61 protein-coding genes and 6 tRNA genes (1 of these 67 running past the window's edge) are annotated in these 57,671 nt (G+C 45.6%); 50 read left to right on the top strand and 17 right to left on the bottom strand.

Annotated features, from left to right (window positions below):
- The 5 genes from metG to G343_RS0102390 form a co-directional block, all read left to right on the top strand.
- Positions 1-500 carry the end of a methionine--tRNA ligase gene (metG, locus tag G343_RS0102410; protein WP_020006514.1) on the top strand. It extends 1,468 nt beyond the left edge of the window, so only the last 500 of its 1,968 coding nucleotides appear in the window; its start codon lies beyond the left edge, outside the window; the stop codon is at positions 498-500.
- A 17-nt stretch (positions 501-517) separates the two neighbouring features.
- Complete coding sequence (locus G343_RS0102405) at positions 518-1,282, top strand: TatD family hydrolase (RefSeq protein WP_020006513.1); 765 nt, start codon at positions 518-520, stop codon at positions 1,280-1,282.
- A gap of 82 nt (positions 1,283-1,364) precedes the next feature.
- Positions 1,365-1,919: a ribonuclease M5 gene (gene rnmV, locus G343_RS0102400; protein WP_020006512.1), complete on the top strand. Its 555-nt coding sequence runs from the start codon at positions 1,365-1,367 to the stop codon at positions 1,917-1,919.
- A 2-nt stretch (positions 1,920-1,921) separates the two neighbouring features.
- A complete protein-coding gene (gene rsmA, locus G343_RS0102395; protein WP_020006511.1) occupies positions 1,922-2,821 on the top strand; it encodes a 16S rRNA (adenine(1518)-N(6)/adenine(1519)-N(6))-dimethyltransferase RsmA in 900 nt (299 codons plus the stop codon).
- A gap of 74 nt (positions 2,822-2,895) precedes the next feature.
- Positions 2,896-3,159 (top strand): Veg family protein, encoded by a 264-nt coding sequence (locus tag G343_RS0102390; protein WP_020006510.1) that lies wholly within the window; start codon positions 2,896-2,898, stop codon positions 3,157-3,159.
- 68 nt (positions 3,160-3,227) lie between these two features.
- On the opposite strand, the gene G343_RS0102385 is transcribed toward G343_RS0102390, so the two are convergent.
- On the bottom strand, positions 3,228-3,794 hold the full coding sequence (locus tag G343_RS0102385; RefSeq protein ID WP_020006509.1) for an NADPH-dependent FMN reductase: 567 nt from the start codon (positions 3,792-3,794) through the stop codon (positions 3,228-3,230).
- Between the two features lie 169 nt (positions 3,795-3,963).
- On the opposite strand from G343_RS0102385, the gene G343_RS0102380 reads away from it, so the two are divergent.
- The 32 genes from G343_RS0102380 (at position 3,964) to G343_RS0102225 (ending at position 29,641) form a co-directional block, all read left to right on the top strand.
- Positions 3,964-4,878, top strand: coding sequence for a LytTR family transcriptional regulator DNA-binding domain-containing protein (locus G343_RS0102380; protein WP_020006508.1), 915 nt, complete (start codon positions 3,964-3,966; stop codon positions 4,876-4,878).
- Between the two features lie 160 nt (positions 4,879-5,038).
- On the top strand, positions 5,039-5,887 hold the full coding sequence (locus G343_RS0102375; RefSeq protein WP_020006507.1) for an ABC transporter ATP-binding protein: 849 nt from the start codon (positions 5,039-5,041) through the stop codon (positions 5,885-5,887).
- Between the two features lies 1 nt (position 5,888).
- Positions 5,889-6,584 carry an ABC transporter permease gene (locus G343_RS0102370; protein WP_020006506.1) on the top strand — a complete coding sequence of 232 codons (696 nt, stop codon included), beginning with the start codon at positions 5,889-5,891 and terminating at the stop codon, positions 6,582-6,584.
- A gap of 98 nt (positions 6,585-6,682) precedes the next feature.
- Complete coding sequence (locus G343_RS0102365; RefSeq protein ID WP_020006505.1) at positions 6,683-7,150, top strand: flavin reductase family protein; 468 nt, start codon at positions 6,683-6,685, stop codon at positions 7,148-7,150.
- 94 nt (positions 7,151-7,244) lie between these two features.
- Complete coding sequence (gene ispE / locus G343_RS0102360; RefSeq protein WP_020006504.1) at positions 7,245-8,090, top strand: 4-(cytidine 5'-diphospho)-2-C-methyl-D-erythritol kinase; 846 nt, start codon at positions 7,245-7,247, stop codon at positions 8,088-8,090.
- Between the two features lie 62 nt (positions 8,091-8,152).
- On the top strand, positions 8,153-9,001 hold the full coding sequence (gene purR / locus G343_RS0102355) for a pur operon repressor (RefSeq protein WP_020006503.1): 849 nt from the start codon (positions 8,153-8,155) through the stop codon (positions 8,999-9,001).
- A 25-nt stretch (positions 9,002-9,026) separates the two neighbouring features.
- The gene (locus tag G343_RS0102350) at positions 9,027-9,404 is read left to right on the top strand and encodes a RidA family protein (RefSeq protein WP_026366243.1); all 378 of its coding nucleotides are present in this window, start codon (positions 9,027-9,029) and stop codon (positions 9,402-9,404) included.
- A gap of 76 nt (positions 9,405-9,480) precedes the next feature.
- Positions 9,481-9,867 (top strand): septation regulator SpoVG, encoded by a 387-nt coding sequence (spoVG, locus tag G343_RS0102345; RefSeq protein WP_020006501.1) that lies wholly within the window; start codon positions 9,481-9,483, stop codon positions 9,865-9,867.
- Between the two features lie 124 nt (positions 9,868-9,991).
- Positions 9,992-11,353, top strand: a complete 1,362-nt coding sequence (glmU, locus tag G343_RS0102340) for a bifunctional UDP-N-acetylglucosamine diphosphorylase/glucosamine-1-phosphate N-acetyltransferase GlmU (RefSeq protein ID WP_020006500.1) — start codon at positions 9,992-9,994, stop codon at positions 11,351-11,353.
- Between the two features lie 12 nt (positions 11,354-11,365).
- Positions 11,366-12,340: a ribose-phosphate diphosphokinase gene (locus tag G343_RS0102335; protein WP_020006499.1), complete on the top strand. Its 975-nt coding sequence runs from the start codon at positions 11,366-11,368 to the stop codon at positions 12,338-12,340.
- A 110-nt stretch (positions 12,341-12,450) separates the two neighbouring features.
- A complete protein-coding gene (locus G343_RS0102330; protein WP_020006498.1) occupies positions 12,451-13,065 on the top strand; it encodes a 50S ribosomal protein L25/general stress protein Ctc in 615 nt (204 codons plus the stop codon).
- Positions 13,066-13,129: 64 nt separating this feature from the next.
- Entirely contained in the window at positions 13,130-13,705 is a 576-nt protein-coding gene (gene pth / locus G343_RS0102325; protein WP_020006497.1) for an aminoacyl-tRNA hydrolase, read from the top strand.
- Positions 13,695-17,165, top strand: coding sequence for a transcription-repair coupling factor (mfd, locus tag G343_RS0102320; RefSeq protein ID WP_020006496.1), 3,471 nt, complete (start codon positions 13,695-13,697; stop codon positions 17,163-17,165). Before pth ends, mfd begins: the two co-directional genes overlap by 11 nt.
- Positions 17,162-18,328, top strand: coding sequence for a MazG nucleotide pyrophosphohydrolase domain-containing protein (locus tag G343_RS0102315; RefSeq protein WP_020006495.1), 1,167 nt, complete (start codon positions 17,162-17,164; stop codon positions 18,326-18,328). The genes mfd and G343_RS0102315 overlap by 4 nt, the downstream gene beginning before the upstream one ends.
- Positions 18,329-18,586 carry an RNA-binding S4 domain-containing protein gene (locus G343_RS0102310; RefSeq protein ID WP_020006494.1) on the top strand — a complete coding sequence of 86 codons (258 nt, stop codon included), beginning with the start codon at positions 18,329-18,331 and terminating at the stop codon, positions 18,584-18,586.
- A 76-nt stretch (positions 18,587-18,662) separates the two neighbouring features.
- A complete protein-coding gene (locus G343_RS0102305) occupies positions 18,663-19,061 on the top strand; it encodes an FtsB family cell division protein (RefSeq protein ID WP_245541925.1) in 399 nt (132 codons plus the stop codon).
- Between the two features lie 91 nt (positions 19,062-19,152).
- Positions 19,153-19,533: a S1 domain-containing RNA-binding protein gene (locus G343_RS0102300; RefSeq protein WP_020006492.1), complete on the top strand. Its 381-nt coding sequence runs from the start codon at positions 19,153-19,155 to the stop codon at positions 19,531-19,533.
- A gap of 115 nt (positions 19,534-19,648) precedes the next feature.
- Positions 19,649-20,899 (top strand): tRNA lysidine(34) synthetase TilS, encoded by a 1,251-nt coding sequence (gene tilS, locus G343_RS0102295; RefSeq protein ID WP_020006491.1) that lies wholly within the window; start codon positions 19,649-19,651, stop codon positions 20,897-20,899.
- A complete protein-coding gene (gene hpt / locus G343_RS0102290) occupies positions 20,892-21,425 on the top strand; it encodes a hypoxanthine phosphoribosyltransferase (protein WP_026366242.1) in 534 nt (177 codons plus the stop codon). The genes tilS and hpt overlap by 8 nt, the downstream gene beginning before the upstream one ends.
- A gap of 74 nt (positions 21,426-21,499) precedes the next feature.
- On the top strand, positions 21,500-23,566 hold the full coding sequence (ftsH, locus tag G343_RS0102285) for an ATP-dependent zinc metalloprotease FtsH (protein ID WP_020006489.1): 2,067 nt from the start codon (positions 21,500-21,502) through the stop codon (positions 23,564-23,566).
- A 60-nt stretch (positions 23,567-23,626) separates the two neighbouring features.
- Positions 23,627-24,496, top strand: coding sequence for an Hsp33 family molecular chaperone HslO (gene hslO / locus G343_RS0102280; protein ID WP_020006488.1), 870 nt, complete (start codon positions 23,627-23,629; stop codon positions 24,494-24,496).
- Between the two features lie 69 nt (positions 24,497-24,565).
- Entirely contained in the window at positions 24,566-25,495 is a 930-nt protein-coding gene (gene cysK, locus G343_RS0102275; protein ID WP_020006487.1) for a cysteine synthase A, read from the top strand.
- Positions 25,496-25,638: 143 nt separating this feature from the next.
- Positions 25,639-26,427 (top strand): dihydropteroate synthase, encoded by a 789-nt coding sequence (gene folP / locus G343_RS0102270; RefSeq protein ID WP_020006486.1) that lies wholly within the window; start codon positions 25,639-25,641, stop codon positions 26,425-26,427.
- Positions 26,420-26,785 carry a dihydroneopterin aldolase gene (gene folB / locus G343_RS0102265; RefSeq protein WP_020006485.1) on the top strand — a complete coding sequence of 122 codons (366 nt, stop codon included), beginning with the start codon at positions 26,420-26,422 and terminating at the stop codon, positions 26,783-26,785. Before folP ends, folB begins: the two co-directional genes overlap by 8 nt.
- Positions 26,785-27,261 (top strand): 2-amino-4-hydroxy-6-hydroxymethyldihydropteridine diphosphokinase, encoded by a 477-nt coding sequence (folK, locus tag G343_RS0102260; protein WP_020006484.1) that lies wholly within the window; start codon positions 26,785-26,787, stop codon positions 27,259-27,261. Before folB ends, folK begins: the two co-directional genes overlap by 1 nt.
- Positions 27,262-27,328: 67 nt before the next feature.
- Positions 27,329-28,816: a lysine--tRNA ligase gene (gene lysS / locus G343_RS0102255; RefSeq protein ID WP_020006483.1), complete on the top strand. Its 1,488-nt coding sequence runs from the start codon at positions 27,329-27,331 to the stop codon at positions 28,814-28,816.
- A gap of 227 nt (positions 28,817-29,043) precedes the next feature.
- A tRNA-Gly gene (locus G343_RS0102250) sits at positions 29,044-29,118 on the top strand.
- Positions 29,119-29,169: 51 nt separating this feature from the next.
- Positions 29,170-29,243: transfer RNA gene (locus tag G343_RS0102245), tRNA-Arg, on the top strand.
- A 13-nt stretch (positions 29,244-29,256) separates the two neighbouring features.
- Positions 29,257-29,330: transfer RNA gene (locus G343_RS0102240), tRNA-Pro, on the top strand.
- Positions 29,331-29,356: 26 nt separating this feature from the next.
- Positions 29,357-29,440, top strand: a tRNA-Leu gene (locus tag G343_RS0102235).
- 20 nt (positions 29,441-29,460) lie between these two features.
- Positions 29,461-29,533 (top strand) — tRNA-Ala (locus G343_RS0102230).
- A 34-nt stretch (positions 29,534-29,567) separates the two neighbouring features.
- Positions 29,568-29,641 (top strand) — tRNA-Ile (locus G343_RS0102225).
- Positions 29,642-29,719: 78 nt separating this feature from the next.
- On the opposite strand, the gene pdxR is transcribed toward G343_RS0102225, so the two are convergent.
- Positions 29,720-31,063 (bottom strand): MocR-like pyridoxine biosynthesis transcription factor PdxR, encoded by a 1,344-nt coding sequence (pdxR, locus tag G343_RS14155; RefSeq protein WP_020006482.1) that lies wholly within the window; start codon positions 31,061-31,063, stop codon positions 29,720-29,722.
- A 102-nt stretch (positions 31,064-31,165) separates the two neighbouring features.
- On the opposite strand from pdxR, the gene pdxS reads away from it, so the two are divergent.
- Positions 31,166-32,047 carry a pyridoxal 5'-phosphate synthase lyase subunit PdxS gene (pdxS, locus tag G343_RS0102215; protein WP_020006481.1) on the top strand — a complete coding sequence of 294 codons (882 nt, stop codon included), beginning with the start codon at positions 31,166-31,168 and terminating at the stop codon, positions 32,045-32,047.
- A gap of 57 nt (positions 32,048-32,104) precedes the next feature.
- On the opposite strand, the gene G343_RS0102210 is transcribed toward pdxS, so the two are convergent.
- From G343_RS0102210 to G343_RS0102200, 3 genes are read right to left on the bottom strand one after another with little or no spacing between them, the layout of a single operon-like run.
- A complete protein-coding gene (locus G343_RS0102210) occupies positions 32,105-33,091 on the bottom strand; it encodes an ABC transporter substrate-binding protein (RefSeq protein ID WP_020006480.1) in 987 nt (328 codons plus the stop codon).
- Positions 33,092-33,109: 18 nt separating this feature from the next.
- Positions 33,110-33,889 (bottom strand): ABC transporter permease, encoded by a 780-nt coding sequence (locus G343_RS0102205; RefSeq protein ID WP_026366240.1) that lies wholly within the window; start codon positions 33,887-33,889, stop codon positions 33,110-33,112.
- A complete protein-coding gene (locus G343_RS0102200; RefSeq protein ID WP_020006478.1) occupies positions 33,822-34,664 on the bottom strand; it encodes an ABC transporter ATP-binding protein in 843 nt (280 codons plus the stop codon). The genes G343_RS0102205 and G343_RS0102200 overlap by 68 nt, the downstream gene beginning before the upstream one ends.
- A gap of 363 nt (positions 34,665-35,027) precedes the next feature.
- Here G343_RS0102200 and G343_RS0102195 point away from each other — a divergent pair, with 363 nt between their 5' ends.
- The gene (locus G343_RS0102195; protein ID WP_020006477.1) at positions 35,028-36,338 is read left to right on the top strand and encodes a CitMHS family transporter; all 1,311 of its coding nucleotides are present in this window, start codon (positions 35,028-35,030) and stop codon (positions 36,336-36,338) included.
- A 188-nt stretch (positions 36,339-36,526) separates the two neighbouring features.
- Here the strand turns inward: G343_RS0102195 and hisIE are convergent, their stop codons facing one another.
- The 9 genes from hisIE to G343_RS0102150 are packed head-to-tail and all read right to left on the bottom strand — an operon-like array spanning position 36,527 to position 43,379.
- On the bottom strand, positions 36,527-37,150 hold the full coding sequence (gene hisIE, locus G343_RS0102190; RefSeq protein ID WP_020006476.1) for a bifunctional phosphoribosyl-AMP cyclohydrolase/phosphoribosyl-ATP diphosphatase HisIE: 624 nt from the start codon (positions 37,148-37,150) through the stop codon (positions 36,527-36,529).
- The gene (gene hisF, locus G343_RS0102185; protein WP_020006475.1) at positions 37,147-37,911 is read right to left on the bottom strand and encodes an imidazole glycerol phosphate synthase subunit HisF; all 765 of its coding nucleotides are present in this window, start codon (positions 37,909-37,911) and stop codon (positions 37,147-37,149) included. Before hisF ends, hisIE begins: the two co-directional genes overlap by 4 nt.
- Positions 37,908-38,609: a 1-(5-phosphoribosyl)-5-[(5-phosphoribosylamino)methylideneamino]imidazole-4-carboxamide isomerase gene (hisA, locus tag G343_RS0102180; protein ID WP_020006474.1), complete on the bottom strand. Its 702-nt coding sequence runs from the start codon at positions 38,607-38,609 to the stop codon at positions 37,908-37,910. The genes hisF and hisA overlap by 4 nt, the downstream gene beginning before the upstream one ends.
- A complete protein-coding gene (hisH, locus tag G343_RS0102175) occupies positions 38,578-39,186 on the bottom strand; it encodes an imidazole glycerol phosphate synthase subunit HisH (RefSeq protein WP_020006473.1) in 609 nt (202 codons plus the stop codon). The genes hisA and hisH overlap by 32 nt, the downstream gene beginning before the upstream one ends.
- Positions 39,183-39,761: an imidazoleglycerol-phosphate dehydratase HisB gene (hisB, locus tag G343_RS0102170; protein ID WP_020006472.1), complete on the bottom strand. Its 579-nt coding sequence runs from the start codon at positions 39,759-39,761 to the stop codon at positions 39,183-39,185. The genes hisH and hisB overlap by 4 nt, the downstream gene beginning before the upstream one ends.
- Complete coding sequence (locus G343_RS0102165) at positions 39,706-40,740, bottom strand: pyridoxal phosphate-dependent aminotransferase (RefSeq protein ID WP_020006471.1); 1,035 nt, start codon at positions 40,738-40,740, stop codon at positions 39,706-39,708. The genes hisB and G343_RS0102165 overlap by 56 nt, the downstream gene beginning before the upstream one ends.
- A gap of 4 nt (positions 40,741-40,744) precedes the next feature.
- Positions 40,745-41,977, bottom strand: coding sequence for a histidinol dehydrogenase (gene hisD / locus G343_RS0102160; RefSeq protein ID WP_020006470.1), 1,233 nt, complete (start codon positions 41,975-41,977; stop codon positions 40,745-40,747).
- Positions 41,977-42,579: an ATP phosphoribosyltransferase gene (gene hisG, locus G343_RS0102155; RefSeq protein WP_020006469.1), complete on the bottom strand. Its 603-nt coding sequence runs from the start codon at positions 42,577-42,579 to the stop codon at positions 41,977-41,979. Before hisG ends, hisD begins: the two co-directional genes overlap by 1 nt.
- Positions 42,576-43,379, bottom strand: coding sequence for an ATP phosphoribosyltransferase regulatory subunit (locus tag G343_RS0102150; protein WP_020006468.1), 804 nt, complete (start codon positions 43,377-43,379; stop codon positions 42,576-42,578). Before G343_RS0102150 ends, hisG begins: the two co-directional genes overlap by 4 nt.
- Before the next feature lie 159 nt (positions 43,380-43,538).
- Between G343_RS0102150 and G343_RS0102145 the strand changes: the two genes are divergently transcribed.
- On the top strand, positions 43,539-43,826 hold the full coding sequence (locus tag G343_RS0102145; RefSeq protein WP_020006467.1) for a YerC/YecD family TrpR-related protein: 288 nt from the start codon (positions 43,539-43,541) through the stop codon (positions 43,824-43,826).
- Positions 43,827-43,857: 31 nt separating this feature from the next.
- On the opposite strand, the gene G343_RS0102140 is transcribed toward G343_RS0102145, so the two are convergent.
- Entirely contained in the window at positions 43,858-44,667 is an 810-nt protein-coding gene (locus G343_RS0102140; RefSeq protein ID WP_020006466.1) for a metallophosphoesterase, read from the bottom strand.
- Between the two features lie 175 nt (positions 44,668-44,842).
- Between G343_RS0102140 and G343_RS0102135 the strand changes: the two genes are divergently transcribed.
- On the top strand, positions 44,843-45,388 hold the full coding sequence (locus G343_RS0102135; RefSeq protein ID WP_020006465.1) for a GNAT family N-acetyltransferase: 546 nt from the start codon (positions 44,843-44,845) through the stop codon (positions 45,386-45,388).
- Positions 45,389-45,435: 47 nt separating this feature from the next.
- On the opposite strand, the gene G343_RS0102130 is transcribed toward G343_RS0102135, so the two are convergent.
- The gene (locus G343_RS0102130; protein ID WP_020006464.1) at positions 45,436-46,647 is read right to left on the bottom strand and encodes a NupC/NupG family nucleoside CNT transporter; all 1,212 of its coding nucleotides are present in this window, start codon (positions 46,645-46,647) and stop codon (positions 45,436-45,438) included.
- 203 nt (positions 46,648-46,850) lie between these two features.
- On the opposite strand from G343_RS0102130, the gene G343_RS0102125 reads away from it, so the two are divergent.
- Genes G343_RS0102125 through G343_RS0102110 form a run of 4 tightly spaced genes read left to right on the top strand, consistent with a single transcriptional unit; the run spans position 46,851 to position 51,301 of the window.
- Positions 46,851-47,318, top strand: coding sequence for a CtsR family transcriptional regulator (locus tag G343_RS0102125; RefSeq protein ID WP_020006463.1), 468 nt, complete (start codon positions 46,851-46,853; stop codon positions 47,316-47,318).
- A 4-nt stretch (positions 47,319-47,322) separates the two neighbouring features.
- Positions 47,323-47,841, top strand: coding sequence for a UvrB/UvrC motif-containing protein (locus G343_RS0102120; protein WP_020006462.1), 519 nt, complete (start codon positions 47,323-47,325; stop codon positions 47,839-47,841).
- Positions 47,828-48,856, top strand: coding sequence for a protein arginine kinase (locus tag G343_RS0102115; protein WP_020006461.1), 1,029 nt, complete (start codon positions 47,828-47,830; stop codon positions 48,854-48,856). Before G343_RS0102120 ends, G343_RS0102115 begins: the two co-directional genes overlap by 14 nt.
- 3 nt (positions 48,857-48,859) lie before the next feature.
- Positions 48,860-51,301 (top strand): ATP-dependent Clp protease ATP-binding subunit, encoded by a 2,442-nt coding sequence (locus tag G343_RS0102110; RefSeq protein ID WP_020006460.1) that lies wholly within the window; start codon positions 48,860-48,862, stop codon positions 51,299-51,301.
- A gap of 49 nt (positions 51,302-51,350) precedes the next feature.
- Here G343_RS0102110 and G343_RS0102105 read toward each other — a convergent pair whose 3' ends face one another.
- Positions 51,351-51,935: a protein-L-isoaspartate(D-aspartate) O-methyltransferase gene (locus tag G343_RS0102105; protein WP_020006459.1), complete on the bottom strand. Its 585-nt coding sequence runs from the start codon at positions 51,933-51,935 to the stop codon at positions 51,351-51,353.
- A gap of 184 nt (positions 51,936-52,119) precedes the next feature.
- On the opposite strand from G343_RS0102105, the gene radA reads away from it, so the two are divergent.
- Genes radA through gltX form a run of 5 tightly spaced genes read left to right on the top strand, consistent with a single transcriptional unit; the run spans position 52,120 to position 57,176 of the window.
- The gene (gene radA, locus G343_RS0102100; RefSeq protein ID WP_020006458.1) at positions 52,120-53,496 is read left to right on the top strand and encodes a DNA repair protein RadA; all 1,377 of its coding nucleotides are present in this window, start codon (positions 52,120-52,122) and stop codon (positions 53,494-53,496) included.
- 15 nt (positions 53,497-53,511) lie between these two features.
- Positions 53,512-54,558, top strand: a complete 1,047-nt coding sequence (locus G343_RS0102095; protein WP_020006457.1) for a PIN/TRAM domain-containing protein — start codon at positions 53,512-53,514, stop codon at positions 54,556-54,558.
- Positions 54,559-54,560: 2 nt separating this feature from the next.
- Positions 54,561-55,247 (top strand): 2-C-methyl-D-erythritol 4-phosphate cytidylyltransferase, encoded by a 687-nt coding sequence (gene ispD, locus G343_RS0102090; RefSeq protein WP_020006456.1) that lies wholly within the window; start codon positions 54,561-54,563, stop codon positions 55,245-55,247.
- On the top strand, positions 55,240-55,725 hold the full coding sequence (gene ispF, locus G343_RS0102085; RefSeq protein WP_020006455.1) for a 2-C-methyl-D-erythritol 2,4-cyclodiphosphate synthase: 486 nt from the start codon (positions 55,240-55,242) through the stop codon (positions 55,723-55,725). The genes ispD and ispF overlap by 8 nt, the downstream gene beginning before the upstream one ends.
- Positions 55,725-57,176, top strand: a complete 1,452-nt coding sequence (gltX, locus tag G343_RS0102080) for a glutamate--tRNA ligase (RefSeq protein ID WP_020006454.1) — start codon at positions 55,725-55,727, stop codon at positions 57,174-57,176. The genes ispF and gltX overlap by 1 nt, the downstream gene beginning before the upstream one ends.
- Positions 57,177-57,671: the final 495 nt, after the last annotated feature.

Genomic DNA, 57,671 nt, shown 5'->3' with positions numbered 1-57,671 from the left:
ATTCCTATCTTCAGACATTTGATTCCATATCAGATTACGGCAGTATCAGAATCGAGGAACGCATGATCAAAACACCGCATCCGATTTATCCGAGGCTCGATGTGGATGCGGAAGTCGCTCACATCAAAGATCTGATGACGCCTCCAAAAAATGATGACGATGAAGAATCTGAAGAGGGTCTGATCAATATAGAAGATTTCGATAAAGTCGACATCCAGGCTGCGACAATCATTAATGCTGAAGGTGTGAAAAAAACGGATAAACTGCTCAAGATCAAAGTGGATCTCGGCGAAGAGCAGCGTCAGATCGTCTCCGGCATCCGTATGCAGTATGAGCCGGAAGATATCATTGGCAAAAAAGTGCTCGTGATAACGAACCTTGAGCCGGTCAAACTGCGGGGAGAAGTCTCTGAAGGTATGATCTTAACAGCTGAAAAAGGAAACAGCCTGACCCTCATCTCTGTGCCGGATGGCATTGAAAACGGCAGTACTGTAAAATAACAACTGGAGTGATAGCAATGTTGATAGATACGCATGTACATCTCAATGCTGACCAGTATGAAGAAGACCTGGAAGCAGTTGTGACACGGGCAGAAGAAGCCGGCATCGGCAAAATGGTGGTTGTGGGATTCGATCGCAAAACGATTGAACGCACGATGGAGCTGATTGAAACATACGATAATGTATATGGTGTCATCGGCTGGCACCCGGTGGATGCGATAGATTGTACGGAGAAAGAGCTGGAATGGATAGAATCCTTAGCCGAACACAAAAAAATCGTTGGAATCGGTGAGACGGGGCTGGACTATCATTGGGATAAGTCCCCGCATGATGTCCAGAAAGCACTGTTTAAAAAGCAGATTGCGCTCGCAAAACGGGTGGGCCTGCCGGTGATCATCCACAACAGAAATGCCACAGCCAACTGCATCGAGATATTAAAATCTGAAAATGCACATGAGGCCGGCGGTATCATGCACGCTTTCAGCGGTGATGAAAATGATGCGGATGAGGTTCTCAGCATGAATTTCCATATTTCACTCGGCGGTCCTGTCACATTCAAAAACGCCCAGGACCCGAAAGATATCGCGGTGCATGTACCGCTCGATAAACTGCTTGTCGAAACGGATGCCCCCTATCTGGCGCCGCATCCGTACAGAGGAAAACGAAATGAACCTGCACTTGTGAAGCTTGTTGCCGAAAAAATTGCTGAGTTACGCGGTATAACATTTGAGACACTGTCAGAACAGACAACTAAAAATGCTCAGAATCTTTTCGGGATATAGTATGGATCACCGCTTTTTCGGGCGGTGATTTTATTTTGACATCACCGGCTGTGGTATGATGATCTGAAGGAGAAAAAATTTTATGGAAAAATCGGTTATAAAAGAAGTGATCATTGTAGAAGGCCGAGATGATACAAGACGGCTGAATGAGGCGGTCATATGCGAGACGATTGAAACGAACGGCTCGGCGATCGATGAGAGCGTTTTGAAAGAAATAGAAGTGGCTCTGGCCACAAGAGGGGCCATTATCTTTACAGACCCGGATTTCCCGGGACATAAAATCCGCAATACCATACTGGAACACTTCCCGGATATAAAGGAAGCATTCCTGCTGCGTGAACTGGCAAAAGGTAAAGATGGAGGTATCGGCATAGAACATGCTGATCCAGATGATATAAAGGAAAGTTTAAAGAATGTGCATACAAGTGTGCAGGTCACAGAAGAAACAGTGACAGTAAAAGATATGACAGTGTGGAAACTGTCCGGCAGTAAAGACGCTGCTGCGAGAAGACAGATTTTATGTGACAGGCTCAATATTGGTTATGCCAACGCGGGACAGCTGCGGAAAAAATTGAATCGTTACAGCATTGATAAACAGCGGATCATAAATATACTGGAAGAAATAACGGGTGAATAATTATGAAAGATATCGCTACAGCCGGCAGAACGAAACAGGTACTCAAAACACACGGTTTTGACGTTAAGAAAAGCCTCGGCCAAAACTTCATTGTGGATTTGAATGTCATTAACAGTGTGCTTGATAAAGCGGATATCGGTACACAAACAGGTGTCATTGAAGTCGGCCCCGGTATAGGTTCTCTTACTGAACAGCTGGCAAAACGGGCGGGGAAAGTCATGGCGTTTGAAATTGACCAGCGTCTGATCCCTGTGTTACAAGACACTTTATCACCTTATGACAATATTACAATCATCAATGGAGATATTCTAAAGGCAGATATCGACAGGGCCATCAAGGGATATTTTGAAGGAATGGAAGAGGTTATCGTTGTTGCTAATCTGCCTTATTACATCACCACACCGATAATTATGAACTTCCTGGAGCAGAATCTGCCGATCGGACGATACTATGTCATGATGCAAAAGGAAGTCGGAGAACGTATCAGTGCGCTTCCCGATACCAAATCCTACGGTTCGCTGTCGATAGCCATTGATTACTATACAAATGCCCGTACCGTACAGATTGTGCCGAAGACAGTCTTCATGCCGAACCCGAATGTCGATTCAATCGTAGTAGAAATGGTGAAGCGGGAAAAGAAGAAGGTGGAAATCGACGATGAAGCATTATTCTTCAGATTGACCCGCACTGCTTTTGCCCAGAGAAGAAAAACAATCCTGAACAATTATATCAGTGCCTTTGAAAACGGAAAGCAACTGAAAAATGAAATTAAGGAACTACTGGAATCAGCTGGTATCGATCCGAAACGCAGAGGAGAAAGCCTAACGATAGAGGAATACTCTGGTATCTACCACGAGCTGAAAAACTTTTCCGCTCTCAAGCTGAGAAACAGACAGGCATAAAAGTAACAAAATTTCAATGAAATTTTGACAGTTTTATGTAAACTTGATATAATGTATTCAGTGAGGTGGGCCAAATGCCAAAAACTTTAATCGACATCAAAAATATTCTTGATTGTCAATTGGGAAATCCAGTTTTACTTCGTGCTAACGGAGGACGCAAGAAATTGATTGAAAGACGAGGCATCTTGAGAGAGACATATCCTTCGATTTTTGTGGTGGAACTAGATCAGGAGGAACATAATTTTGAGAGAGTGTCGTATACATACACCGATGTATTGACGGCTAATGTAGAAGTGACTTTCTATGATGATCAGAGAGAAGCATTTGTAATCCAATAATCGAACGAAAAAACCATCCTCAATTTTGAGGATGGTTTTTATTGTGCCTTACTTTAAGGTCAGTGCTGCTATCTGATTGTTTTCAGTGCTCCAGACCAAGCAGAAACTGTGCTTACTACACCTTCGATTGTATTGTTGTGAACTTCAGCAGGTTTGAAGGTCTGCATATCTTCAAAGTCCGTAAACAGGCTGAAGGCACCAAAAGGTCCGACAGTTGCGACGTTCAGGTTGGACAGAACCTGGCGCAGTGAGATCGTTGAAGCCACAGCCAGTGTGGAACCGTAGCCTACGATGCCGGCAGCTTTGTTGCCCCATTCAGGACCGATGTAGTCGATGGCATTTTTGAGTGATGACGGGATGCTCTTATTATACTCAGGGATAACAAATATGAAACCGTCAAGTGAATCAATTTTTTGAGACCATTGCTGAACGACCTCAAGTGTATATTCCTTATTAGCCATTGCAGGCGGGAGGTCCTGGTTAAACATTGGGAAATCATAATCTTTAGTATCAACAATTTCAAAGTTGACATCTTCAAGATTCATATTTTCTGCAAAATCCTTAACCCACTCTGCGACCTGTAAGTTTACGCGGGCTTCGCGTGTAGAGCCTGTAATGATACCTATGTTAGTCATTGATAAATCCTCCGATTGTTTACTATTTATTTGAAGGTTATTAAAAGTAACCTAATAAATATAATACATTATTTTTTTCAGATTTCAACCATTATGTTCCATTTTTATTAATGAGTACTCATTTTATGTATTATAATATACACATGTTAGTAAATTGGGGTGAAATTCCATGACGGAACTGAAAGTAGCCGGCATTATCGAAAAGGATAACGACCAGCAGATAGACTTTAATCGCGGTGCGTTGTCAGTCATCCAAATGACCGCAGAATATCTGCATAGGACAACCGTACTCGCAGAAGGAGAAGCCGGAATATATATTTTAAAGAATCCTGCTGAAGTATACGAAAGACTGACCGTCAGGGAACATATCAAATTCTACAGGAAATGGTACGGCAGCCATTTGAAAATTGATGATCTGTTAAAGCAGTATCAGCTTGCTGGAGATGCAAAACTCCGCATCTCAAAATGCGGACCGGAAACAATACAGAGGGTAGGATTTGTCAGAGCGGTGCTGGCGGATGCCAGTCACGTACTCGCTGTCGAACCGCTTCATCATGCAACAGATGCAAATATCCGTCTGTTTCATAAATTGATGTCACAGCTCAAGGAAATGGATAAATCATTAGTCGTTGTCACCAGCAGGACGGAAGATGCCTTTGTTATTAGCAGCAATATCTCCAAATTGAACAGCGATGGCCTGAAAAACGTACCGACAGAGCCGGAAGAACCGGAGAATAACCAAAATTCCCTGAACCGTCTTAAGGCAAAATCGCAGGATAAGACGATTTTTGTGGATCTTCAGGATGTTGAGTATATAGAGAGCGATGAAGGCAAGGTATATATTAATATTTCCCGGGAAAAGTTTTCAATCGATTACACGCTGGCAGAAGCTGAAAAGAAATTGAAGCACTATGGTTTCTACAGATGCCACAGATCCTACATCGTTAATCTCGATAAAGTAAGAGAAATTATCACCTGGTCTAAAAACACCTATTCGATTGCCATTGAAAATGAAGAAAAAAGTAAGATTCCGCTTTCCAGGAAAAAATTCAGCGAGATTCAGGAACTTCTGACTATGGGCTAGGTACAGCTCATCAAAAATAAGTACATCTCAGCAGAACTAAGGACACCGCAGGTTCTGTGATATACAACTCAAGTCAAATTTACCTCAGTTCATCCGGTTATTATCGCATACATTTTCCCTCCATCCTAAACTGTAATCAGTACATGAAGGAGGAATTGAAATGACAGCGGTAATTACAGTACAGGACCTGACGAAACGATTTGGCAGCGAACGCGCGCTTGACGGTGTCGACTTTGAAGTCGGACGCGGTGATATTTTCGGTCTCCTCGGGCCGAGCGGGTCGGGTAAGACGACGACAATGAAAATACTGACAGGGGAAGTCGAAATATCCGGCGGTACAGCAGAGGTGCTTGGATTTACAGACAGGGATTTTGGGAGATCTGCATATGTGAAGCAGCTTGGTATCCTGTCAGATAACAGTTCATTATACGATCGGCTGACTGTCAAAGATAATCTGGAATTGTTCAGAAAGCTGTATGGCGCAGGCAGGCACAGAATACAGGAAGTATTGGAACATGTCGGACTGACCGAACAAAGGGATAAAAAAGTGTCGCTGCTGTCAAAAGGGATGAAACAGCGCATATTAATATGTAAAGCGATACTTCACCGGCCGGAAGTCCTGTTTCTTGATGAACCGACAAGCGCGCTTGACCCCGTCACGACGGAACGGATACATGACATGCTGCTGACCATCAAAGGACAGGGAACAACAATAATGCTGACGACGCATAACATGGCGGAAGCAACGGTCCTGTGCGATCATGTCGCATTCTTAAGCAATGGCAGGATCCTTGATCAGGGCAGGCCGGACAATCTGAGACATTCCTATAAGAATAACAAAATCCATGTGACCTACCGGACCGGAATCATCAAAAGTTATGAAAGGTCCGAAGTCAACAAAAATATATTGGAAACAGCTTTATTTGACAGCAATGTCATCGATATCAGAAGTGACTATCCAAGCCTCGGGGAAGTGTTTAAAAAAGTTACGGGAAGGGAGCTTGTCTAGGATGAATGCGGGAAGAATAATGACAATTTTCGAGAAGGATTTTAAGGAATTTACACGTAATATGATGCTTTTCACATCGATTCTGCTGCCGGTACTCATCGCTTTTATGTACGGTTCCATGGGGGACAGCCAGCAGATACCATCAATGCTCATATTCCTCATTGTCGGTATTGCCTTCTCATCGATACTGACCAGCGGCATCATGACCATGATGGCTGAAGAAAATGAAAAGAACACGCTCAGAGGACTGGTCCAGTCACCGGCTTCCATGATGGATATCCTGGTTGGCAAAAGTCTGGTAGTTACACTGATGACTGCGGTCTCATTAGCAGTTTCCTTTCTCATCATGGATATGGACATGTCCTGGGGAGCGATGGATATTACAGGGATTATTCTGCTGGGATTATTCTTTTTAAATTCTGGTATTGGCGTTGGCCTGACAGTGAAAAGTGTCGCCACCACTTCAGTCTACCTGCTGCCGATCATGCTTATTTTTGGTTTCACACCGATGATAGAAATTATCATACAGGATGAAACCCATATTATCAGACAGGCTGCAGATTATCTCCCGCTATATCAGAATATGGCAATTTACGATGGAGAAGCACTGGTGCCGATGCTTATTCTGTCATTATGGGTGGTGCTCAGTTTTGTATATGCGGCATGGTCGTTTAAAGCGCGTATGAAAGATGCGTGATAAATATATGAGTTTAGGCTTTTGTCAGGAATATGATACATTGAATGTATCATGTTCCTGATTTTTTTATCCGACTATCTGAAAGGAGAGTGTTTTAAGTGGAAGATCGTACGTTCAGAAATGCCATGGGCCGGTTTGCCACAGGTGTGACTGTCATTACAGTTGAAGATGATGACGGGATACACGGTATGACTGCGAATGCCTTTATGTCCGTGTCCCTGGACCCGAAGCTTGTCCTGGTTTCAATAGATAACAGTGCCTCGATGCTTGAAAAGATGAAGAATACCAAGACTTTCGGCATCAGCTTTTTGAGCGAGGCTCAGAGATATCTCTCCATGCATTACGCCCGGCAAAAGCTTTATGACAAGGAGATTGATTTTGATATCATCGACGGGGTCCCTGTGCTGCGCCATAGTCTGGCCGCCCTTGCCTGTGATTTTTATCAGCAGATTCCGGCAGGGGATCATACGCTGTTTTTAGGGGAGGTGGATGAAATCCTGTTTGATGACGGTGAGCCGTTGACATTTTATAAAGGTCAGTATGGCAGGATTGAAGACACAGAATAAATACAGGTATTAAATTAAGTCAAATACAGCGTATTGCACCCATTGGATTTATGGTAGACTGTACAAAAATGATCGAGCAAATGGAAGTGAAAGAATGCATTATGAGACTGCTCCGGCAAAGATAAACCTGACATTGGACACGCTGTTCAAAAGAGCAGATGGTTTTCATGAAGTGAATATGGTGATGACAACTGTTGATCTGAACGATCACCTGTCGTTTGAGAAACGGGCAGATGGGAAGATTGTAATTAATACTAACCATCAGTTTGTGCCGACTGACAGGCGAAACCTGGTTTATCAGGCCGCTGAATTGATGATGGAGACATATGAGATCAAAACAGGTGTCAATATCATTATCGATAAAAGAATACCGATTGCAGCAGGCCTTGCCGGTGGCTCAGCTGATGCTGCAGCAGCTTTCAGGGGGATGAATGCCCTTTATGCCCTGGGGGCAGATATTGAAGAGCTGGCGGAGCTCTCCGGCAAACTCGGGTCTGATATCCCATTTTGTATCTATGGCGGAACTGCGATGGCTGCCGGCAGGGGGGAGACAATCCAGCCTTTGTCAAAACCGCCGCATGCATGGATTGTTTTAGCAAGACCGGAAATTAATGTTTCAACCAGGACAATATACGGCGCTTTGGAACCTGGAAAAAATCTCCCAGCTTCAAAGAATATGTCTGAGGCTGTGAATAATGGGGAGTATCAGAGCATTGTATCTCTTATGAAGAATGATCTGCAGGAAGTGACCTGCAGGAAGTACCCGGCAGTGAAAAAACTTCTCGCCAGTATGGATTCATGCGGCGCAGATGCTGCAATGATGAGCGGCAGCGGTCCGACAATTTTCGGCTTTGTCCAGAAGGAAAGGCAGGCGTCACATCTTTATAATGCGATGAAAGGATGCTGCAACGAAGTTTACAAAGTCAGACTCCTTGGTTAATTGTCAAAAACCGAACTTTTATGATAAAATTTTATATTAAATACGGTATTAGGAGTCTATATATGAAATATAAACGCAGTGAACGCCTCGTCTTTATGACGCATCACCTCACATCCAATCCAAACCAGCTGATTCCGCTGACATTTTTCGTGGACAAATTCAACCAGGCGAAATCTTCAATCAGTGAAGATATAAGGATCATAAAAGATGTATTTGAAAGTGATGGTATCGGCATTGTCAAAACGACTGCCGGCGCGGGCGGGGGTGTTTCTTTCCAGCCTAAAATCAGCGTCAGCCGGGCTGAAGAGATCATTGGCAGATTCATGAAAATGCTGAAGACAAAGGAACGGCTGCTGCCGGGCGGATATCTGTATATGTCGGATATCATGGGTTATCCGAATCTGATGAATGATATCGGCGAACTGATTGCCACAATGTATGGTGAGGAAGAAATAGACGCTGTCGTCACCATCGCAACAAAGGGCATTTCCCTCGCCAATTCAGTTGCACGCAAGCTGAATGTACCTGTCGCGATCATCCGCAAGGATAATAAGGTTACAGAAGGATCGACAGTATCGGTGAATTATGTGTCCGGATCGACACGCAAAATTGAAACGATGGTACTTTCCAAGCGGACGCTGGAGGAAGGCTCAAGAGTGCTCGTGGTGGATGACTTTCTGCGGGCCGGCGGTTCCATCACAGGCGTTATCAATCTGATGGAGGAATTCAAAGCCCGTGTTGTGGGAGTCAGTGTCCTTGTCGAAGCAAAACAGGTGGAAAACCGACGCTTTAATGACTATACTTCCCTGCTCAAGGTTTCTGATATCGATGAATTCAACCAGGCCTTTCTGGTGGAAGAAGGCAATTGTATGGACTATGTTTGGAATGATGAGAAAAGATTTAACGATTAACACTACAAAAAGGAGTTTTATAATGATGAAAGAGATAAATTCTAAAAATGCACCGGAAGCACTTGGACCATACAGCCACGGCGTGAAAGTCGGCAACATGTTCTATTCGTCCGGCCAGATTCCTTTGAACCTGGAGGGAGAAGTGGTCTCCGACGATGTTGAAGTGCAGACAAAGCAGGTGATGGATAACGTTGGCAAGGTGTTGGAAGAAGCTGGATTAAATTATGAGAACGTTGTGAAGACAACGATTTTCATAAAGGATATGGCAGATTTCCCTAAAATCAATGACGTTTATGGCGCCTATTTTACGGGTATACTACCTGCAAGATCATGTGTAGAAGTCAGTCAGCTGCCTAAAGATGTCAAAGTTGAAGTAGAAGTTATAGCAACTGAATCAAATTAATATAAAAGAAAAGTATTGGTAGACTGAAGCAGTACACATACGATCCAACAATAATATTATTGGGGGAAAACAGGCTATGAAAATAACAGACGTCAGACTGCGGAAAGTAAATAACCAAGACAACAGAATGAAAGCCCTCGTATCTATAACATTTGATGATTCGTTTGTCATCCATGACCTGCGGGTCATTGAAGGAAATAATGGAATGTTTGTAGCAATGCCGAGCAAGCGGACGCCGGATGGTGAGTTCAGGGACATTGCCCACCCAATTCATTCCGATATGCGTCAGCATGTACAGGAAGAAGTCATGAAAGTGTATGAGGAATCCGAAACGGTTGAACAGGAAGGTGACTCGGAGGAAGCATCCGAATCCGAAAATGAGGATGATGACGATGGACGTCAATCTGTCATCGACCCGAGTGAAGAGAAGACAGTGAGAGATGAACCGGAAGAAGATAGATAAGATATTCGCCCCGTAAATAACATTACGGGGTTTTATTATGTGAAAAATCGGTGTTATCTCTTTCATCTTGAAAGTAAACAGCCAGTAAAATATAATTGGGATAGTCATAAACTGGAGGTAGAGTATGCAAACGAGAGCAATTATTCTGGCGGCTGGCAAAGGGACGCGTATGAAATCGGAGAAGTACAAAGTGCTTCATGAAGTGTGCGGCACACCGATGATTCAGCATGTAATCAACAATCTGGGTCAGGCCGGCATCACTGATGTCTACGCTGTGCTCGGGCATGGCTCTGAGACTGTCGGCACTTATTTGGGTGATGGTATCAAGCAGACGATACAGGAGGAACAGCTGGGCACTGCCCACGCGGTGATGGAATGGAGGGAAGCACTGTCGGATGCAGAGGGGCATACGATGGTAGTTTGCGGAGATACACCTTTAATAACGGATACAACGATGCAGGCCTTCATGAACTATCACCTGGATACGGGATCAAAAGCAACGATCCTTTCATCCCGTACTGGGGAACCGTCTGGTTACGGACGTATCGTCAGAAAAGAGAACGGCTCTGTAAAGAGAATTGTCGAGGACAAAGATGCCACCGATCTTGAAAGAGAGATCAAAGAGGTGAGTTCAGGCACCTTCATATTTGATAACAAAGCACTCTTTGAGGCACTCGGCCAGGTAGGGAACGACAATGCCCAAAATGAATATTACCTGCCGGATGTTGTTTCTATACTGCGCGATAAAGGGGCCCGTGTCGAAGCGTACATATCACCTGACTTTGAAGAGACACTCGGTATTAACGACAGGGTTGCTCTCGCAAATGCTGAAGAAATATTGAGAAAACGTATTAATACGCGTCACATGGAGAACGGAGTCACTTTAGTCCATCCAGTGGCGACTTATATCGATGCGCAAGTTGAAATTGGCAGTGACTCCATTATTTATCCGGGTGCAATTATCCGCGGCAACACTAAAATCGGAAAAAATGTTATCATTTCTTCTGGCACAGAGATTAATGGCTCGACGATCGATGATGATGCAGAAATTAAGCATTCTGTAGTCACAGGCGCAGGCGTAGGCAAAGGAACGACAGTCGGTCCCTTTGCACAGCTCAGACCACAGGCGGAATTGGGTCGGGATGTGAAGATCGGCAACTTTGTTGAAGTGAAAAAATCCAGACTTGAAGACGAGTCAAAAGTATCTCATTTAAGTTATATTGGGGACGCAGCAATAGGGGAGCGTTCGAATATCGGCTGTGGCACAATTACTGTCAATTATGACGGCAAAAATAAGTTCCTGACTGAAATCGGTGCGGATGCATTCATCGGCTGCAACTCAAACCTCGTCGCACCGGTTAGCATCGGTGACAGATCTTTTATCGCAGCCGGTTCAACCATTACAGACGAAGTGCCTGAGGATAGTTTAGCGATCGCGAGAAACAGACAAACGACGAAAAAAGATTACTACAAAAAAGATAATTAATGGAGGATGAACATGTTAGCTTCTAACAACCAATATAGAAATTCAAATCTACGTCTCTTCTCACTCAACGGTAACGAGCCCCTCGCGCAGGAAATTGCTGAACATATTGGTATTCCACTTGGGAAGTCAACAGTTCACCGCTTCTCTGATGAAGAAGTGCAGGTAAACGTAGAGGAAAGTGTGCGGGGATGCGAAGTGTTCGTTGTACAGCCGACCAGCCAGCCGGCGAATGAACATCTGATGGAACTGCTCATCATGCTGGATGCCTTAAAGCGTGCATCTGCCAAAAGAATCAATGTGGTCATGCCTTATTATGGCTATGCGCGCCAGGACCGCAAAAGCCGTGCGCGTGAACCGATCACTGCCAAACTTGTGGCGAATCTGATAGAATCCTCAGGTGCAGATCGCGTCATTTCCCTGGATTTGCATGCACCACAAATTCAGGGGTTCTTTGATATTCCGATTGACCACCTAATGGGTGTGCCGATATTGAGTGATTATTTCCTCGAACAAAAAAACCTTAATTTTGATGAAGCGGTTGTAGTTTCCCCGGATCATGGCGGCGTAACAAGGGCCCGTAAAATGGCAGACCGTCTGAAAACACCGATAGCCATTATCGACAAGCGGAGACCGAAGCCGAATGTTGCAGAAGTCATGAATATTGTCGGTGAGATTGAAGGACGCACAGCAATCATTATCGATGACATCATCGATACCGGCGGTACAATGAAGCTGGCTGCCCAGGCACTTCTGGATAAAGGAGCGAAGGAAGTGTATGCGTGTTGTACACACCCGGTGCTTTCAGGGCCTGCTATTTCAAGAATTGAGGACTCCGTCATTAAAGAATTGGTTGTCACAAACTCCATCCAGCTGCCTGAAGAAAAGAAAAGCGGCAAGATTGTAGAACTCTCTGTTGGAGAACTGATGGCTCAAGCAATCGTGCGTGTCTATGAGAAAGAATCGGTAAGCATCCTTTTTGATAACTGATCCACCAATGTTTTTTTACAAATGACAGGGTAATATGCTATCATTATCCATGGCTATGTGTTAAATTAGGCAGAGTTAAACTGGCTTTATACGAAAGGTGGAAATATACCATGGCAAATTTAGCTTCAGCTCACAGAGCAGGTAAAGCTAAGCGTTCAGAGGTCACTGAACTGCGCTCAGCAGGCAAGATCCCTGCTGTTGTCTACGGGTACCAGGTCGATAACACCAATGTATCTGTAGATGAAAATGAATTTATCAAAGTAATCAGAGAAGTGGGCCGTAACGGCGTAATCGATCTGGATATGGCAGGTAAACCAGTTAAGGTAATGGTCACTGACTACCAGTACGATTCACTTAAAAACCAGGTTACTCATATCGACTTTGTGTCAATCAACATGAAATCTGAAGTCACTGTGGATGTCACGATTGAACTGGTCGGGGAAGCTGCAGGCACTAAAGAGGGCGGCATCATTGAACAGCCGACTTTCCAGGTATCTGTAACAGCTACACCGGACAATATTCCGGAATCACTTGAAGTGAATGTCGACGAGATGGAAATTGGAGATACTCTGTATGTTTCCGATATCCGTTCTGCAGGTAATTTCACGGTTGAAGATGAGGATGATGAACCGCTTGTAACAGTTGTTCCGCCTCAGGAAGAGCCTGAAGAGGAAGAAGAGACAGAAGAAGCTGGCTCCGAAGTGGAATCGGAAGATAAAGAGTAGTTCTATATTGGTTTAGCGGCGGTGGAGCACCCATCGCCTTTTTAACGTTATAGAGGTGGACAATATGAAATGTATAATCGGGCTCGGAAACCCGGGGAAAAAATATGAGAAAACCCGTCACAATATCGGTTTTATGGTCATTGACAGATTATCGAAAGATCTGGGTATAAAATTGGACAGCCATAAGTTCAAGTCAGATTACGGCGCCGGTTACGTCAATGGGGAACGAGTCATGCTGGTGAAACCGCAGACATTTATGAATCTCTCAGGTGAAGGGGTCCGTCCGCTGATTGATTATTATAAGATTGATGCAGCTGACATTCTCGTGCTTTATGATGATCTGGATCTTCCAGTGGGTAAACTCAGGCTCAGGCAAAAAGGCAGCGGCGGCGGACATAACGGGATCAAGTCGTTGAACCAGCATCTGGGTACTGTGAATTATAAACGTATCCGCATCGGCATTGACCGGCCGGCATCGGGTGAACCGATTATCGGATATGTGCTTGCAAAATTCCCAAAATCTGATAAAGCAATCATTGACAAGGTTATTGAAATTACAAAAGATGCTTCTGCAGCTTTTGTAATCCGCCCGTTTCAGGAAGTAATGACTGAATATAATGGTGATGTAAATGAACGATAAAGTCTCTGAAAGAATACAGCGGGACGAACGGTTTCTGGAAGTTGTCAATCATGATGACAGACTTAACATGATGGTTACCGGAATCAATGATGATTTCAAACCTGCATTGCTCTATGAACTGGTTCAGTCTGAAAATCGTCCGATTGTGCTGTTCGTACAAAATAATCATCAGATGGAGAAACTTTCTAATCCACTGATGGATATGATGGATAATGTTTACACATTCCCCGTTGGCGATATCATGATTGAAAATCATGCCAAACAAAGCCCTGAATTTATGCAATCGAGAATGAGCGCATTGTTTGCTCTGGCCCATAATGAGCCGGGGCTATTTGTCGTGCCTGTCCATGCGCTGCTCAAACCGCTCATGCCTAAAGAAAAACTGATCAGTTATGAACAGACGCTCAGGGTGGGTTCGATCGTCGATTACAATCAATTTATAGAAAATCTGGTCAGCCTGGGTTACAGACGTATGCAGCAGGCCGTACACTTCGGTGAATTTGCGGTGCGCGGAGATATTATAGATATATATATGTCTGAAAAACTGGTCCGTGTTGAACTTTTTGATGATGAGATCGATTCTTTAAGAACGATTGACCCGTCGAGCCAGCGTTCCATTGAAAATATTGAATCGATAACAATGGAACCGTATGAAGAGTACATCATTGAACCGTATGAAAGGGAAATACTGCTTAAAAAAGTGGAGAAGCTGTACGAAAACACGAAAGAAAATCTGGACACAGCCACGGCCGAAACACTGGCAGAGTATTACGATACCATCACCCGCCCCGATCAGACATTCACTCATCTGGTTCACTACAGCAGGTTTCTTGAAGACAGAGATATTTCAATTTTGGACTATATGACAGAAGACCACAGGATAATAATCGATGAAGCGAAAAATATGGCTTCTGCATACGAAACCGAATTTACATCTGTGTCGAACTACTATGAATCCATGGTGGAAGCCGGGCGCATGTTCAAAGGCGGAGGTAATTTCCTGGAAGGCCAGTATGATCGGCTGCTGTCCCTTGAAGGCAGCACATACTTCACTTTATTCACAAAGCGCATGCCTGTGGAAATGGGGCATATTGTAAAGATCTCTGTGCGTCCGACCGAGGTTTACTACGGCCAGTATGATATTTTGGCATCCAACCTGAATCAGATGCAGAAAGATGAATATCTGATCAATATCATCCTGCGGGATGATGAAGAGGTTGAAAAGACCCGCCAGCTCCTTGAAGACTTAAATATTCCGAACTACATTCATGATATCCCGGTCGATTCGGGCATTGTTCTGACGAAAGGGCAGCTGGCTAAAGGTTTCATACTGCCGTTCATGAAAGTGGCAGTACTGGGTTCGAAAGAATTATATAACAAGACAGCGCGTAAGAAAAAACAAACGAAGAAACTGTCTAACGCTGAGAAGATAAAATCCTATCAGGAATTGAATACGGGTGACTATGTGGTTCATATTCATCACGGGGTCGGCCGGTACCTTGGGATTGAAACACTGGAAGTCGGCGGCATCCATAACGACTACATGAAGCTTCAGTATAAGGGTACAGATCAGCTGTATATCCCCGTTGATCAGATGGACCTTGTCCAAAAGTACATTGCGAGTGACGAAGGGCAGCCCCGGATGCATAAGCTCGGCGGTACGGAATGGCAGAAGACAAAAGCCAAGGTGGAAGCAAATGTCGATGAGATTGCAGACGAGCTGATAAAACTCTATCAGGACAGGAACCAGTCCGAAGGATTCAGATTCTCTGCAGACACTGAAATGCAGACATCTTTTGAAGCGCGGTTTCCTTATGAACCGACCCCGGATCAGCATGCTTCAATCAATGAGATTAAGAGGGACATGGAAGATATCCGCCCGATGGACAGACTGCTGTGCGGTGATGTCGGCTACGGCAAGACAGAAGTGGCAATCCGGGCAGCGTTCAAAGCGATCCAGGACGGCAAACAGGTCGCAATACTTGTACCGACGACAATACTTGCTGCACAGCATTTTGAGAATCTGATTGAACGCATCGAAGAATATCCGGTAAACGTGGGTATGATGAGCAGGTTCAGAACGGCTTCCCAGCTCAAAAAGACACGCGAAGGACTGAAAGCGGGCAGGATAGACATCGTTGTCGGCACCCATAAAATCCTGGCGAAAAATGTGGAATTCAAGGATCTGGGACTCCTGGTGGTCGATGAAGAACAGCGTTTTGGGGTCAGACATAAAGAGAAGATCAAACAGTTAAAAACAAATGTTGATGTTCTGACGCTCACAGCGACACCAATACCAAGAACGCTCCACATGAGCCTTGCCGGTGTGCGTGATTTATCCGTGATTGAAACGCCGCCGGAGAACAGATTTCCAGTTCAGACATACGTGCTGGAGTTCCAGGCCAACTTTGTCAAAGAGGCGATAGAAAGGGAACTTGCCCGCGGGGGGCAGGCATTCTACCTCCATAACCGGGTGGACACCATCTACCAGAAAAAGGCGCACGTGGAAGCATTGGTGCCGGATGCATCTGTTGGTGTCATGCATGCTCAAATGAATGAAACAGAAGTTGAAGATACAATGATGGCATTTGTCAACGGTGATTATGATATCCTTGTCACTACGACAATCATTGAGACGGGTGTGGATGTCCCGAACGCTAACACACTCATCATAGAGGATGCCGACCGCTACGGTCTGAGCCAGCTTTATCAGCTGCGCGGCCGTGTCGGACGGAGCAGCCGGATCAGCTATGCTTATCTCTTCCACCAGCCGGATAAAGTTCTGACAGAAGTAGCGGAAAAGCGTCTGGAGGCCATAAAGGAATATACGGAACTCGGCAGCGGCTTTAAAATTGCGATGCGGGACCTCAATATTCGCGGTGCAGGCAATCTGCTCGGCAAGAATCAGTCCGGGTTTATCGATTCTGTCGGCTATGAACTTTATTCCGAAATGCTTGAGACCGCCGTCAAAGAAAAGCAGGGTGCAAAACCGGAACCCGAACCGGTGAATATTCCGGTGGATATTACACTCGATGCATATATTCCAGGCACTTATATTACCCACGAACAATCGAAAATCGATATTTACAAACGTCTCAGAAAAGCGGATTCCATCGAAGTCATTCGGGATATTGAAGACGAGCTGCTCGACCGCTTTGGTGAATATCCGGCAGAAGTTGAACGTCTGCTTCAGCTGGTCCGTGTGAAAGTTTATGCACTCCTGTTCGGTATTTACCAGGTGAAAGAGGATAAAAATCATTTTTATCTGTTCGTATCCAAAAATGCAACGGAGCATATCGATGGCGAAAAACTGTTTATGGATACGCAGGAATATGGACAGATCCTGAAAATTTCAGTGGTCAGCAATGAAATGCATCTGTCAATCCGCAGTAAAGATATGTTGCAGCTGCTGAGTATCATGGAAGCAATACAGAGCAGCAGACTGGAGGAAGCAGTATGAATCAGATAGAAATTATAGGACTCGGCAGTTCAGACATAGAACAGATGCCGCTTGGAATCTATAGAAAACTGACAGGTACAGATCAATTATTTCTGCGCACGAAGGAGCATCCGGCTGTTCAAACGCTCGAAGACGAAGGCGTCGAAGTCATCAGCTTTGATGATGTCTATGAGAGTCATGATACATTTGAAGCGGTTTACAGGGCGATTGTTGACAGGCTGATTGAAACTGCACGGTACCACGAAGTGGTGTATGCAGTACCTGGGCATCCGCTTTTTTATGAAACAACGACAAAATTGCTGCTTCAAAAACACGAAAATAACGAGGCTGTGGTTAAAGTATCAGGGGGGCAGAGCTTCATAGATACGGTCATCAGCACGCTGAGCATACCGATAAATGAAGGTTTTTTGCTGCTTGACGGTACAGATCTTTCAGTGAGCCAGTTGAATTACGCGCACCATACACTCATTACTCAGGTTTATGACAGTCTCAGCCTTGGTGAAGCGAAGTTGACACTGCTTGATTATTATCCTGCAGATACTGAGGTTAAGATTGTCGATGCGGCAGGAAGTACGGATGAAAGCATTCATGAGCTGCTGCTTCACGAGATCGACCACATGGATATCAGGAGCAATCTGCTGGCGCTTTATATTCCGAAAGTGACGGATATTGGGGTGAAATATCGTGATATCCGCCAGATGACTGAAATATTTGATGTGCTGGTCAGTGAGGACGGCTGTCCCTGGGATAAAGTGCAGACGCATGAGACACTTGAAAAATATTTGATTGAAGAATCCTATGAAGTGATCGAAGCTATTGAGCAGACCGATGATGCCGCCATTGTCGAAGAGCTTGGAGATATTCTCCTGCAAGTGGCACTTCACAGCGCCATCGGCAGCAAAAATGGATATTTTGATTTCTTTGATGTGCTGGAGAGCGTGAATGCTAAAGTAATCAGGCGCCACCCGCATGTATTCGGGGGCGAATCTGCAGAATCCATGGATGATTTAAACCGTATATGGCAAAATGCAAAGAAAAAAGAGGGTAAGAAAGATAAAGTGAAGTATGAAAAAGAATACGGTGAGAAAGTATTGGCCTGGATGAAAGCGTCCATTCATGAAGAAAGAGCGCTCACTGATATTTTACACAGGAGGGATGATTAAATGAGGCTGGATAAATTCCTGAAAGTTTCCCGTGTGATAAAACGGCGGACGCTTGCTAAAGAAATCAGCAGCGAGGGCAGGATAAAAATTAATGATCATACTGCCAAAGCCGGTTCTGAAGTTTCCGCGGGGGATGTGCTCGAAATAAGATTCGGACAAAAAGTGGTGACACTGGAAATACTGCAGCTTGAAGCATACACCAGGAAAGAAGACGCAGAGCAGATGTATAAAGTGATAAAAGAGGAGAAAATCGGGTAGCAAATTTTTCCTGGCAAATTGAGCTTTTTTAGTGTATTTTATAAATAGAGAATGCACAATTAAAGGTGGTTGGGCAGTGAACAATAAAGTGGTTCGAATGATTAACAACTACACGAAAAAAAGCGATAACGAAAGAAAAAAACGTAAAGGTGAGAATCGTGTTGTCATGCGGCGCATGACAGCCTTCGGCGGTGCGATGCTGCTGGCAGCTGCCGTTCTGATACTTCTGGCATTCAATCAGAAAGATCAGAATGAGGCGCTCGAGGAAGAACTGGCCCAGACACAGGCAGTGATGGATGAACGCGTCCAGGAAGAAAAAGACCTGCAGCAGCGGATAAAGCAGCTGAATGATGATGATTATATTTCACGGATTGCACGCAGTGAATTTTTCCTTTCAGAAGAAGACGAAATTATATTCAATCTGCCTGAGGGAGATGAGGAACAGGGAAATTCCACAAATGAAACCGCTGAATAATAATCGTTACAAAAGTGTAATGATTATTATTCCTGTTTGTAGTATCATAAGTATTGAGCGTAAATGATTATTGGGAGGATAATATATAAAGATGTCAGTTGAAGTGGGCAGTAAAGTTATTGGAAAAGTCACGGGTATCAAGAATTTCGGTGCGTTTGTCGAGCTGCCGGGAGGAAAGACGGGACTAGTGCACATCAGTGAGGTTGCGGATCAGTATGTAGAGGATATCAATGAGCACCTTGAAGTGGGCCAGGAAGTGGAAGTAAAAGTCCTATCCGTTGGAGATGACGGTAAGATCAGTCTGTCCATCAAAAAAGCCAAAGTTCAAAAACCAAAGCCACAACCCCGTAAAGAAAGTTCGCCGGAAGATTTTGAGAAAAAACTTTCGAGCTTCCTGAAAGATAGTGAAGATCGTTTGTCTACGATAAAAAGGCAGACAGAATCACGTCGCGGCGGCAGAGGCAAAAGATAATATATACAGACGATTCCAGCAATCGTCTTATTTTATTTTGCAGGATAAGATCAGCGAATATTTTTGCCATCAAATCTTGCGAAAAGCCAAGTTTTCTAATGAAGAAGGTGAGGTTATGGAACTCTGGAAGTCATGGACCAAGGATGACACAATTGCGCTGGCTATCTCCGGCGGGATGGATTCCATGGTGCTCTACCATCTGTTGAGAACCGCGTATCAGGGCACATACAGGAAACTGATACTGCTCCATGTCAATCACAATCAGCGTGCCGCTTCTGAAGATGAAGCGGAGTACATAGCGCAGATGGCACAGCGTAACGGCCTGATACACGAGATCACAAGGCTCGGTATTCCAAAAGAGAAATTCACCCAGGCAAGAGCCAGAGAAGAACGCTATTTATTCTTCGATAAAATGATGACGCGTCACAGTGCAGCGGTGCTTCTGACGGCCCATCATCTCGATGATCAGTATGAATCAGTGCTCCATCAACTGCTCTCCGGCAGATATATACCCGGCGAGATGTCCATTCCTGCAGATAGAAGCGGGCCCGGCTACCTCATCTCCCGCCCCCTGATCAATGTGCAGCGGGAAGATATACAGGCATATGCACGTAAACATCAGGTGGTCTGTTTCGAAGATGAAACGAATAGCGAGACAGAATATACACGCAATTATATCCGGCATAACATACTGCCGCCGATCAGACATTCCGGCAATCTCCATGAATCACAATTGTTGAATCTGGCACGTGATCTGAGTGAAATAGATGGTATGCTGAAGGAAGAATCAGCCGCCTTCCTCAGCTCAGAAGATGAATCAGCGTCTAGGGAAGCTTTCAATAAAAAACGCAGGATCAGTCGTTTTTACATATTGAATGACTGGTTCCTGGCCTGCGGAGAACACCCCAGAAGAAGATACATCGAAGAGATGATTGATGTGATCAGCCAAAAGACAGCACAGGTGTCATTTGTCATCGGCAGGCATCAGCTGATGGTGGCGTATGACAGACTTCAGGTACTGCCAAAAAACAATGAATTTATGACATATCTTGAAATTCACCGGAATGGCGTGTATCATTTTAATGATTACAGAATTGAAGTGAATTTGGATGCACAGGACATGCCGCTTAAAGTGCGGACAAGGCAGGACGGGGATAAGATGCGCATTCCTAATACAGGGACTAAGAATCTTTCCAGAATCCTCATAGACAGAAAAATTCCGCGTCTGGAGCGGGAGTTCATACCAGTAGTCATTGATAACAGTCAGCAAATCATTGCACTGGGCACAATTTATAATATAATAAAATCATGCAGGAGAAACAGCGGATTACTCATCACAAAGGAGCAGGTTAATGACGATTCATAACGACATAAGCGAGATAGTCTTATCAAAGACGGACATCCAGGATATTACGAAAAGGCTCGGCAGACAAATCACTGAAGACTATACAGGGAAGACTCCCATATTTGTAGGGCTGTTAAAAGGGTCTGTGATGTTCATGGCAGATCTGATCAAAGATGTAGACACGCATCTTGAAATTGACTTCATGGATGTTTCCAGCTACATAGGCAGGAAGTCTTCAGGAGAAGTGCAAATATTAAAAGACCTGTCTTCTTCAGTTGACGGACGTCATGTCATCATTGTTGAAGATATTATTGAAACTGGCACGACTTTGAATTCCATCGTCGATCTGATTGCATATAGAAATGCAGCATCGCTTGAAATTGTTACATTACTCGATAAACCAGTAAACCGTAAACTTCATGTGGATGTGAAATATGTCGGGACTGAGATTCCCGACGGTTTTGTGGTCGGATACGGTCTGGACTTTGATGAAAAGTACAGGAACTTGCCGTATATCGGGCTTTTAAAACCTGAGTTTTATGAATAAATCAAAACAGTGGAATAATATTGTGAAATTATGGTATTATTCCTGTTAGTTGTATTAGAAATGGAGGATTACGGATGCCGAAAAATATGGGCCGTAACATAGTGCTGATACTGATATTGGCAGTCATTATGTTTGGTATTTTTCAAAGTTTTAATGGCGATTCCGCTCTGGAGGAAGAGCTTCAATATACTGAATTCCTTGAAGAATTGGATGCCGGTAACATAGCTGAACTGACAATCCAGCCTGAACAGAACGTTTACTTGATTGAAGGCAGATTGGCCAGTCAGGAAGAACAGGAATCCTTTACATCAGTGATTCCTTATAACAGTACAGAGGATCTTGACCAGATATTGAATAATGCGAGATCCCAGGAGAATTTGAACTTCACCATTGAACCTGCTGAAGAGCAGAGTCCTTGGACAAGCATGCTGTTCACATTCATCCCGCTGCTGCTTATCCTGTTCCTTTTCTTGTTCCTGATGAGTCAGGCACAAGGTGGCGGCGGCGGCGGCGGCAAAATGATGAATTTTGGTAAAAGTAAAGCTAAGCTTTATGATGAGAACAAGAAAAAGGTGCGTTTCGAAGACGTCGCCGGTGCAGAGGAGGAAAAACAGGAACTTGTTGAAGTTGTTGACTTCCTGAAAGATCACCGCCGCTTTGACAGAATCGGTGCACGCATACCTAAAGGTGTGCTTCTCGTCGGCCCGCCAGGTACAGGTAAGACATTGGTCGCGCAGGCAGTTGCCGGAGAAGCCGACGTACCGTTCTTTTCTATCAGTGGTTCGGACTTTGTGGAAATGTTCGTTGGTGTCGGTGCTTCCCGTGTACGTGACCTGTTTGAAAACGCCAAGAAGAATGCGCCTTGTATCATCTTTATCGATGAGATTGATGCCGTCGGACGGCAGCGCGGCGCAGGTGTCGGCGGCGGTCACGATGAGCGTGAGCAGACGCTCAACCAGCTGCTTGTAGAAATGGATGGTTTCGGTGATAACGAAGGAATCATCATGATTGCCGCAACAAACCGCCCGGATATCCTTGACCCTGCACTTCTGCGTCCGGGACGTTTTGACAGACAGATTCCAATCGGCCGTCCGGACGTCAAAGGCCGGGAAGCAGTGCTGAAAGTACATGCTAAAAATAAACCATTTGATGATACCGTGGATTTTGGGGCTCTGGCTCAAAGGACACCTGGTTTCACAGGTGCCGACCTTGAGAATCTGCTGAATGAGGCGGCACTCGTCGCAGCCCGCAGCAACAAGCGCAAGATAGACATGCGTGATGTGGACGAGGCCACGGACAGAGTGATTGCAGGTCCAGAGAAGAAGAGCCGGGTCATTTCTGAAAAAGAACGTAATATTGTGGCGTTTCACGAAGCGGGGCATACTGTCATCGGTATGGTGCTTGATGATGCTGATATGGTCCATAAAGTAACCATCGTTCCCCGTGGTCAGGCTGGCGGATATGCAGTAATGCTTCCGAAAGAAGACCGTTACTTCATGACGAAACCTGAACTGGAAGACAAGCTCGTCGGGTTGCTTGGCGGGCGTGTTTCTGAAGAAATTAACTTCAATGAAGTGTCCACAGGTGCACATAATGACTTCCAGAGATCAACAAGCATTGTGCGCAGCATGGTGGTCGAATATGGTATGAGTGAAAAGCTTGGTCCGCTGCAGTTTGGTGATTCAGGCGGACAGGTATTCCTCGGTAAAGATATGCAGTCAGAGCCTAACTATTCTGACCGTATCGCATTTGAAATCGACCAGGAAATGCAGAACATCATAAAGACGCAGTATGAACGCTGCCGTCAGATTCTGACAGAACACAAAGAACAGCTGACCCTGATCGCTGAGACTCTCCTGGTTGAGGAAACACTCGACCGTGAACAAATCGAGGGACTCTTCTATCATGGCAAACTGCCTGAACGCGAATTCGACGATAGCCATCTGGATGAACAGGGAGAAGAGAAGGCCGGTAAATCTTATGAAGATATTAAAAAAGAAGTGAACCGGCCGCAGGAAGAATCAGAAGATCGGGAAGCAGAAAAGCCTGACATGGTGGATAGCGAAGATGAGACTCGCGATCAGTCTGCAGATGATACTGATGATAGAAATCGGGAATCTGACGATGACCGGAGAAATTAATTAGTCAGAAAAAGTCGCCTAGCGGGCGGCTTTTTTGGCTGTTATAGGGAGGAATTCCAATTGGATCATTTAATCAGAGGAATTGGAATGAATGAAGAGATAAGAATTTTTTCAGTGGACACAACTGAAACGGTGAATGAAGCAGTGGCCCGTCATAAGGCACATCCGACTGCAGCGGCAGCGCTTGGACGTACGGTGACCGCAGGCGTGATGATGGGGGCAATGCTCAAAAATGAAGAAAAAGTGACCATCAATATCCAGGGCGGCGGACCGATAGGTGCCATCGTAGTCGATAGTGACGCGAAAGGGAATGTCCGCGGGTATCTTAGGAATCCAGAGGTCCATTTTCCACTCAATGACCAGAAGAAATTGGATGTAGGACGTGCGGTCGGTACTGATGGTTTTCTGAATGTAGTTAAAGATGTCGGACTGAAGAATGATTTTACAGGTTCTGTCGAAATGGTCTCCGGTGAAATCGGAGAGGATTTTTCATATTATTTCTATGCCAGTGAGCAGGTGCCTTCAATCGTTGCTTTGGGTGTATTGGTGAACCCGGATAATACGATTAAAGCTGCCGGCGGCTTCATCATCCAGGTGCTGCCCGGTGCCAGTGATGAAACCATTGAATTTCTGGACCACCGTGCGCAGGAAATGGCGCCCGTTTCCAAGCTCATCGATCAGGGACTGTCACCTTCTGAAATTATCGGAGCAGTCATTGGCGAAACCGATTGGAAACAGCTGGATGACATGCCGGTAAACTTTGAATGCAGCTGTTCCAAAGAACGTTTTCTCAAGGCGATTGCTTCCCTCGACAAATCTGAAATTATGACGATGATTAAAGAGGATGGCGGTGCTGAAGCAGACTGTCATTTCTGCAGGAAGAAGATCTGGATTGATAAGGAAGAATTACAGGCGCTGCTGGTGCATTAAAGTTGAAAAATCGGGTGGGAAGTGGTATATTATTCATATAGTATAACTCGGAATAAAAAGGAGTAAATGATGAGTAAACTTTATAACAATATTTCTGAAGTAATTGGTAATACACCCTTAGTCAAACTGAACAATCTTACTGATGAAGACTCAGCGGATATTTATGTGAAACTTGAATTCATGAACCCTGGAAGCTCGGTGAAAGACAGAATTGCATTGTCAATGATCGAAGCGGCTGAAGCATCCGGTCAGCTGGATAAAGACACAACGATCATAGAACCGACCAGCGGTAACACAGGTATCGGTCTTGCCATGGTTGCAGCAAGCAAGGGTTACAAAACGCTCCTGGTCATGCCGGATACGATGAGTAAAGAGCGCCGGAATCTTCTTAAAGCATACGGTGCGGAACTGCTTCTGACACCAGGAGCAGAAGGTATGAAAGGGGCGATAAAAAAAGCGGAAGAGCTTGTTGAAAAAGATGGCTACTTCATGCCCCAGCAATTTGAAAACCCGGCAAACCCTGAAATTCATGCAAAAACGACCGGTAAGGAACTTGTCGATCAAACCGAAGATATTACAGTAGACGGTTTTGTCTCCGGTATTGGTACAGGCGGTACGATTACGGGTGCAGGCAGAGTTTTAAAAGAGGCCCATCCGGAAGTTAAAATCTATGCGCTTGAACCTGAAGATTCAGCGATACTCAGTGGCGGAGAGCCCGGACCGCACAAACTGCAGGGACTGGGTGCAGGATTTGTGCCCGGTACACTTGACACTGAAATCTACGATGAAGTGCTGACCGTCGGCAATGAAGTGGCGATGGAAAGAGCACGGGAACTTGCAGCAAAGGAAGGTATCCTCGGCGGTATTTCTTCCGGAGCAGCAGTTGAAGCATCCATTAAGGCAGCCAGGGAACTGGGGAAAGGCAAAAATGTGATTACAGTCCTTCCATCCAATGGTGAGAGATATCTTTCCACCCCACTGTTCAATTTTGAAGGTTAAATACAGCGATATCGTAGCGTTTAAAATGCCATGTTCCGGATAAGCGGAATATGGTATTTTATTGTTTATAAACATTCTTATTTGCCGTTCAAACATGTTATAATGTGGCTATTCTTATAGAAATGTAAACGAGGGTGATAGTTATGAAAAAGCTCATGATTATGGGTATACTCAATGTAACCCCGGATTCTTTCAGTGACGGCGGTAAATATCATTCGCTGGACGATGCTGTGGCCCATGCCGGGAGAATGATAGATGAAGGTGCGGATATCATTGATGTCGGGGGCTATTCCACGAGACCAGGCTATACCGAAATCACTGAGGAAGAAGAAATCAGCCGCATCGTTCCCGTAATAGAAAAGATAAAAGGGTCTGAAGCTGATATATCAGTGGATACTTTCCGCGGCAGTGTTGCCAGAGCAGCGATTGAAGCGGGGGCAACGATGATCAACGATCAGTGGCGCGGCACTTATGATGAAAGCATTCTGGATGTGGCTGCTGAATTCGGGACTCCTGTATTCTTAATGCATAACAATCACCATGCCAAGTATGAGGATGTCGTGAAGGACATGATCAGAGAGCTTATGGAATCAGTTGCGCTGGCGAAATCACACGGGGTCAAAGATGAAGATATCTGGCTCGATCCGGGGATTGGTTTCGTCAAATCCAGAGATGAAGAGCTTGAAGTGATGCGTCGTCTCGATGAACTTGCTGCGCTTGGTTACCCTGTACTTTTAGCAACGAGCCGCAAGCGAATGATTAAGGAACTGATGGACGGAGAAGTGCCTGCTGCAGAACGGGATGAAGCAACTGCAGCGACAACCATCCTGGGCATAGATGCAGGGGTTGATGCCGTCCGTGTGCATAACGTCGGACTTAACCGTAGATTATCGGATGCTTATATCAGGCTTAAGGAGGGTGTAGATGGATAATATCAAAATTAACGGTATTAAAACTTATGCCTACCACGGGGCACTTGTTGCAGAGCGGCAGTTGGGACAATTCTTTTTGACAGATGTCGTCATGCATCTTGATCTTAAAGATGCATCAGAGAATGATGATCTGGAGAAAACCATTCACTATGGAGAAGCATACCAGCTGGTGGAAGATGTCATTAGAGGCAGACCGGTCAATTTAATTGAACATCTGGCGGAAAAAGTATCCCGCTCATTGTTTGACCGTTATGATAAGATAATAGGGACAGAAATTACCATCACGAAAATGAACCCTCCAATAGATGGAAATTATGAGCATGTCAGTATCACATTGAATAGAAAGCGGGAAAACTAATGGCAGTAGCTTATTTAGGCCTTGGCAGCAATATTGGAGATCGCAGGGATAACCTGGAATCTGCCATCCGCAGGCTTGGCGAGACAGACGATATTATCGTGACAGAACGCTCTTCTGTTCATGAAACAACACCTTACGGTAAAACAGATCAGCCGAATTTCATGAACATGTGCACAGCGATAGAAACACGGATTTCTCCGCTGGAGCTGCTGGAAAGTGTGCTCAAGGTTGAGCATGACCTGGGGCGCGAAAGAAAAGAAGTATGGGGGCCGCGTGTAATCGATATCGATGTATTGCTTTATGAGGATTTGGAATTGTCTTTGGATGAGTTGAATATCCCTCATGCTGAGATGCATAAACGAGCGTTTGTGCTCGACCCTTTATCGGAAATTGCAGCTGATATCGTCCATCCGACATCGGGTAAAACCATTGAAACATTGAAGAAAGAGTTGGAAACAGATCACAAAGAGGTTTAGCATTGGAGAAAAACTGAACTTTGTGTGCATATAACTAATATAGACAGACAGTATAGGAGAGAGATAAGTGAGTGAAGAACTGAATGACCAGATAGAGGTCAGACGCGAGAAACTACAGCAGCTCGTTGATTTAGGTATGGATCCATTTGGCGAAAAATTTGAACGGAATGCCTACACAGATCAGCTGAAAGCAGAATGGGACCAATTTTCCAAGGAAGAATTAGCAGACAAAGAGGATGAATCCCGAACAGTCATTGCCGGCCGTGTCATGACTAAGCGCGGTAAAGGTAAAGCAGGTTTCGCGCATATCCAGGACATTAACGGACAGATCCAAATCTATGTGAGAAAAGACCAGATTGGTGAAGAAGCATTTGATATTTGGAAACAGACGGACCTTGGTGACATCGTAGGTATTAAGGGTGTCATGTTCAAAACCAATACTGGCGAATTGTCGGTGAAAGCTAAAGAATTCAAAATTCTCACTAAAGCATTAAGACCACTGCCGGATAAATATCACGGTTTAAAAGACGTGGAAGAACGTTACCGTAGACGCTACCTTGATCTGATAACCAGCGAACACTCAAAAGACACATTCATTAAGCGCAGCCTGATTGTTCAGGAAATGCGCAATTACCTGAATCAGAAAGGGTTCCTTGAAGTGGAAACGCCGATGCTGCATACCATTGCTGGAGGCGCACAGGCGCGCCCCTTCACGACGCATCATAATACGCTGGATATGGAATTATACATGCGGATCGCAATTGAACTGCATTTAAAACGTTTGATTGTGGGCGGACTTGAGAAAGTTTATGAAATCGGCAGAGTGTTCAGGAATGAAGGGATTTCAACACGCCATAATCCTGAATTTACAATGCTTGAGCTTTATGAAGCATATGCCGATTTCCATGATATTATGGATCTGACAGAAGAAATGATTGCCCATATCGCCAGAAAGGTAAGCGGCTCTACAATCATCGAGTATGAGGGCAGCCAAATTGACCTGTCACCAAGATGGACACGGATGCACATCGTTGATGCCATCAAAGATAAGACAGGTGTGGATTTCTATGAAGTTAAATCCAGCGAAGCGGCGCATGCGCTTGCAAAAGAACATGATATCGATGTTCAGCCGACGATGAAATACGGACATATAGTAAATGAATTTTTCGAACAGAAAGTAGAGGATACGCTGGTAGAGCCGACATTTGTATACGGTCATCCGATTGAAATTTCTCCACTGGCAAAACAGGATCCGAAAGATCCAAGGTTTACAGACCGTTTCGAACTGTTCATTGTCGGCAGAGAACATGCCAATGCCTTTACGGAGCTCAACGATCCTATAGATCAGAGGCAGCGTTTCGAAGCGCAGGTTGCAGAAAGGGCAGAAGGTAACGATGAAGCGCATGAGATGGATGAAGACTTCCTGGAAGCAATCGAATACGGTATGCCGCCAACGGGCGGGCTTGGTATCGGTCTCGACCGTCTAGTGATGCTGTTAACAGATTCAGCCTCCATCAGAGATGTGCTTTTATTCCCAACAATGAGACAGAAATAGGATAGAAAAAAATGAAAATGTACGCCTGAATTTGAAAAGGTGTACATTTTCACATTTAAAATTTGATAAATGATTGACTTTTTCTCCGAATATAGTATATTATATAAAGGTCGGCATTGTTAGTGACCCATAGCGGAGAATTAGCTTAGCTGGGAGAGCAACTGACTTGTAATCAGTAGGTTGGGGTTCAATTCCTCTGGCCGGCACCATTTGTCAATGATAATATTGCGGGAGTAGTTCAGTGGTAGAACACCACCTTGCCAAGGTGGGGGTCGCGGGTTCGAATCCCGTCTTCCGCTCCATTTAGATTATAAGCGGTTATGCCGTTTTATTTTTTTAATACAAATTACCATGCGCCCGTAGCTCAATTGGATAGAGCGCCTGACTACGGATCAGGAGGTTAGGGGTTCGACTCCTCTCGGGCGCGCTTTAGAGTACACCGGGAAGTAGCTCAGCTTGGTAGAGCACTTGGTTTGGGACCAAGGGGTCGTAGGTTCGAATCCTGTCTTCCCGACTCTTTATCAAAATATATGTTCACACGCGGGTGTGGCGGAATTGGCAGACGCGCTAGAATCAGGCTCTAGTGTCTTTACAGACGTGGGGGTTCGAGTCCCTTCACCCGCATCACTTTTTATTCATCCAACGGGGGCTTAGCTCAGCTGGGAGAGCGCCTGCTTTGCACGCAGGAGGTCAGCGGTTCGATCCCGCTAGTCTCCACTTTTTTTATTTGTACTTACATAAAAATGTTCAGGGGCCTATAGCTCAGCTGGTTAGAGCGCACGCCTGATAAGCGTGAGGTCGGTGGTTCGAGTCCACTTAGGCCCACTAAAGAGACACGGAGTTCTCCGTGTCTCTTTTTATTTTGTCTTCCGATAATGAGAAGGTGGCCTTTCAAAAGAGAGATCAGCCCTCCTTCAGACTCTCAAAAAATTTTTTCAGAATCCCGACAATTTCTTCTGCATCCTTTTCACCAATACCGATTAATACGGTATCGGTCATGCTGTTCAAGTCTGAGTAGCTATTGCCATGCACAAGTCCGTACCTTTCAGCGGATTGACGCAAATCTTTGCCTGGGATTCTTAGCATGAAATGCATCCCTGTATGTTCACCGTAAATTTCCGCCTCTTCATAATTATCTTTGATCCATTCAGTAATCCTTATCATCTTTTCGCGGTAGATTTTCCTGACCCTGTTTACATGCCGGTCCAGATAACCGCGTTTCATAAATTCTGCAATGATATGCTGCATCTGTCTCGGCACATTGCATGCAAGTCCCGTCTCGAAATACTGTTCGGCCAGTGATTGGGGCAGTACCATACAAGCAAGTCTCAACGAAGGATACAGCGATTTTGAAAAGCTGCTCATATAGACAGTACGATCATTTTTATCGAGTCCCTGAAGAGAGGGCAGCGGCCGTGCGGTATATCTGAATTCACTGTCGTAGTCGTCTTCGATGATGTAGCTTTCAGCGGCGCTGGCATGGTTTAACAGCCGGATGCGTTTTTTCAATGATAGCACGACACCGCTGGGAAACTGATGGGAGGGTGTGAGATGTACAGCCTGATTATTGAATGTGTGCACAGCTGCCACGTCTATGCCATCCTTTAAAATTGGTGCGTAATCGACAGGGGATTCCAATCGTCTGAGTATATTTTTGACTACCGGGTAGCCGGGATCCTCTATAGTTACTGCCGGATATTTCAGTAGAAACAGAACCTGCTCCAATAAAAATTCCGTGGACGGTCCGATAAATATCTGATCCAATGAGCAATTCACGCCGCGGTTGATATGGAGATAGTGGCGTATCTGCTCTTTGAGTTCTTTCTCTCCGCTTTCATCCCCCATATTGAGGAGTTCGTCATTGCTGAAAATTTCCCGGGCAATCTGCTTCAATACGTCGCTCTGCACAATACTGGTATCGATTGTGCCTAACGGCAGTGTATATGACTTTTCCGCAGGGCGGTTCACTTTATGATGCAGGGCTGGTGGCTTCACATGCTGAAGCTGCTCGATGTGAACGGTATAGAATCCGCTTTTGGGTCTGCTGTAAATCAGGGCTTCACCAAGCAGCAGATCATAGGCGCTCTCCACTGTGGTCATACTGACAGAGAGGTCATTCTGCAGCTGTCTTTTGCTCGGCAGTTTCTCGTCGCTGCTGATTTCACCGTTTAGGATCTGCCGTTTTATATGCTGGTATATTTGTTCGAATAAAGGGACATCTGAATCTCTATCGATTTCTATAAACATCGTCTGACCTCCTCAATTTATTTCAAATTGATACTTTTTAGTGACCAGATTTAATTTTATACTATTTTAATATAAACACAATATTGAAAAGGAGTCGAGATGATGAAACGCACAGAAATAAACCGGAACAAAAATTTGGAAAGTGATTTTCAAACAGGTGTGATCATGGATGTTGTCAATGCCGAACAGGCTAAAATTGCAGAAGAGGCCGGTGCAGTGGCTGTAATGGCTCTGGAGCGTGTACCTTCCGATATCAGGGCCGTCGGGGGTGTGGCCAGAGCATGCGATCCCGGCATCGTTGAGGAGGTGACGGATGCCGTCTCCATCCCTGTGATGGCTAAAAGCCGTATTGGTCATATTACTGAAGCGAAAGTGCTGGAAGCGCTGGGCGTCGATTATATCGATGAATCGGAGGTGCTGACACCAGCTGATGAAGAATTCCATTTAAAAAAAGATGACTATACAGTGCCGTTTGTATGCGGATGCCGCAACATTGGTGAAGCGGCCCGCCGTATCGGTGAAGGGGCTTCAATGCTCAGAACCAAAGGTGAGGCGGGCACCGGCAATATTGTAGAGGCGGTCAGACATATGAGACAGGTCAACCAGCAGGTGCGTCAGGTCGCTGTAATGAACGATGATGAGCTGATGACCGAAGCAAAGGAACAGGGTGCCCCCTATGAAATCCTGAAAGAAATTAAACGCCTGGGCAGACTGCCTGTCGTTAACTTTGCTGCCGGGGGTGTGGCGACCCCCCAGGATGCAGCACTGATGATGGAACTCGGCGCAGACGGTGTATTTGTAGGTTCCGGTGTATTTAAATCCAACAGCCCTGAAACATTCGCAAAAGCGATTGTTGAAGCAACGGCACATTATCAGGATTATGAATTGATCGGTAAACTTGCCAAAGAACTCGGCAGTGCAATGGAGGGGCTTGATATCAACGGGCTGACCCAGGAAGAAAGGATGCAGAATCGCGGCTGGTAGACAGTGATCAGCATGATATATTTAAAACCCGCTCACTTGAGCGGGTTTTAAATATATCTATTCCTGTGACTCCATTACGGCATCCAGAAATTCCGTATTGACGAGTCCTTCAATATCATCTGAAGGTGTATATTCTGCCTCGCTGCTGATGGTTGCCATCTCCTGCAAGACCTCTTCGTTTATTTCATAAGTAGGGTTCAGGCGGCTGCTGGCTTCCAATGTTTCTTCAAAGTCCAGTTCCTGACCGGAGATTTCAGCGATATGATCGACAAATAATTGAACAGCGTCTTCCTGGTTCTGCTCAATATATTCAATTGCTCTCATATGCGCACGGATATACGCTTCAGTCAGTTCAGGATTAGCATCTGTAAAGTCCTGGCGTGCGCTAACGACCGTCGTTGTGGATTCCGTGCCCCAGGCAAATTCTTCTTCATCCAGCAGGATATCGGCATTTGCCTGATTCTCTAAAAACACACCCCATGGTTCCTGTGTAGCTGCAGCATCCACGTCTTCCTGAAGGAAGAGGGTTGAAGTGTCAGCCGGTGCCTGCGGTACCATTTCGACATCATCGGCAGCGATGCCGGCGTCATTCAACACTTTGCGCAGCATAATATCCTGGGTGGAGCCGATTGTTGGGATGGCAATACTGGAGCCTGAAAGATCCTCAACGCTGTTCAGATCCGAATGCTCTGCTGCGGCAAGTACGGCACCGCCATTTACAGCGCCGGCGATGATTTCATGGGCCGGATTTCTCAGATATGTATTTGTCGTCGGTGACGGCCCTACGGTGCCAACATCAAACTCATCTGTGGACATGGCTTCCATGAATGCACTGCCGTTGGGGAAAGTCATTGTATCGATGGAAATATCTTCACCGAATTCTTCCTGGAAGTAGCCATTTTCCAGGGCAACAATTGTCGTAATATGTGTGAAGTTAGGGAAGTAGCCGATGCGCACTTCATCAGCGCTCTCTTCAGCATCAGCGCCGCAGCCGGCGATGATCAGAGTCAGTAAACCTAAAAAGCCAATCAGTGTTTTTTTCATATGAACGATCCTTTCATTTTATGCTTTAAGTCCCCATTTTCTGGCAACGGTCTTTTCCATGCGCAGGAACACCTGGTTATCGATAATCGTGCCGATCACACCAATGAGGATCATGATTGACAGTACCAGATCCATCGCCTGGGTGGAACGTCCGAGATCCAGCAGATAGCCGAGCCCGCCTGCTGAACCGAGCAGTTCCCCCGCCATGATTGCGCGCCATGCGAACGCCCATGCAACACGGAGTCCTGATATGATATGCGGGACCGATGCCGGCAGAATGATGGTTCTAAGTAAATGTGTGCCGGAGGATCCCAGCGTTTTGGCCGCATCGATATAGATACTGGGTACATTTTTAAAACCGGCGCTGGAGTTCACTGTCATCGTCCATGTCGCCCCGATCGCTACGATGAATAAAATTGCTGCGTTGCCAAGCCCGAACCACACGATTGCGAGCGGGAACCAGACGATGCTTGGGATAGACTGCAGTGCAGTGACGAAAAAACCGAGCGTATCATCAACGATTTTATAGCGGGCGATCAGGAATCCGAATGTCAGACCGAGTACAATAGCGATTGAAAACCCGATGAGGAGACGGACCAGTGTAACACCGGTTGCACTCAGTATCTCACCTGAAAGGATACCGCTGATCAGCGTGCTCATCACTGTCACACCGCCCCCTTCACTCGGTATGAACAGAGGTGGGAACATGAAAACAGGGAAGAACCCGAGTTTAGATATGACTTCCCATATCGCTACGATCACCATCACGAACGTGACTCTTCTCAAGATTGTAGTCATCGCCAAATTCCTCCTTCAGTACTTTTTCCATCTCTTCTTCCAATTCAGCCATGACCTGTTTTTCCAGATCAACAATCACGCTGTCAGATGGATCTCTTGGCCGGGCTGCCTGCACTTCATACTGCTGTTTGACGGCGCCCGGCCGTGTGCTCATCAGGAGTACTCGGTCTGACAGGGTGAGTGCCTCCCTGATATTGTGAGTGATGAACAGGATGGTTTTGCCGGTCTGGGCCCAGATATGCTGCAGTTCCTTATGTAAGACAAGGCGTGTCTGTTCATCGAGTGCGGCAAATGGTTCATCCATCAACAGCACATCCGGGTCCATGACCAGCGATCTTGCAATAGCCACGCGTTGCTTCATCCCGCCTGAGAGCTCGTGGGGGTGCGCATCGGTAAAGTTTCCGAGGTGGACCATTCTGAGTCCTTCCATTGCTTTGTCATGTGCTGCCTGCTTGCTGCTTCCTTTTAAATGCAGACCATATGTGACATTTTCAAGGACGGTCATCCACGGGAAAAGGCCCCCTTCCTGGAATACTACGACTCTGTCATTTCCGGGACCTTTCACAACAGCGTCGTTGACTTTCACTTCTCCAGAACTGGGCGCATCAAGGCCGGCAATCAGCTTAAGGATTGTTGATTTGCCACAGCCTGAAGGGCCGATCAATGATACGAATTCGCCTTCCTGAATCTCGAAGTCAATATTATCAAGAACGTGAAGCTTGTCATCTTTTCCTTTGAAAAAAGATTTGTTTACCTGGTCTAAGTGCACTTTCATCTGCTTCACCTGCCTAAAATCATACTAAATATATATGGATTATAGGCTATTTTTTATATCCATGTCAAGACGGGGCGGAAATTTCTAATACGCACGATAAATATTTTTGCGTGCCGCACAAGATAATATGACGGCGGGAGTGTGTAATAATTACAAAGAAATAAATTAACAGCTACAGTATTTTTAATAAAATTTCAAGACTTTTATTATATTAATTTAACTATTATACTAATTCTATTCAGTGATTTTATGGGAGATTTTATCATTTCAAATGAAAGCGGTTACTTAATCATTTTAGATAATTGCTTCAATTGACGGATTCATACGGTTTGCTCAGGGGAATTTTGCACAAGGAGATCAGAGATGTTAAGTATTATTGGCTTATTGACTATAGTAGCGATTGTTACACTTTTAATTACAAGAAAACTCAATCCGATTGTGGCACTGGTCATCATCCCGTTTATCGGCGCACTTGTTGCCGGTTTTGGATTGGGAGAGATTACTGAATTTTTTAATGAAGGTATTAATTCTGTAATAAATGTTGTTATCATGTTTGTCTTTGCGATACTGTTCTTTGGAGTGATGTCGGATGCCGGGCTGTTCAATCCGATAATCAGCAGGATGGTCAGACTATCAAGAGGGAACGTTATACTTATTGCGATATCGACCGTTATTATCGGTGCAATTGCGCATCTGGACGGTTCAGGTGCCTCTACATTCCTGATTACGATACCGGCATTGCTGCCGCTGTATAAAAAATTGAATATGAGCCCCTACCTGCTTGTCATGCTGATCGGCATCAGTGCCAGTATCATGAACATGGTGCCATGGGGCGGACCGCTTGGCCGTACTGCCGCAGTACTTGGAGAAGATCCTTCCGCACTTTGGCAGCCGCTGATTCCATTACAAATCGTATCGCTCATCATGCTCATTGCAGCCGCTGCATTCATCGGATACCTTGAGAAGAGACGTCTGAGCAGAAATAATCTGCTGATTACTGATGCCAATATTGACTTTGAGGAGCTGCAGGCGGATGAGAATGGTGAGCAGTCCGATCTGAGGCGGCCGAAGCTGTTATGGTTCAACCTCATCATTACACTTGCTGTCATTGCAGTACTGATGTCTGGCCTGTTGTCTGCAGGGCTCGTCTTCATGCTTGCCTTGAGTATTGCCCTGCCGATCAACTACAGAAACATGGACGACCAGATGGGCAGAATTCGGGCGCACGCGCCAAGCGCGCTGATGATGGCGGCCATTATACTTGCTGCCGGGTCATTCCTTGGTATTCTCGAAAACAGCGGCATGCTCGAAGCACTGGCCGAAGATATTGTTTATATACTGCCTGCATTTGTAGTGCCGTATCTGCATTATATCATCGGTATATTCGGGGCGCCGCTCGAGCTTGTATTCAACACAGATGCGTATTATTTCGCGATGCTGCCAGTCGTTGATGAAATTGTTTCCGGCTATGGGGTAGACAGTATCACCACAGCATATTCGATGATGATCGGTAACATCATCGGTACATTCATCAGTCCATTCTCGCCTGCACTCTGGCTTGCAGTCGGACTGGCAGGCATCGATATGGGACGTTATATCAAATACGCGATATTCTGGGTCTGGGGATTCAGTTTACTCGTGATGCTTGCAGCATATCTGCTGGGAATCATCTAAAATTATACTTTACTTGCAAATCACCCCTCAGTTGTCTGAGGGGTGATTTTTTGGGTGTGCCGGCGCAGAGTTTTCGATCTTTACATGCGTTTGAGCGACGGACGGGGCATGAGAAGCATTCCAAGAAAACACGGATGATCTATAATAAAAAGACCGGCTCAATTTGATTTGACCGGTCTCAACGCTGTCTACCATTCTTCAATTTCGCTTCTCACTTTATATGATAAATTCTCACCGTGCCGTTCTTTCAGCTTATCTTCGATTTCTTTCAAAGTGATGTCCTTATTTTTAAGCAGTACCAGCAGATGATAAAAGAGGTCACTGGTTTCATCGATGATTTCTTTCTTATCATCATTTTTTGCCGCGATGATGGTTTCTGTCATTTCCTCCCCGGTCTTTTTAAGGATTTTGTCGAGCCCTTCTTCAACCAGATATTTTGTATACGATCCTTCCTGGGGGTGATCGATTTTCTGACCGACAATTTTCTCGAGTGTCTGCAGACTGAAGTCTTCGTCTTCAAAGCAGCTCTGTGTACCCAGATGGCACGTCGGGCCGTGCGGCTCTACCTGGATGAGGAGGGCATCCTGGTCACAGTCGAGTGCCATTTCTTTAACGGCCTGGATGTGGCCGCTTGTTTCTCCTTTTTTCCACAGCCGCTCTTTCGTTCTGGAATAAAACCATACGACTCTGTCTTCAAGTGTCTTCTCGTATGCTTCTTCATTCATGAAACCGTTCATCAATACCTGCTTTGTCCTGTAATGCTGAAGGATGACTGATATGAATCCGCCGCCTTTTTCAAAGTCTGGTTTCATCCCTGTCTCACCTCGAATCCTGAGTCTTCAAGCCGGGCTTTTAAGTCCTGTATTTCCACTTCCTGGTTGTGGAATATGGAAGCGGCAAGCCCTGCCGAGACATCCGTTTCTTTAAAGAGTTCGACAAAGTGGCCCGACTCACCGGCACCGCCGCTGGCGATGATCGGGATATTCACGAGTTGATTGGCCGCCTTCAGGAATTCTACATCGAATCCCTCTTTGACACCATCATGATCCATGCTTGTAATCAACAGTTCTCCTGCACCGTAATCAGCACATTGTTTCACCCAGCTGAACGCCTGAATACCAGTCTGCTTTGTACCGCCGTGCGTGTACACATAGTAGTCTTCGTCTGCCGCATCATATTTGACATCGACGGCGACACATATACACTGGCTGCCGAATATGTCCGAAGCTTCTTTGATCAGTTCCGGGTTTTTAATCGCTGCCGAGTTGATGCTGACTTTATCCGCTCCGGCATCGAGCAGCTGCCTGATGTCATCGACAGTACCGATGCCACCGCCGATTGTCAGTGGGATAAACAGCGCTTTGGCGGTGTCTCGGATGACATCGATCATCAAGTCATGGCCTTCCTGTGTTTTGGAAATATCCAGGAAAACGAGTTCATCCGCACCACTTTCGTTGTATCTTTTGGCGAGTTCCACCGGATTGCCCACATCTCTCAAACCAACGAAATTTACGCCTTTGACGACGCGGCCTTCCTTAACATCCAGGCACGGAATGATTCTTTTTTTAATCATTTAATATCCCTCCAGAATTCATCATTGTGGCTGGCTTTGCCAACGATTGCGTCAGCGATGCCGAAAGACTTAAGCGTCTGGAGGTCCCGTGCGTCACGGACGCCGCCGCTGGCAATGACTGTGTGGCGGGTGAGTTCATTGATGCGTTTCGTATTTTCGAAGTTTGGTCCCTGGTTCATGCCATCTTTATTGATATCTGTATAAATAATACCTGCAATGTCAAAGTCTTCGATTGCCGCAATATATTCATCCACCGTAATATTACTGTTCTCGGTCCAGCCGTTGATATAAATGTCATTTTCTCTGGCATCAGTGCCGACGAATATCCTGCCCGGATAAAGGCGGACTGCTTCTTTCAGCCATTCGATATCGAGTATTGCTCTCGTGCCGAGGATGAAATAATCGATGCCCATATGATCGTACTGAGCGATTGTCTCCATGCTTCTCAGTCCGCCGCCAATTTGAAGGGGGAGATCGGTTAAGGCTTTCAACGTTTCGACAACAGTCGTTTCCTGTGCATCCTGTCTTAAAGCACCCATAAGGTCTACGATATGGATGCGTTTCACCTGTTCAAAACCGGAATAGAACTTAACCGCTTCTGCCGGTGTTCTTTTCATCGCTGTCTTCTGGCCGTAATTTCCCTGTTTCAGTCGCACGTTCTGGCCGTCAATGATGTCTATAGCCGGAATAATATTCATTCTGGAACCCTCCTTCAATCGCCTGCTTTAAAATTTTGAGTCCGGTCTCACCGGATTTTTCCGGATGGAACTGGATACCGATGACGCTGCCTTTCTGTACAATCGCTGGGATATTTGTGCCATATTCGCTCACGGCAATCACATCCGGAGTGTTATTCACTTTGAAACTGTGTATGAAATAAACATCTTTGTCATTGAGAAATTCACTGCTGCTCTTGAGTGTATTCCACCCCAGGTGTGGGATGGGCAGCGGCGTCACTATTTTATGGACCTCCCCGTTCAGTATACCTAATCCTTCAGCATTGCCTTCTTCGCTGGTGTCGAATAAAAGCTGCATGCCTAAGCAGATGCCGATCATGCGTTTGGAACCGGCCAGTTCGATGAGTGTTTCTTTTATACCAAGCGCTTCAATCTTTTTCATCGTTTCACCGAAGTGGCCGACCCCGGGCAGTATGATTGTGTCACATCTTTTAAGATCATCTCTGTGACTTGTGAGTATATAATCTTTTTCGAGTTTCTCGAGTGCATTTTTGATATTCTGTATATTTCCCAGGGAATAGTCGATGATACCGATCATTCGATGACCCCTTTTGATGACGGGATACCGGTATCGGCCGGTTGAAGCGCCTCCTTCAAACTTCTCGCAAATGCTTTGAATACCGCTTCGATCTCATGGTGTGTATTGCCGCCTTTAAGCAGGTCGATATGGAGTGTCATACGGGCGTTCATGCTCACTGCATTGAAAAATTCTTCAACGAGTTCTGTGTCGAAAGTCCCCGCCTTTTCCTTGGAGAAATCTGCCTGGAAATTTAAATGCGGCCGGCCGGACAGGTCAAGCACGGTCCGCGCCAGTGATTCGTCCATTGGAATATATGCGGTGCCATAACGCCGATAGGCGGTTTTGTCCGTGTAAAGTTCCCTGATCAGCTGTCCGAGGATAATGCCGGTGTCTTCCACAGTATGGTGGTCATCGACTTGATTATCTCCATCTGCATCCACATTCAGCCAGAGCCCGGAATGGAAGGAGAGAAGTGTCAGCATGTGATCGAAGAAACCGGCATTTGTCGAAATCCGTGATTCGCTGACCGGTGTCTGATCATCGAGTGATATTGAAATCTTTGTTTCCTTTGTGGATCTTTCCTTTTGAATCATTTTGATTGCTCCATTCATTGATTAATTTAACGAGTGTTTCATAATCTTCCAGACGAATGATGGAATAGCGGACCGCATTGTTAAGAGGCGCTTTATCGTAAATTCTTGGCTTGTAGCCATGATCCCATAAGTACTGGCCGAGAGCTCTTGCGTTTTCCCCATAGGTAAAGATGAAGTTGGTGCTGGAATCGATTATGCTGACCTCGCCATCGGCTGCTTTAAAAGCTTCAGTGAGTGAATCTTTGGATTTGAGCTGATATTGTGTAAATTTTTCAAGTTCATCTTTGTTTTCGAAGATTCGGCTGGCCAGGTTCAACGAGAGTGAATTGACGGGATAGGGATGGTTGATTTTCGTAATTTTCTCAAAGGTGTCCCCTTCAGCAATTGCTATCCCGACTCGGAGCCCCGCGAGGCCATAGATCTTGCTGAGTGTGCGGATGATGACTACGTGTTCGCCCTCCGGTCTCTTGTATACCGGTGCAAATTCGCCGTAGGCTTCATCCACTGCCAGATAACCGTTGACCTCCTGCATGCTCTGTGCCAGCTTTGAAAGTTCATCTTCACGGAACAGCTGTCCTGTCGGGTTATGCGGCATGGAGAGGAGGAATAATGAAGGTCTTAGCCTTTTTATCTCTGCAATGACTATATCGAAGTCAAATTGGAAGTTTTCATCACATTTTACCGTATCAAAGGAGACGCCGGCCTGCTCGGCATATTCCTGATACATCACAAAATCGGGGGATAAGGCCATGACACCATTGTGCCCGAGTGTCATCACCGTCTTCTGGATCCATTCATCCGAACCGTTGGCCAGTTCCAGATTTTCAGCATTGATATGATAGTGTTCGGCGTACAGTGATTTAAAACGATCAATCTCGTCACTCGGATATTCGTAAATAATTGTTTCGTTGATCACTTCAGTTATTGCTTCCTTCGTCAGAGGAGAGAGGGGGCTGGTGTTTCTGTCCATATGGATCATCGGATCACTCCGTTCTGATTTTCAATGATTGGTAGTGGGCATCGAGCGACTCCCGCCGGGCGACGGTTTTTGCAGGTTCGGCGATTTCTTTGAATGTGCTTTCTTCAAGTGAAATGACAGCGTGGCTCGTCAGAAAGTCATTAACGTTCAATCCATGGCTGAACCGCCCGCTGCGGTCGGTCGGGAGCACGTGCGAAGGTCCGGCTGCATAATCGCCAATGGCTTCCGGAGAGCAGCTGCCTTCAAAAACCGCTCCCGCATACTTTATGTTTCGTATGATCATTTTTGAATCCTTATGCTGCACAGACACATGTTCCGGCGCGAGATAGTTGATGGTGTCGAGCAATGCCTCTCTGGAATCCACAACCTGATAGTGGTTGTGTGCCAATGATTGTTTGATGATATCAGCCCGCGGCTGGCTGTCGATCAATGCGCTCATCCGCCTCTCGATGAAGTCGACAGGCCCCTGTTCCTCGCTGAGCAGGAATGTTCTGGCATTGGTGTCATGTTCGGATTGCGCGAATATATCATAGACAATTGCATCGGTATCCGTTTGTGAATCAATATAGATCAGTATTTCACTCGGCCCTGCCACCATATCGATGCCAGTTTCCCCGAACATCAGCCGTTTAGCCAGGGCAACATAATAATTCCCCGGGCCGACGATCTTATCCACCTTCGGGATTGTTTCAGTGCCGTATGAGAGCGCGGCTATTGCCTGTGCCCCGCCGATGGTATAAACATTCTTTATACCGCAGAGGTACAACGCTGCGAATGTGATATTATCGGCTTCGAAAGCCGGCGTTACCACATGGATCTCATCAACACCGGCAGCGAGTGCAGGAACGACTGTCATCAGTACAGTGGACGGGTAGAGGGCGGTGCCGCCCGGCACATATACACCGACTTTTTCAAGCGGATGATAGACGTACTTGAACTCCCCATCGTCGCGATCTTCATGTTTGATCATCGCCTGGTAATCTTCAACCCTTTTCTTGATTACTTCCAGGGCGTTTCTCTCTGCCTCGGGGAGTTTGTGATAACTGGCTGCCAGCTGTGTTTCCGGGACTTTGAAGTGTTCAATGGACACGCCGTCAAACTTTTCAGTGTATTTTTTCAGTGCCTGGTCTTTATCCGCCCGGACCGCTTCGATGATTTCCATCACATCGCTCATGCCTTCAAAACCTGCGGATTCTCTTTTTGCATCAAACGCCGCTCTAAATTCTTCCGCGTCCATTATATCACCCCGATTTCTCTTAAAAATTTATAGATTTCGTCTTCTTTCGTATAGAAGGTCCGTTTGTTGGCGATCAGCCGCGCATGAATGTCCATGATCTTCTCGTATTCAACCAGACCATTATCCCTGAGTGTACCGCCGGTCTGGACAATGTCGACAATCGCATCTGACAGACCCAATAGCGGCGCCAATTCAACTGAGCCGTTCAAGTGGATGATGGAGACATCTTTCTTCTGATGCTTAAAATGTTCAAAGGCGATATTCGTGTACTTGGCTGCAATTGTCTCCACCTCCTCCTGGTCGGGCAGACCAGCGACGGAGAAATGGCACTCCCCGAAAGGCAGCTGGGAAACATTCAATATGTTAAATGGATCTTCAGCAAGAATATCTGAACCCACGATACCGAGGTCCGCAACTCCGCTCTCAACATAAGTCGGCACGTCCGGTCCTTTGGCGAAAATGAATTTCACATTATCAATGAGGGTGTAGAGCGAACGATTTTCAGCAGTTAACGCCTGGAGATAATCATTCAGACTATTTTCTTCCATATATTTGATGAAGTCTTCGAACAGACGGCCCTTCGTCAGTGCAACTGTAATCATAATAACCCTCCATCGGACAGATTCAGCGCAATACCAAAGGCATTGCTGTTATATTCCCCGCCGCTCAGCAGGGGGTGGTCATGGTCTAAAAAGACCTGAAAATAAAAGCCGTTGTAATAGGACTGGGGGGAACGGAACGAAAGATCGACGATAAATTTCATGTGATATTTCGTGAGATATTCGTTCAAGTGATTAATGAATGACATGATCTCACCGTCTCCAAACTCTCCATTGATCAGGTTGATCTGATCGCTGACTTTGGCAGCCATCAGCTGATATAACGGGTGCGTCTCCCCAAGCCGTTTCCTTATCTCAGAGATATTTTTTTCATAAACCAGATGGCGTATGTCACTGTCCAGCTGATATTTATCTATATAGAGATCCAGAAGTTTATCATCATTGACAATGATGGACTGGAACTCCCCATCGCTTTGACCGGCAGCAAACGACAAATGCATATCTATACTCTTCAGCACTTCATGTTCAGACGGTCTGTAAAGTTCAACCCCCGCCTGGTAAAAAGTTTTATAGTTTCTCACCACCGGACCAAAGTAGCCAAAGAAACGGTGAGACAGGTAATAATTTTCATTATAATTCAGCAGCGAACGCGTCCAGTCGCTGCGGATCGAGAACAGCTGTTCATTCTTCTCAAAGATAATCGTTGATGAATGATGACGTTTGTCCTCTATATGGAAGGGCTCAACCATATTCATGTCGATAAGCTGGTAACCGGCCTCATCAAGCAGATTCATATAATCCCGTGCCAGTTCCAAACGTCTGATGATCAGTTCATTTTTCATGTACTCTCTCCTTTACTGCTTTAGCGTAATAAAGAACAATTAATAAATAAGATAATAACAAAAGAAATAGAGTTATGCAAGGCATGTACGAAAATTGGTTCATCGCTTTAAAACACTAAAGTGTTTTGTTATGATAAGCATATTAATGGAGGGAGCAATATGCAGATAGATAAACTCAAAGGACAGGAACTCGACGATCTGTTTGAAGGTATTTTGAAACTCGAGAATCTGGAGGACTGCTACCGGTTTTTCGATGATCTGTGTACCACAAATGAAATCGTATCGCTCAAGCAGCGCTTCCAGGTGGCCAAAATGATAAAGGAAGGCCAGACCTATCAGCATGTGCAGGACAAAACAGGTGCTTCCAGCGCTACGGTATCCAGGGTAAAACGCTGCCTCGATTACGGCAGTGATGGTTATCATACGGTAATCGACCGGTTGGAATGAAAAAACCGCGCTGCACTTAAGTGCAGCGCGGTTATATATTGAATATCTGCAGGGTATTTTGAATTTCGGTATAAATATCGTCGGTGCGCCACTCTCTTTCGTATCCTAGACAGGCGCATATATACGTCACGCTGTTCTGTATGAATTGATAGCGGAAGTGGACATGTCCCATGATGCTGTACTTGATGGGGTATTGTTGATATATGTCATCGAAGTCAGAAGTGCCGATGAAGGCATTAAAATAATCGAACAGCCGGTGCGGCATCGGCACTGCATAACGCCGATGCGTAACCACGTGGGTCATCAGGATGATCTTCCTGTCTCCGACTTTTTCAAGATCTGTTTTCACTTTGTCAGCGAATATTTTTGACAGTTCGCGATCGTGCAGTTCCCAGTTGATTTTCAGTTTATCCTGCCAGGTGCCGCCGTAGAATTTGCCTCTGGCCAGTTTCTCGTCACTGAAGCGGGCGTCGGCGTATGTGTAGTCATACCAGCCGCTGTGACCGACGATTGCCCATTCATCATCGATGATGAACGGGGATTCAAGAATGCTTTGCGGCAGCTGTTTGTAATGCTCGTAGACATCTTTCGTAGACAGTGCCTCCTCTGCTTTCAGCCAGTAGTCATGGTTCCCGGGTACAAACAGGACATTTATCTGCGTCTCTTCCGATATTTTTTCAAGGAAACGGGTGGTGATTTCATAGTGGCTGGCCACGTCCCCGGCAATCAGAAGAATATCCAGTTTATGCTTCTTAGTTTCTCCGATCAGAATCTCTTCATATCTCCTCTGTTCAATATGTTCTCTGTCGATATGCAGATCTGAAATGACGCCTATCTTCATAATGAATCTCTCCATATTCAGTATACTTAACTCAATTTTATCATCATGACATTGAAATGCGATTTAAAACAATTCTATTGACGAATATTGCATGAATATATATACTGGCAAACATTCTATTTAAACAGTAGTGATGTATCTATCATGCACTTGTTTATGTTTAGGAGGGAAAATCATGTCTGAAGATACAATCAGAGTGGCCACAAAGAATGACGCAGAAGAGCTTCTCGAATTGATGCGGGAGGCATTTGAACCATTGAAAAATCTGGGCATTGAGTGGCCCTCCGTATATGTTGACCTGGAAACGATGACTAATAATATAGAGAGATCCACCACCTATGTACTGGAGCGTGACGATAAAATTGCTTCAACGATCACCATCCGGTTCCCGTGGGAAGAAGGCATGGATATCTCAGGATATCCTTTCCTCTGGTGGTTTGCAACGAAACCTGAGTATAAGGGACAGGGGCTCGGCGGTAAATTGCTCACATATGTAGAGGAGACGGTTCTCAGAGACACTTTAAAAGCCCCCGCCGTGGTTTTGGGGACATCGCTAAAACTCCATCCCTGGTTAAAAACGGTTTACGAACGCCGGGGGTATGAACTCTATATCAGCCATGATACGGACTATGGGGATACCGATGGATTGATGCGTAAAATCCTTATTCCGGAACGTTTTGATAAAGAAATTTTAGCTGTACCAGTATTGGATGACGCATAAAAAAACGATCCGGAGTGCCGGATCGTTTTTTATAAATGTCGAATTGTTTAGGCGAAGAAACCGACGACAGTAGCTGTCAATACACTGACAAGCGATGCACCATAGACGAGTTTGAGTCCGAAGTGCGCCACCTTGGCACCACTTTCATCATGCAGCCCCTTAACAGAGCCGGCAATGATGCCAATGCTTGAGAAGTTGGCGAACGATACGAGGAACACGGACACCATCGCCTGCGTTTTCTCACTCAATCCATCTGCCACTGCGACGAAGTCCAGCATCGCAACAAATTCGTTCGTAATCAGTTTCGTTGCCATCAGACTGCCGGCCTGCTGCGCCTCTGACCAGGGGATACCGATCAGTCCTGCGATTGGCATGAAGATATATCCAAGAACATCCTGGAAGGTGATGCTCATCCCAGGTATCAGCAGGAACATCTCGTTCAGGATTGCAATCAGTGCGATGTAGCCGATGAGCATTGCAGCTACTGTCATCGCAACTTTTGCGCCGTCCATGATGTAATCGCCAAGAATCTGGAAGAAAGACTTGCCGGCATCAGGGTTGTCCACGATATCCTCCGCATCTTCTTCATTGTCTACATCATACGGGTTGATGATATGGACAATCGCGTAGGTGCCAAACAGGTTCAGCACGATGGCCGCCACTACGTATTGCGGTTCCAGCATCGTCATGTAAGCACCGACAATGGACAGTGAGACCGAACTCATCGCCTGGGCTGACAGGGTATATAACCGCTTTTTGGACAGCTTGGGCAGCTGGTTTTTCAGTGAGATGAACACCTCAGACTGACCGAGCATCATTGAAGCTGCACCGTTATAGGATTCGAGGTATGCCATACCGGTAATTTTTGTAAGGAGTATGCCGATACCGCGGATGATGAGCGGCAGAATTCTTGTGAACTGCAAAATACCAATCAAAGCTGATATTACGATAATAGGAAGTAAAACGTTGAACAGAAATACATCGGCAGGCGCGCCGTCCGGCAGTGTAGTCAGGTCTCCCATGACAAAAGAGACACCTTCGGCCGCAAAACCGAGCAGTGCATCGAAACCGGCTGCCAGCCATCCGATGATTATTTCACCGATACCGGTGGATAATAGCAGAAACGCGAACACCAATTGTACCAAAAGCAGAATCAGAATGTTGAGCCATTTGTCAAAGGCTCTCCTTCGGTCAGAGCTAACGATCCATGCCAGGAAGAATGTAAGCACTATGCCGACGATCCCCATTAGAATATTCAAAAACGGTCACCTCAAAGTTTATTTATTTTCATCCATAAGTAAGTATACGGATTATAGTTATAATCCGTATCTGCATAGACATCCTTGCTCATTATAATGCGAGCGTTTACAAAAATAAAGAACAAATTTATAAACATTACATTTGCTATATTTGAAATGAGAATATATAATTATAGTCAAAGAAGGTCAAAAGAGGTGATGAAATGCGTAATATGTCGGACATCATCGAACAATACCTGAAACAGCTGATTCAGGATTCAGGCGGTGAAGTTGTTGAGATTAAACGGGCGCATATTGCAGAAAAATTTGATTGCGTGCCTTCTCAATTGAATTATGTCATAAAAACACGCTTTACCAATGAACATGGCTATACAGTAGAGAGTAAACGGGGCGGCGGAGGGTATATCAGAATTACCAAAGTGGAAACACACTCGAAATCCAAATATCTCGCCCATTTAAAGGCATTGATCGGCGAAGGGGTATCCGAACGGAACGCTAACCATATCGTCCAGTCGATGTTAGAAAATGGAGTGATTGATGTGAAGGAAGCAAAGATCATAAATGCAGTAATGGAACGTGAATCACTGCTGCTTGAACTGCCATACCGGGACCAGTTGAGAGCGAATATCCTGAAGCGGGTCATTGACGTTATTCTTTATAGTGAGGAGTGAGCGGATGAAATGCGAATCATGCAACGAACGTGAAGCGACAATACACATCTCCAAAGGAAGCGGCCTGGGCAAGACTGAAAGATTTCTCTGCGAGCAGTGTGCCAATGCATCGTTTGAAGATGAATTCAGCTATCCGGATGATTCATTCAACATACATCAGCTGTTAAAATCACTGTCACAGCAACAGCCCAAACGGCAGGAGAGAAAGCGTCAGCAATGTGAAACATGTGGTTCCACGATTGAGAGTATCGTCCATAACGGCAAATTTGGATGTCCGGATTGTTACCGTACTTTTGACAGACAGGTGCCTGAGATCATCACGCGCGTACAATCACATCAGACTGAACATGTCGGGAAAGTTCCGAAAAAGTCACAATCACAGATCAAAGTGAAAAGGGAATTGGAACAACTGAAAGGCAAGCTTTCAGCCCTTGTTGAATCTCAGGAATTCGAGCAGGCTGCAGTAGTTAGAGATGAGATCAAAGCACTGGAAGAGGCGGGTGGCAGAAATGGAGCACAATAATATCAGTCCATGGATCGAAGTGGTTGACGAAGCACCTGTTGAAATGTCCGCAAGAGTCCGGCTGGCCAGAAATCTCCAGCATGTGCCTTTTCCCCACGTACAGGCTGACAAAGAGAAGCTCGACCCGGCGCTGTCCAAAATTGAAGGGGCGCTCAGCGAATACCAGAAGGTACCGATGGAAATGCTGCAGTTTGAAGATAAAGCATTGCTGGTGGAAAAGTATCTGATCAGTCCGTTGTTTACAAAACAGGGAATATGCAGTTATGTCAATGATGATGAATCAGTTTCTGTTATGGTCAATGAAGAAGATCATATACGTATCCAGTCAATGGGTGCAGGGATTCCGATACAGGAGCTGTATCAAAAAGCGGAGAAAGTGGATGAAACTTTGGAAGATGCTGTTGATTATGCGTTCGATGAACAGTATGGTTATTTAACAGCATGTCCTACAAATACTGGCACCGGGATGAGAGCTTCAGTTATGCTTCATCTGCCCGCTTTATCATTGAGCGGTAAGATAGACAGGCTTGCTGTGAATCTGGGGCGTTTTGGATTTACCTTAAGAGGTATATATGGAGAGGGCTCGGTGCCTTTAGGCCACATCTACCAGCTCTCCAATCAATTGACACTCGGTCAGACAGAAGAAGATATCATACAGAACCTTGATGAACTTAAAAGCCAGGTCGTTGAGGAAGAATTGGAGACACGATCGCGCATCCAGGAAAATCATGCGCTGGAAATCAAGGATTCAGTGCACCGTGCATTCGGGACTCTGAAACACGCATACAAGATGTCTCTTAAAGAAGCGGCTAAATGCTTAAGTGAAGTAAAACTGGGCATTGATCTCGGCATCATAGATTATGAAGATTTCAAATTTCAGAAATGGGTCCAGTTGATACAGCCGGCTTTCCTAAAGATGAGACTGAACATCACAAAGCGGAGATACAGATCATTGGAGGCTGCCGTTGACGAAGAACGCGCGACGCTACTAAGGGAATTATCAGGAGGGAAATAATATATGCTATTTGGAAGATTAACGGAACGCGCCCAAAAAGTGCTTGCCTATGCCCAGGAAGACGCAATTACGCTCAAGCATGCGAACATAGGAACAGAACATCTGCTCCTGGGTCTTGTGAAAGAGAATGAAGGCATTGCAGCAAAAGTGCTGTCGTCATTCAACATTACTGAGGACAGGGTGAAGGAAGAGGTATTCAATCTTATCAATGAAGGCAGCGAGGCATCATCATCCATCCATTATACACCGAGAGCTAAGAAAGTCATTGAGCTTTCAATGGATGAAGCAAGGAAACTGCACCATAATTTTGTAGGGACAGAGCATCTGCTTCTCGGTCTGATTCGTGAGAGTGAAGGTGTGGCAGCACGTGTGCTGACCAATCTGGATCTGAATATTACGAAAGCCCGTGCAGCAGTGATTAAAATGCTCGGGAATCCGGAATCGGTACAGCAGAAGGATAATATGAAGAAAGACCATAATACCCCGACACTCGATTCACTGGCGCGCGATCTGACCCAGATTGCTCGTGATGATCTGCTCGATCCAGTCATTGGCCGTTCAGATGAAATTACCCGTGTGATAGAAGTATTGAGCCGCAGAACGAAAAACAACCCTGTGCTCATCGGTGAAGCGGGTGTCGGTAAAACGGCGATTGCCGAAGGCATGGCCCAGGTCATTGTTAAAAATGAAGTACCTGAAACGCTTAAGGATAAACGTGTGATGTCACTGGATATGGGTACAGTGGTTGCAGGAACGAAATACCGCGGTGAATTTGAAGAACGTATGAAAAAAGTCATGGAAGAAATTCATAAAGCGGGCAACGTTGTGCTGTTTATCGACGAACTGCACACACTGATTGGTGCAGGTGGTGCGGAAGGTGCAATTGATGCATCCAACATTCTGAAGCCGGCACTGGCACGCGGAGAACTGCAGTGCATTGGTGCTACAACGATGGAGGAATACCGCAAGCATATCGAGAAAGATGCAGCACTTGAACGCCGTTTCCAGCCTGTTCAAGTGGGCGAGCCGGATGTTGAGGATGCAGTGCTGATTCTTAAAGGGCTGCGGGATCGTTATGAAGCACACCACAGGATTACAATTACAGATGAAGCATTGGATGCAGCGGCAAAAATGAGTGCCCGCTACGTCCAGGACAGATATCTTCCGGATAAAGCGATCGATCTGATTGATGAAGCGGCTTCCAAAGTCAGGCTCAGAAGTCATACGTCCCCGCCGGACCTCAAAGATCTTGAAAGCAAGCTGGAAGCAGTGAAGAAAGAAAAAGATGCTGCAGTTCAGAGTCAGGAGTTTGAAGCCGCGGCAAATCACCGCGATCAGCAGTCCAAGATTGAAAAGGAACTGGAGGACCGCGAAGATAACTGGAAGAAGGAACAGGGACAGTCATCGCAATCGGTCGAGAAAAGTGATATCGAGATTGTCATCAGCGGTATGACAGGGATACCGCTGGCGAAGATTGCCGAAGAGGAGTCAGAAAAACTCTTAAATCTGGAATCCATCCTCCACAACCGTGTCATCGGACAGGAATCCGCAGTGGAATCCATTTCCAAGGCTGTCCGCCGTGCACGTGCGGGGCTTAAAAATCCGAAACGTCCAATCGGCAGTTTCATCTTCCTGGGACCAACAGGTGTCGGTAAGACCGAGCTTGCCAGATCATTGTCTGAAGCTATGTTCGGTGAGGAAGATGCAATGATCAGAGTGGATATGAGTGAGTACATGGAAAAACATTCCGTGTCACGTCTGGTCGGTTCACCGCCGGGTTATGTCGGTTATGATGACGGCGGACAGCTGACAGAAAAGGTAAGGAGAAAACCTTATTCACTTGTCCTATTCGATGAAATTGAGAAAGCACATCCAGATGTATTCAACATGCTGCTGCAGGTGCTTGATGACGGCCGGCTGACAGACTCAAACGGACGCACAGTGGATTTCCGTAACACGATTATCGTCATGACATCCAATATTGGTTCCCAGGAACTGAAAGATCAGAAGTTTGCCGGCTTCGGTACAACGGAAGGTAATGTCAAGGATTATGACACAGTCAGAAGCACAATGATCAAAGAGATGAAAGACACATTCAGACCTGAATTCATCAACCGTGTGGATGACACCATCGTCTTCCACAGCCTGGAGAAAGAACATCTCAAGGACATCGTGACGCTGATGATCGGACAGCTTAAGGAGCGTCTGTCAGACCAGGAAATCTATCTTGAAGTGACAGATGCAGCGAAAGAAAAAATCGCCGATGAAGGCTACGATCCGGAATACGGTGCAAGGCCGCTTGCACGTTCAATCCAGCGCCACATCGAAGACAGGCTCAGTGAATCTCTGCTGAAGGGCGAAAAGCTGGATGACAGGCTCGTCACAATCGATTATACAGACGGTGAATTTCAAGTGAAAACAGAAGAAAAAGTCACAGCGGAGTAAGAAAGTAAAAACTGCTCATCCCGTTTTAACAGGATGAGCAGTTTTAGTTTTATCCATCATCGTCATCTTCCACAAGCTCTACAAACATTACATAGTCTATCATAGAACTGTGGATGTCATTCTCTGTGTCTTTTTCAACCAATTTCAGTTCCTGCCCGAAGAAGGTTCCTACCGGAATGACCATTTTTCCTCCGGGCGCAAGCTGTTCGATGAGCGGTTCGGGTATATTTTTGGAAGCGGCGGTGACCATGATCCGGTCGTAAGGAGCAAATTCTTTCCACCCTTTACTGCCGTCCCCTGATTTGAACTGGATGTTTGAGTATTCCTGGGCGAGCCTGTTTCTGGCCTTACTGGATAGTGCTTCTATACGCTCTACTGTATGCACGCTTTTTGAGAGTTCAGCAAGCAGGGCAGTCTGGAATCCGGATCCTGTACCAATTTCAAGGACTCTGCTGTCTGTTTCAAGGTCAAGATTCTGTGTCATTTTCAGCACTAATGAAGGTTGTGAAATGGTTTGTCCGTGGCCGATGGGGGCAGGGCTGTCGATGTCAGCCGCTTCTTTGGAACTGTCCATGAAAGTGCTGCGGTCAAGTCTGTTGAAAGCATCGGCAACTTCTTTTTCAGTGTATTGCATTGGGACTCACCTGCCTTTATCATCGTTTACCCGTTCGATTGTGGAAATATGCAGCTGGAAAATTTGAGATGTTTATTATGAAAATGAAAAGAAGGCCTTGTCACAGGGCGTTCATGCTTTAAAATTGTAATAATTAGATATACAATAGAAATAATAAAAATAATTTTGGAGGAATAGTGGTTAAATGGCTAAAACGAAAAATGTTTTCGAATGCATGGCCTGTGGGTTTGAATCTCCGAAATGGATGGGCAAATGTCCGAACTGCGGCAGCTGGAACCAGATGGAAGAGAAACTGGTACATAAGGAGACGAAGGGCCGGGGGACATTCGGCAAACCTGAACAGGAGGAACGCCAGCGCAGTCAGAAGCTGGAACGGGTCAGACAAAGCCATACACCGAGAACCCTGACGCAGAGCGGTGAATTTGACCGGGTGCTGGGCGGCGGCATTGTGGATGGGTCTCTCATACTGATCGGCGGTGACCCGGGGATCGGAAAATCGACCATTCTGCTTCAGACAGCACTGAAACTCTCAGAATCCCACAATGTGTTATACGTCTCCGGTGAGGAGTCTCTTGAGCAGATCAAGATCAGGGCGGACAGACTGCTTGAAGCCAGTGACAATCTCGACGTCTGCAGCGAAACAAACCTTTTCCACATCCATGATGAGATCAAAAGAATCCAACCGGACTTTTTGATCGTCGACTCCATCCAGACTATATTTCATCCGGAAGTGACGAGTGCGCCAGGCAGTGTATCCCAAGTCCGGGAATGTACCCAGAGCCTTATGAATATTGCCAAAAGCGGCAACATCGCAACATTTATCGTCGGCCATGTCACAAAAGAAGGCCAGATTGCCGGCCCGCGGCTGCTTGAACATATGGTGGATACGGTGCTTTATTTTGAAGGCGATCAGCATCATACCTACCGCATTTTAAGAGCTGTAAAAAATCGCTTTGGTTCTACGAATGAAATGGGCATGTTTGAAATGAAAAATGTTGGGCTGACTGAAGTGCTGAATCCATCAGAAATATTTTTGGAAGAGCGTTCTAAAAATGTGCCTGGTTCTGCGATTGTAGCTACGATGGAGGGCACGCGGGCGCTGCTGGTGGAAGTCCAGGCACTCGTGACGCCGACCCATTTTCACAACCCCAGGCGGATGGCTACAGGGATCGACCACAACCGGCTGTCACTCCTGATGGCAGTGCTTGAGAAAAGTGCAGGACTCCTCATGCAGCAGCATGATGCATATATCAAAGTTGCCGGCGGAGTAAAATTAGATGAGCCGGCCGTTGATTTGAGCGTCATCGTCAGTATCGCATCGAGTTTCAAAGGCGCGGCAGTGCGGGGGGATGATTGCTTCATCGGCGAAGTCGGACTCACCGGAGAGGTCAGGCGCGTGACAAAAATTGAACAGCGCTTGATGGAAGCATCCAAGCTTGGTTTTAAACGAGCCTTCATCCCTGATTCCAGTATGAAGGAGCTGAATATCCCGGACGGCATTGAAGCTGTTGGTGTACGTACATTGAACGATGCTTTAAAAGCGGCAGTTAAAGAAACATAGGGAGGTGAGTGAAGGATGCTGAAATATCTGATATATATACTTTATTTTCTTATCGGGGTTTCCCTCGGAGTATGGCTGCTCCCTGAATTGGTTCGGGTCATACCCGCCGAAGTGCCTGCATTATTAGATAACATACTGGTCCATGCCCTTTTGGGCGGTATCATCATTTTAGCCGGGTTCTTATGGTCCGTGCCGAAAGTTGAGAATCTGATCCGTCACGGGGAAGGGCTGATTATGAACCGCAGTCTCTCCGAAATCTTCTTTGCCACTGTAGGAATGGTCATTGGACTTTTAATCGCTGTCTTAATCTCATTGCTTATTAACACAATGAATATTCCTTTTATTGGCGAAGTGGTGCCGTTTATCATAGCGGTCATCCTCGGTTACCTTGGCTTCCAGATCGGGCTCAAAAAATTTAGTGAAGTATTGGATCTATTTCCCTGGAACCCTCCGAAGACGGATGAGTTAAAGGTCGTGCAGAAAAAGTTTTTGGATACAAGTGCGATCATCGACGGCAGGGTTGTGGATGTAGTAAAGACAGGATTCGTGGAGGGAGAGATCGTCATCCCGCAATTTGTGCTGGATGAACTGCAGCTGATTGCAGATGCGACTGATCCGATTAAGCGCGATAAAGGCCAGCGCGGTATTGATATGTTGAATTCTCTCCAGGAATCCAGTGCAGATGTCAGTATCAAACCTGTGAGCTATGATAAACTCGATGTCGATCATCAATTGATCGAACTTGCGAAGTCGGAAGACGGCGCGATTATTACCACGGATTACAACCTCAATAAAATATGCCAGCTGCACCAGATCAAAGTGCTGAACGTCAACGAACTTTCCGATGCCATTAAAATGGTGGTGGTTCAGGGTGACCAATTTGATCTCTTGATTTCAAAAGCAGGCAAGGAAGAGAATCAGGGCGTCGGTTACCTGGAAGATGGGACAATGGTAGTTGTTGAAAATGGGAAGAAACTTATCAATCAAACTGTTAAAATAGAAGTAACCAGTGTACTTCAAACGAATTCAGGACGAATTATTTTTTCAAAGAAAGTGAGCTAATTATGGGATATGTTGCAGTAATTCCTGCCGCAGGGTTAGGTAAGAGAATGGGTTATGATTATAATAAGATATTCATTCAATTGAACGAAATGTCCATTATACAAATGACTGTGGAGCAATTCGAGAAAGATGATAATTGTGATGCCATCTATTTAGCGGCAAGAAAAGATGAGATGGATAATATGATAGATATGTTTGCTTCATCCTTTAAAGTGAAAGGTGTTTTTGAAGGCGGGGAAGAGAGACAGGACAGCATTTATAATGTCCTGAAAAAAATCCCGGAATGTGATTATGTGTTCATCCACGATGGCGCAAGGCCTTTTGTCTCGCAGGATATTCTATCCGAATTATATGAAAGTGTTAAACACAACTCAGCCGTGATTTGCGGTGTTAACGTCAAGGATACAATTAAAAGGGTAGATGAAGGTAAAGTCGCCCATACAATACCAAGAGAAGAGCTCTTTGTGACGCATACGCCCCAGGCATTCAGCTATCAACTGATTATGCGCGCTTATGAAGAAGCTGAAAATAATGAATTGAGTGTCACAGATGACGCCGGTATGGTTGAAGCCCTCGGGGCTGACGTGCAGGTGGTGATCTCCAATTATGACAATATAAAGATTACGACTATGGAAGATCTGATCATGGCAGAGGCGATAATAAAAAGAATGGCTGATAATCATGTTTAAAGTCGGTAATGGTTTTGACGTTCATGCATTTGAAACAGGCAGGCCGCTGATCGTTGGCGGGATAGAAATCCCGCATGACCGCGGACTTAAAGGTCATTCGGATGCGGATGTACTGCTTCATACGATGGCGGATGCGATATTAGGCGCGCTGGGACTTGGTGATATCGGCAAATTCTTTCCTGATACTGACAGCCGGTTCAAAGATATGGACTCCAGAGACTTGTTGTCGCAGGTAGTAGATATGATGAAGGAAAAAGGGTATAAAGTAGGGAATATCGATGCGGTCATTATGGCTGAAGCGCCCAGATTCAGACCTTACATTGACGAGATGCAGAACGTGGCCGCCGCGCTTTTGAAGACGGATATCAGTAATGTTAATATTAAGGCGACTACAACGGAAAAACTGGGGTTTACGGGCAGGAAAGAAGGTATCGCTTCACAGGCGGTAATTCTGATTGAGAAAATGGAGGGAGCATAATGGACAAAGTAAGAGTGAGATACGCGCCCAGTCCGACTGGTTATCTGCATATCGGAAATGCAAGATCTGCGTTATTTAACTATTTATTTGCACGTCATTACAACGGGGATTTTATCATCCGTATTGAAGATACGGATTCAGCGAGAAATGTTGATACAGGTGAATCATCCCAGCTGGAATACCTGAAGTGGCTGGGTCTGGAATGGGATGAAAGCATCGATAAGGACGGAGGATACGGCCCTTATCGTCAGTCCGAACGGGCTCATATTTACGAACCGCTGGTTCAACAGCTTATCGATGAAGATAAAGCCTACCGCTGCTATATGACTGCCGAAGAGCTGGAAGCTGAGCGTGAGGGACAGGTGGCGCGCGGAGAGATGCCAAGATATGGCGGGAAACATGCGCACCTGACTGCCGAAGAGGAACAGGCGTTGATTGATGAAGGCAGGGAGCCCGCCATCAGAATACGCGTCCCCCGGGATAAAACCTATGCTTTCGATGATATTGTCAAAGATGAAGTGTCCTTTGATTCAAATGGCATCGGAGACTGGATCATCGTCAAAAAGAATGGTGTGCCGACTTACAATTTTGCTGTCGCCGTAGATGACCATGAAATGGATATTACACATGTGCTGCGGGGAGATGACCATATTTCCAACACACCCAAACAGCTGATGGTCTATGAAGTATTTGGGTGGGAACCGCCCAAGTTCGGTCATATGACCCTTATTGTGAATGAGGAAAAGAAGAAATTATCCAAGCGTGACGCTTCCATCATCCAGTTTATCGAACAGTATAAAGATCTGGGCTATCTCCCGGAAGCGCTCTTCAATTTCATCGCGCTGCTCGGCTGGACACCTGAAGGGGAGGAGGAGATCTTCTCCGAACAGGAGTTCATCGATCTTTTTGATGAAACGCGACTGTCCAAATCACCTGCATTTTTTGATAAACAGAAACTCACTTGGATCAACAATCAGCATATGAAAGAGAAAGACACTGAAACAGTTTTTGAAATGGCGCTGCCCCATCTGATCAAAGAAGGTCTGGTGGGTGAAAACCCGTCTGCAGAAGACATGGAATGGGCGAAAAAACTCGTTGCGCTCTATCAGGAGCAGATGAGTTTCGCCGGTGAAATTACCACCCTTTCCGAGCAATTCTTCAAAGAGGATATAGAATTTGATGAAGCGGCGAATGAAGTCATTGCCCAAGAGCATATCCCTGAACTGATGGCGGCACTCGATGAACGTTTCAGCAGGCTCGAAGATTTCTCACCGGAAGGGATCAAAGCTGCGATTAAAGATGTTCAAAAATCCACAGGATTTAAAGGTAAAAAGTTATTCATGCCAATTCGTGTTGCTGTGACCGGGCAGACAAAAGGTCCGGAGCTGCCGGATACAATTTCACTGATCGGCAAAGAAAAAGTAATGGAACGCATCAGCAGGCTTAAATAAAAGCAAACATCTTGCGGCGCCTGTATGAATCGATTATGATAAAGCATATAGAGATTACAGTATGATGATTGATGGAAACCAGAGATTATCCGGATGGTGCAAGGATAACCAGCAATTCATCAGAATTGCCCTCTATATTTAATTGGATGATCTAAAAGTGCAGTATCTTAGCTGCAAACAGAGTGGAACCGTGCAAAATGCGCCTCTGTCCTTAAAGGACAGAGGCATTTTTAAGTATGACGGGCATGTCATATATCTGGGGTGAAAGTCCTCTTAGCGCGTAGTTATCGACGAAGCTAGCTAGCGACTCGCAAGCTTCACATCGTGAGATGTGGGGGAGAGGAAGCGATAGCGAAATCGTGGCCTGACGAATAGGAACAGGATAATGAGGCATTGTAGGAGGGTGAGTTGACTTAAGACAACAAAGTCCCTAAAGATAACCGTAACCCTATGGTGTAAATCCTGCAGGTAAACGAAGAAAGATATATGACTTAT

The organism is Salinicoccus albus DSM 19776 (assembly GCF_000385175.1).
GTDB lineage: Bacteria > Bacillota > Bacilli > Staphylococcales > Salinicoccaceae > Salinicoccus > Salinicoccus albus.
The sequence above is the reverse complement of the archived record's forward strand: the minus strand, read 5'-3'. Positions and strand labels throughout refer to the sequence as shown.

Coding starts and splice junctions, on each gene's coding strand:
- G343_RS0102405 (WP_020006513.1), top strand. CDS start 518: ATGTTGATAGATACGCATGTACATCTCAATGCTGACCAGTATGAAGAA.
- rnmV (WP_020006512.1), top strand. CDS start 1,365: ATGGAAAAATCGGTTATAAAAGAAGTGATCATTGTAGAAGGCCGAGAT.
- rsmA (WP_020006511.1), top strand. CDS start 1,922: ATGAAAGATATCGCTACAGCCGGCAGAACGAAACAGGTACTCAAAACA.
- G343_RS0102390 (WP_020006510.1), top strand. CDS start 2,896: ATGCCAAAAACTTTAATCGACATCAAAAATATTCTTGATTGTCAATTG.
- G343_RS0102385 (WP_020006509.1), bottom strand. CDS start 3,794: ATGACTAACATAGGTATCATTACAGGCTCTACACGCGAAGCCCGCGTA.
- G343_RS0102380 (WP_020006508.1), top strand. CDS start 3,964: ATGACGGAACTGAAAGTAGCCGGCATTATCGAAAAGGATAACGACCAG.
- G343_RS0102375 (WP_020006507.1), top strand. CDS start 5,039: ATGACAGCGGTAATTACAGTACAGGACCTGACGAAACGATTTGGCAGC.
- G343_RS0102370 (WP_020006506.1), top strand. CDS start 5,889: ATGAATGCGGGAAGAATAATGACAATTTTCGAGAAGGATTTTAAGGAA.
- ispE (WP_020006504.1), top strand. CDS start 7,245: ATGCATTATGAGACTGCTCCGGCAAAGATAAACCTGACATTGGACACG.
- purR (WP_020006503.1), top strand. CDS start 8,153: ATGAAATATAAACGCAGTGAACGCCTCGTCTTTATGACGCATCACCTC.
- G343_RS0102350 (WP_026366243.1), top strand. CDS start 9,027: ATGAAAGAGATAAATTCTAAAAATGCACCGGAAGCACTTGGACCATAC.
- spoVG (WP_020006501.1), top strand. CDS start 9,481: ATGAAAATAACAGACGTCAGACTGCGGAAAGTAAATAACCAAGACAAC.
- glmU (WP_020006500.1), top strand. CDS start 9,992: ATGCAAACGAGAGCAATTATTCTGGCGGCTGGCAAAGGGACGCGTATG.
- G343_RS0102335 (WP_020006499.1), top strand. CDS start 11,366: ATGTTAGCTTCTAACAACCAATATAGAAATTCAAATCTACGTCTCTTC.
- G343_RS0102330 (WP_020006498.1), top strand. CDS start 12,451: ATGGCAAATTTAGCTTCAGCTCACAGAGCAGGTAAAGCTAAGCGTTCA.
- pth (WP_020006497.1), top strand. CDS start 13,130: ATGAAATGTATAATCGGGCTCGGAAACCCGGGGAAAAAATATGAGAAA.
- mfd (WP_020006496.1), top strand. CDS start 13,695: ATGAACGATAAAGTCTCTGAAAGAATACAGCGGGACGAACGGTTTCTG.
- G343_RS0102315 (WP_020006495.1), top strand. CDS start 17,162: ATGAATCAGATAGAAATTATAGGACTCGGCAGTTCAGACATAGAACAG.
- G343_RS0102310 (WP_020006494.1), top strand. CDS start 18,329: ATGAGGCTGGATAAATTCCTGAAAGTTTCCCGTGTGATAAAACGGCGG.
- G343_RS0102300 (WP_020006492.1), top strand. CDS start 19,153: ATGTCAGTTGAAGTGGGCAGTAAAGTTATTGGAAAAGTCACGGGTATC.
- tilS (WP_020006491.1), top strand. CDS start 19,649: ATGGAACTCTGGAAGTCATGGACCAAGGATGACACAATTGCGCTGGCT.
- ftsH (WP_020006489.1), top strand. CDS start 21,500: ATGCCGAAAAATATGGGCCGTAACATAGTGCTGATACTGATATTGGCA.
- cysK (WP_020006487.1), top strand. CDS start 24,566: ATGAGTAAACTTTATAACAATATTTCTGAAGTAATTGGTAATACACCC.
- folP (WP_020006486.1), top strand. CDS start 25,639: ATGAAAAAGCTCATGATTATGGGTATACTCAATGTAACCCCGGATTCT.
- folB (WP_020006485.1), top strand. CDS start 26,420: ATGGATAATATCAAAATTAACGGTATTAAAACTTATGCCTACCACGGG.
- folK (WP_020006484.1), top strand. CDS start 26,785: ATGGCAGTAGCTTATTTAGGCCTTGGCAGCAATATTGGAGATCGCAGG.
- pdxR (WP_020006482.1), bottom strand. CDS start 31,063: ATGTTTATAGAAATCGATAGAGATTCAGATGTCCCTTTATTCGAACAA.
- pdxS (WP_020006481.1), top strand. CDS start 31,166: ATGAAACGCACAGAAATAAACCGGAACAAAAATTTGGAAAGTGATTTT.
- G343_RS0102210 (WP_020006480.1), bottom strand. CDS start 33,091: ATGAAAAAAACACTGATTGGCTTTTTAGGTTTACTGACTCTGATCATC.
- G343_RS0102205 (WP_026366240.1), bottom strand. CDS start 33,889: ATGACTACAATCTTGAGAAGAGTCACGTTCGTGATGGTGATCGTAGCG.
- G343_RS0102200 (WP_020006478.1), bottom strand. CDS start 34,664: ATGAAAGTGCACTTAGACCAGGTAAACAAATCTTTTTTCAAAGGAAAA.
- G343_RS0102195 (WP_020006477.1), top strand. CDS start 35,028: ATGTTAAGTATTATTGGCTTATTGACTATAGTAGCGATTGTTACACTT.
- hisIE (WP_020006476.1), bottom strand. CDS start 37,150: ATGAAACCAGACTTTGAAAAAGGCGGCGGATTCATATCAGTCATCCTT.
- hisF (WP_020006475.1), bottom strand. CDS start 37,911: ATGATTAAAAAAAGAATCATTCCGTGCCTGGATGTTAAGGAAGGCCGC.
- hisA (WP_020006474.1), bottom strand. CDS start 38,609: ATGAATATTATTCCGGCTATAGACATCATTGACGGCCAGAACGTGCGA.
- hisH (WP_020006473.1), bottom strand. CDS start 39,186: ATGATCGGTATCATCGACTATTCCCTGGGAAATATACAGAATATCAAA.
- hisB (WP_020006472.1), bottom strand. CDS start 39,761: ATGATTCAAAAGGAAAGATCCACAAAGGAAACAAAGATTTCAATATCA.
- G343_RS0102165 (WP_020006471.1), bottom strand. CDS start 40,740: ATGATCCATATGGACAGAAACACCAGCCCCCTCTCTCCTCTGACGAAG.
- hisD (WP_020006470.1), bottom strand. CDS start 41,977: ATGGACGCGGAAGAATTTAGAGCGGCGTTTGATGCAAAAAGAGAATCC.
- hisG (WP_020006469.1), bottom strand. CDS start 42,579: ATGATTACAGTTGCACTGACGAAGGGCCGTCTGTTCGAAGACTTCATC.
- G343_RS0102150 (WP_020006468.1), bottom strand. CDS start 43,379: ATGAAAAATGAACTGATCATCAGACGTTTGGAACTGGCACGGGATTAT.
- G343_RS0102145 (WP_020006467.1), top strand. CDS start 43,539: ATGCAGATAGATAAACTCAAAGGACAGGAACTCGACGATCTGTTTGAA.
- G343_RS0102140 (WP_020006466.1), bottom strand. CDS start 44,667: ATGAAGATAGGCGTCATTTCAGATCTGCATATCGACAGAGAACATATT.
- G343_RS0102135 (WP_020006465.1), top strand. CDS start 44,843: ATGTCTGAAGATACAATCAGAGTGGCCACAAAGAATGACGCAGAAGAG.
- G343_RS0102125 (WP_020006463.1), top strand. CDS start 46,851: ATGCGTAATATGTCGGACATCATCGAACAATACCTGAAACAGCTGATT.
- G343_RS0102120 (WP_020006462.1), top strand. CDS start 47,323: ATGAAATGCGAATCATGCAACGAACGTGAAGCGACAATACACATCTCC.
- G343_RS0102115 (WP_020006461.1), top strand. CDS start 47,828: ATGGAGCACAATAATATCAGTCCATGGATCGAAGTGGTTGACGAAGCA.
- G343_RS0102110 (WP_020006460.1), top strand. CDS start 48,860: ATGCTATTTGGAAGATTAACGGAACGCGCCCAAAAAGTGCTTGCCTAT.
- G343_RS0102105 (WP_020006459.1), bottom strand. CDS start 51,935: ATGCAATACACTGAAAAAGAAGTTGCCGATGCTTTCAACAGACTTGAC.
- radA (WP_020006458.1), top strand. CDS start 52,120: ATGGCTAAAACGAAAAATGTTTTCGAATGCATGGCCTGTGGGTTTGAA.
- G343_RS0102095 (WP_020006457.1), top strand. CDS start 53,512: ATGCTGAAATATCTGATATATATACTTTATTTTCTTATCGGGGTTTCC.
- ispD (WP_020006456.1), top strand. CDS start 54,561: ATGGGATATGTTGCAGTAATTCCTGCCGCAGGGTTAGGTAAGAGAATG.
- ispF (WP_020006455.1), top strand. CDS start 55,240: ATGTTTAAAGTCGGTAATGGTTTTGACGTTCATGCATTTGAAACAGGC.
- gltX (WP_020006454.1), top strand. CDS start 55,725: ATGGACAAAGTAAGAGTGAGATACGCGCCCAGTCCGACTGGTTATCTG.